The organism is Methylocystis bryophila, from assembly GCF_027925445.1.
Taxonomy (GTDB): domain Bacteria; phylum Pseudomonadota; class Alphaproteobacteria; order Rhizobiales; family Beijerinckiaceae; genus Methylocystis; species Methylocystis bryophila.
Genome location: NZ_AP027149.1, coordinates 2,029,309 through 2,085,579 on the forward strand (window position 1 = coordinate 2,029,309; position 56,271 = coordinate 2,085,579).

Annotated in this window: 51 protein-coding genes, 1 tRNA gene and 1 pseudogene (1 of these 53 only partly in view); 35 read left to right on the forward strand and 18 right to left on the reverse strand. The window is 64.8% G+C overall.

What is annotated here, in order from left to right; all coding sequences use genetic code 11:
• The 21 genes and pseudogenes from QMG80_RS09615 to QMG80_RS09715 all read left to right on the forward strand — a co-directional run.
• Positions 1 to 432, forward strand: the final stretch of a protein-coding gene (locus QMG80_RS09615; RefSeq protein ID WP_085772614.1) for a replication initiator protein A. It extends 684 nt beyond the left edge of the window; only the last 432 of its 1,116 coding nucleotides appear in the window; its start codon lies beyond the left edge, outside the window; its stop codon occupies positions 430 to 432.
• Positions 429 to 1,067, forward strand: a complete 639-nt coding sequence (parA, locus tag QMG80_RS09620) for a ParA family partition ATPase (RefSeq protein WP_085772615.1) — start codon at positions 429 to 431, stop codon at positions 1,065 to 1,067. The genes QMG80_RS09615 and parA overlap by 4 nt, the downstream gene beginning before the upstream one ends.
• Positions 1,064 to 1,318 carry a hypothetical protein gene (locus QMG80_RS09625; protein WP_085772616.1) on the forward strand — a complete coding sequence of 85 codons (255 nt, stop codon included), beginning with the start codon at positions 1,064 to 1,066 and terminating at the stop codon, positions 1,316 to 1,318. The genes parA and QMG80_RS09625 overlap by 4 nt, the downstream gene beginning before the upstream one ends.
• Positions 1,315 to 1,833, forward strand: coding sequence for a DUF2840 domain-containing protein (locus tag QMG80_RS09630; RefSeq protein ID WP_085772617.1), 519 nt, complete (start codon positions 1,315 to 1,317; stop codon positions 1,831 to 1,833). Before QMG80_RS09625 ends, QMG80_RS09630 begins: the two co-directional genes overlap by 4 nt.
• Positions 1,830 to 2,375, forward strand: a complete 546-nt coding sequence (locus tag QMG80_RS09635; protein WP_085772618.1) for a S26 family signal peptidase — start codon at positions 1,830 to 1,832, stop codon at positions 2,373 to 2,375. Before QMG80_RS09630 ends, QMG80_RS09635 begins: the two co-directional genes overlap by 4 nt.
• Before the next feature lie 36 nt (positions 2,376 to 2,411).
• The gene (locus QMG80_RS09640; RefSeq protein WP_085772619.1) at positions 2,412 to 2,747 is read left to right on the forward strand and encodes a DUF736 domain-containing protein; all 336 of its coding nucleotides are present in this window, start codon (positions 2,412 to 2,414) and stop codon (positions 2,745 to 2,747) included.
• 49 nt (positions 2,748 to 2,796) lie between these two features.
• Positions 2,797 to 3,468, forward strand: a complete 672-nt coding sequence (locus tag QMG80_RS09645; RefSeq protein ID WP_432806975.1) for a lytic transglycosylase domain-containing protein — start codon at positions 2,797 to 2,799, stop codon at positions 3,466 to 3,468.
• 354 nt (positions 3,469 to 3,822) lie between these two features.
• The gene (locus QMG80_RS09650) at positions 3,823 to 5,562 is read left to right on the forward strand and encodes a relaxase/mobilization nuclease domain-containing protein (RefSeq protein ID WP_085772621.1); all 1,740 of its coding nucleotides are present in this window, start codon (positions 3,823 to 3,825) and stop codon (positions 5,560 to 5,562) included.
• 41 nt (positions 5,563 to 5,603) lie between these two features.
• Entirely contained in the window at positions 5,604 to 7,586 is a 1,983-nt protein-coding gene (locus QMG80_RS09655; protein ID WP_085772622.1) for a conjugal transfer protein TraG, read from the forward strand.
• A 7-nt stretch (positions 7,587 to 7,593) separates the two neighbouring features.
• On the forward strand, positions 7,594 to 8,040 hold the full coding sequence (locus QMG80_RS09660; protein ID WP_085772623.1) for a CopG family transcriptional regulator: 447 nt from the start codon (positions 7,594 to 7,596) through the stop codon (positions 8,038 to 8,040).
• Between the two features lie 176 nt (positions 8,041 to 8,216).
• Entirely contained in the window at positions 8,217 to 9,230 is a 1,014-nt protein-coding gene (trbB, locus tag QMG80_RS09665) for a P-type conjugative transfer ATPase TrbB (RefSeq protein ID WP_085772624.1), read from the forward strand.
• Positions 9,227 to 9,568 (forward strand): TrbC/VirB2 family type IV secretion system protein, encoded by a 342-nt coding sequence (locus QMG80_RS09670; protein ID WP_085772625.1) that lies wholly within the window; start codon positions 9,227 to 9,229, stop codon positions 9,566 to 9,568. Before trbB ends, QMG80_RS09670 begins: the two co-directional genes overlap by 4 nt.
• Complete coding sequence (locus tag QMG80_RS09675; RefSeq protein WP_085772626.1) at positions 9,568 to 9,843, forward strand: VirB3 family type IV secretion system protein; 276 nt, start codon at positions 9,568 to 9,570, stop codon at positions 9,841 to 9,843. The genes QMG80_RS09670 and QMG80_RS09675 overlap by 1 nt, the downstream gene beginning before the upstream one ends.
• A 7-nt stretch (positions 9,844 to 9,850) precedes the next feature.
• Positions 9,851 to 12,289 carry a conjugal transfer protein TrbE gene (gene trbE, locus QMG80_RS09680; protein ID WP_085772627.1) on the forward strand — a complete coding sequence of 813 codons (2,439 nt, stop codon included), beginning with the start codon at positions 9,851 to 9,853 and terminating at the stop codon, positions 12,287 to 12,289.
• Positions 12,286 to 13,022: pseudogene (gene trbJ, locus QMG80_RS09685) on the forward strand (P-type conjugative transfer protein TrbJ). Before trbE ends, trbJ begins: the two are co-directional and overlap by 4 nt.
• A gap of 9 nt (positions 13,023 to 13,031) precedes the next feature.
• On the forward strand, positions 13,032 to 13,361 hold the full coding sequence (trbK-alt, locus tag QMG80_RS09690; protein ID WP_085772628.1) for a putative entry exclusion protein TrbK-alt: 330 nt from the start codon (positions 13,032 to 13,034) through the stop codon (positions 13,359 to 13,361).
• Positions 13,358 to 14,719: a P-type conjugative transfer protein TrbL gene (gene trbL / locus QMG80_RS09695; protein ID WP_085772629.1), complete on the forward strand. Its 1,362-nt coding sequence runs from the start codon at positions 13,358 to 13,360 to the stop codon at positions 14,717 to 14,719. The genes trbK-alt and trbL overlap by 4 nt, the downstream gene beginning before the upstream one ends.
• Positions 14,720 to 14,728: 9 nt before the next feature.
• Positions 14,729 to 15,412 carry a conjugal transfer protein TrbF gene (gene trbF / locus QMG80_RS09700; protein WP_199769089.1) on the forward strand — a complete coding sequence of 228 codons (684 nt, stop codon included), beginning with the start codon at positions 14,729 to 14,731 and terminating at the stop codon, positions 15,410 to 15,412.
• On the forward strand, positions 15,409 to 16,482 hold the full coding sequence (gene trbG, locus QMG80_RS09705) for a P-type conjugative transfer protein TrbG (protein ID WP_085772631.1): 1,074 nt from the start codon (positions 15,409 to 15,411) through the stop codon (positions 16,480 to 16,482). Before trbF ends, trbG begins: the two co-directional genes overlap by 4 nt.
• Positions 16,479 to 17,684, forward strand: a complete 1,206-nt coding sequence (locus tag QMG80_RS09710) for a TraB/TrbI/VirB10 family type IV secretion system protein (RefSeq protein WP_085772632.1) — start codon at positions 16,479 to 16,481, stop codon at positions 17,682 to 17,684. Before trbG ends, QMG80_RS09710 begins: the two co-directional genes overlap by 4 nt.
• Positions 17,681 to 17,938: a DUF2274 domain-containing protein gene (locus QMG80_RS09715; RefSeq protein WP_085772633.1), complete on the forward strand. Its 258-nt coding sequence runs from the start codon at positions 17,681 to 17,683 to the stop codon at positions 17,936 to 17,938. The genes QMG80_RS09710 and QMG80_RS09715 overlap by 4 nt, the downstream gene beginning before the upstream one ends.
• On the opposite strand, the gene QMG80_RS09720 is transcribed toward QMG80_RS09715, so the two are convergent.
• The 4 genes from QMG80_RS09720 to QMG80_RS09735 all read right to left on the reverse strand — a co-directional run bounded on the left by QMG80_RS09720 (position 17,902) and on the right by QMG80_RS09735 (position 23,001).
• Complete coding sequence (locus QMG80_RS09720; RefSeq protein ID WP_245299963.1) at positions 17,902 to 18,846, reverse strand: LysR family transcriptional regulator; 945 nt, start codon at positions 18,844 to 18,846, stop codon at positions 17,902 to 17,904. The two genes, QMG80_RS09715 and QMG80_RS09720, sit on opposite strands and share 37 nt — an antisense overlap.
• 90 nt (positions 18,847 to 18,936) lie before the next feature.
• On the reverse strand, positions 18,937 to 20,112 hold the full coding sequence (locus QMG80_RS09725) for a Fic family protein (protein WP_085772634.1): 1,176 nt from the start codon (positions 20,110 to 20,112) through the stop codon (positions 18,937 to 18,939).
• Positions 20,113 to 20,324: 212 nt separating this feature from the next.
• A tRNA-Arg gene (locus QMG80_RS09730) sits at positions 20,325 to 20,401 on the reverse strand.
• Between the two features lie 374 nt (positions 20,402 to 20,775).
• Positions 20,776 to 23,001 (reverse strand): transglycosylase domain-containing protein, encoded by a 2,226-nt coding sequence (locus QMG80_RS09735; RefSeq protein ID WP_245299964.1) that lies wholly within the window; start codon positions 22,999 to 23,001, stop codon positions 20,776 to 20,778.
• 298 nt (positions 23,002 to 23,299) lie between these two features.
• Between QMG80_RS09735 and eruA the strand changes: the two genes are divergently transcribed.
• From eruA to QMG80_RS09755, 4 genes are all read left to right on the forward strand, one after another.
• Positions 23,300 to 27,268 carry an NACHT domain-containing antiphage protein EruA gene (eruA, locus tag QMG80_RS09740; RefSeq protein WP_245299965.1) on the forward strand — a complete coding sequence of 1,323 codons (3,969 nt, stop codon included), beginning with the start codon at positions 23,300 to 23,302 and terminating at the stop codon, positions 27,266 to 27,268.
• 280 nt (positions 27,269 to 27,548) lie between these two features.
• Positions 27,549 to 28,283, forward strand: a complete 735-nt coding sequence (locus tag QMG80_RS09745) for a heme ABC transporter permease (protein ID WP_432806979.1) — start codon at positions 27,549 to 27,551, stop codon at positions 28,281 to 28,283.
• Entirely contained in the window at positions 28,280 to 28,429 is a 150-nt protein-coding gene (gene ccmD / locus QMG80_RS09750) for a heme exporter protein CcmD (RefSeq protein WP_085772636.1), read from the forward strand. The genes QMG80_RS09745 and ccmD overlap by 4 nt, the downstream gene beginning before the upstream one ends.
• Positions 28,426 to 29,028: a DsbE family thiol:disulfide interchange protein gene (locus QMG80_RS09755; RefSeq protein ID WP_085772637.1), complete on the forward strand. Its 603-nt coding sequence runs from the start codon at positions 28,426 to 28,428 to the stop codon at positions 29,026 to 29,028. Before ccmD ends, QMG80_RS09755 begins: the two co-directional genes overlap by 4 nt.
• Before the next feature lie 9 nt (positions 29,029 to 29,037).
• On the opposite strand, the gene QMG80_RS09760 is transcribed toward QMG80_RS09755, so the two are convergent.
• Complete coding sequence (locus QMG80_RS09760) at positions 29,038 to 29,778, reverse strand: sulfite exporter TauE/SafE family protein (RefSeq protein WP_085772638.1); 741 nt, start codon at positions 29,776 to 29,778, stop codon at positions 29,038 to 29,040.
• A 6-nt stretch (positions 29,779 to 29,784) separates the two neighbouring features.
• On the reverse strand, positions 29,785 to 30,420 hold the full coding sequence (locus QMG80_RS09765; protein WP_085772639.1) for a TetR/AcrR family transcriptional regulator: 636 nt from the start codon (positions 30,418 to 30,420) through the stop codon (positions 29,785 to 29,787).
• 259 nt (positions 30,421 to 30,679) lie between these two features.
• Between QMG80_RS09765 and QMG80_RS09770 the strand changes: the two genes are divergently transcribed.
• Complete coding sequence (locus QMG80_RS09770; RefSeq protein WP_085773794.1) at positions 30,680 to 34,087, forward strand: acyl-[ACP]--phospholipid O-acyltransferase; 3,408 nt, start codon at positions 30,680 to 30,682, stop codon at positions 34,085 to 34,087.
• 191 nt (positions 34,088 to 34,278) lie between these two features.
• Here QMG80_RS09770 and QMG80_RS09775 read toward each other — a convergent pair whose 3' ends face one another.
• The 7 genes from QMG80_RS09775 to QMG80_RS09805 all read right to left on the reverse strand — a co-directional run bounded on the left by QMG80_RS09775 (position 34,279) and on the right by QMG80_RS09805 (position 41,529).
• The gene (locus QMG80_RS09775; RefSeq protein ID WP_085772640.1) at positions 34,279 to 34,962 is read right to left on the reverse strand and encodes a hypothetical protein; all 684 of its coding nucleotides are present in this window, start codon (positions 34,960 to 34,962) and stop codon (positions 34,279 to 34,281) included.
• Positions 34,963 to 35,243: 281 nt separating this feature from the next.
• Positions 35,244 to 35,888, reverse strand: a complete 645-nt coding sequence (locus QMG80_RS09780) for an exopolysaccharide biosynthesis polyprenyl glycosylphosphotransferase (protein ID WP_085772641.1) — start codon at positions 35,886 to 35,888, stop codon at positions 35,244 to 35,246.
• 746 nt (positions 35,889 to 36,634) lie between these two features.
• Positions 36,635 to 37,630: a prephenate/arogenate dehydrogenase family protein gene (locus QMG80_RS09785; protein ID WP_085773795.1), complete on the reverse strand. Its 996-nt coding sequence runs from the start codon at positions 37,628 to 37,630 to the stop codon at positions 36,635 to 36,637.
• The gene (hisC, locus tag QMG80_RS09790) at positions 37,623 to 38,726 is read right to left on the reverse strand and encodes a histidinol-phosphate transaminase (RefSeq protein WP_085772642.1); all 1,104 of its coding nucleotides are present in this window, start codon (positions 38,724 to 38,726) and stop codon (positions 37,623 to 37,625) included. Before hisC ends, QMG80_RS09785 begins: the two co-directional genes overlap by 8 nt.
• A gap of 15 nt (positions 38,727 to 38,741) precedes the next feature.
• Complete coding sequence (locus QMG80_RS09795; protein ID WP_085772643.1) at positions 38,742 to 39,602, reverse strand: chorismate mutase; 861 nt, start codon at positions 39,600 to 39,602, stop codon at positions 38,742 to 38,744.
• A 189-nt stretch (positions 39,603 to 39,791) separates the two neighbouring features.
• Entirely contained in the window at positions 39,792 to 40,193 is a 402-nt protein-coding gene (locus QMG80_RS09800) for a DUF2267 domain-containing protein (protein ID WP_085772644.1), read from the reverse strand.
• A 100-nt stretch (positions 40,194 to 40,293) separates the two neighbouring features.
• The gene (locus tag QMG80_RS09805) at positions 40,294 to 41,529 is read right to left on the reverse strand and encodes an aspartate kinase (RefSeq protein WP_085772645.1); all 1,236 of its coding nucleotides are present in this window, start codon (positions 41,527 to 41,529) and stop codon (positions 40,294 to 40,296) included.
• Positions 41,530 to 41,865: 336 nt separating this feature from the next.
• On the opposite strand from QMG80_RS09805, the gene ubiG reads away from it, so the two are divergent.
• Entirely contained in the window at positions 41,866 to 42,624 is a 759-nt protein-coding gene (gene ubiG / locus QMG80_RS09810) for a bifunctional 2-polyprenyl-6-hydroxyphenol methylase/3-demethylubiquinol 3-O-methyltransferase UbiG (RefSeq protein WP_085772646.1), read from the forward strand.
• Between the two features lie 48 nt (positions 42,625 to 42,672).
• A complete protein-coding gene (locus tag QMG80_RS09815) occupies positions 42,673 to 43,335 on the forward strand; it encodes an invasion associated locus B family protein (protein WP_085772647.1) in 663 nt (220 codons plus the stop codon).
• 4 nt (positions 43,336 to 43,339) lie between these two features.
• Here QMG80_RS09815 and QMG80_RS09820 read toward each other — a convergent pair whose 3' ends face one another.
• Positions 43,340 to 43,831: a tRNA (cytidine(34)-2'-O)-methyltransferase gene (locus QMG80_RS09820; protein WP_085773796.1), complete on the reverse strand. Its 492-nt coding sequence runs from the start codon at positions 43,829 to 43,831 to the stop codon at positions 43,340 to 43,342.
• Between the two features lie 201 nt (positions 43,832 to 44,032).
• On the opposite strand from QMG80_RS09820, the gene petA reads away from it, so the two are divergent.
• Genes petA through QMG80_RS09835 form a run of 3 tightly spaced genes read left to right on the forward strand, consistent with a single transcriptional unit; the run spans position 44,033 to position 46,726 of the window.
• Positions 44,033 to 44,551 carry a ubiquinol-cytochrome c reductase iron-sulfur subunit gene (petA, locus tag QMG80_RS09825; RefSeq protein ID WP_085773797.1) on the forward strand — a complete coding sequence of 173 codons (519 nt, stop codon included), beginning with the start codon at positions 44,033 to 44,035 and terminating at the stop codon, positions 44,549 to 44,551.
• Between the two features lie 53 nt (positions 44,552 to 44,604).
• Complete coding sequence (locus tag QMG80_RS09830) at positions 44,605 to 45,852, forward strand: cytochrome b (RefSeq protein WP_085772648.1); 1,248 nt, start codon at positions 44,605 to 44,607, stop codon at positions 45,850 to 45,852.
• 43 nt (positions 45,853 to 45,895) lie between these two features.
• Positions 45,896 to 46,726, forward strand: a complete 831-nt coding sequence (locus tag QMG80_RS09835) for a cytochrome c1 (protein WP_085772649.1) — start codon at positions 45,896 to 45,898, stop codon at positions 46,724 to 46,726.
• Between the two features lie 74 nt (positions 46,727 to 46,800).
• Here QMG80_RS09835 and QMG80_RS09840 read toward each other — a convergent pair whose 3' ends face one another.
• Both QMG80_RS09840 and QMG80_RS09845 read right to left on the reverse strand, forming a co-directional pair.
• Entirely contained in the window at positions 46,801 to 48,333 is a 1,533-nt protein-coding gene (locus tag QMG80_RS09840) for a DUF1254 domain-containing protein (RefSeq protein WP_199768985.1), read from the reverse strand.
• A gap of 157 nt (positions 48,334 to 48,490) precedes the next feature.
• Positions 48,491 to 48,985: a hypothetical protein gene (locus QMG80_RS09845; RefSeq protein ID WP_085772650.1), complete on the reverse strand. Its 495-nt coding sequence runs from the start codon at positions 48,983 to 48,985 to the stop codon at positions 48,491 to 48,493.
• A 590-nt stretch (positions 48,986 to 49,575) separates the two neighbouring features.
• On the opposite strand from QMG80_RS09845, the gene QMG80_RS09850 reads away from it, so the two are divergent.
• On the forward strand, positions 49,576 to 49,839 hold the full coding sequence (locus QMG80_RS09850; protein ID WP_085772652.1) for an acyl carrier protein: 264 nt from the start codon (positions 49,576 to 49,578) through the stop codon (positions 49,837 to 49,839).
• A 103-nt stretch (positions 49,840 to 49,942) separates the two neighbouring features.
• Entirely contained in the window at positions 49,943 to 51,775 is a 1,833-nt protein-coding gene (gene ilvD, locus QMG80_RS09855) for a dihydroxy-acid dehydratase (protein ID WP_085772653.1), read from the forward strand.
• A 68-nt stretch (positions 51,776 to 51,843) separates the two neighbouring features.
• Here ilvD and QMG80_RS09860 read toward each other — a convergent pair whose 3' ends face one another.
• Complete coding sequence (locus tag QMG80_RS09860; protein WP_085772654.1) at positions 51,844 to 52,176, reverse strand: antibiotic biosynthesis monooxygenase family protein; 333 nt, start codon at positions 52,174 to 52,176, stop codon at positions 51,844 to 51,846.
• Positions 52,173 to 52,769, reverse strand: coding sequence for a Uma2 family endonuclease (locus QMG80_RS09865; RefSeq protein ID WP_085773799.1), 597 nt, complete (start codon positions 52,767 to 52,769; stop codon positions 52,173 to 52,175). Before QMG80_RS09865 ends, QMG80_RS09860 begins: the two co-directional genes overlap by 4 nt.
• 100 nt (positions 52,770 to 52,869) lie before the next feature.
• Between QMG80_RS09865 and recG the strand changes: the two genes are divergently transcribed.
• Together recG and rpsT are read left to right on the forward strand one after the other, a co-directional pair.
• Positions 52,870 to 54,972 (forward strand): ATP-dependent DNA helicase RecG, encoded by a 2,103-nt coding sequence (gene recG / locus QMG80_RS09870; protein ID WP_085772655.1) that lies wholly within the window; start codon positions 52,870 to 52,872, stop codon positions 54,970 to 54,972.
• Between the two features lie 246 nt (positions 54,973 to 55,218).
• Entirely contained in the window at positions 55,219 to 55,491 is a 273-nt protein-coding gene (rpsT, locus tag QMG80_RS09875; protein ID WP_085772657.1) for a 30S ribosomal protein S20, read from the forward strand.
• Positions 55,492 to 56,271: the final 780 nt, after the last annotated feature.

Sequence of the window (56,271 nt, forward strand, 5' to 3'; positions counted from 1 at the left end):
AAGTCCGGCAGCCTGGTGCGCCTCTCCGATTTCGCGCTCCAGATCCGGCGCATCGCCGCGCGCCAGCCGCTGCCTGGCTATCGCCTGCGCATCGAGCGCGACGACCGGCGCGAGCTGCTGCGCATCCTGCCCGCCTACTTATCCACAGCCCCTGTGGATGGCGCTGTGGACGCGCTCGGGACTTCGCACGCAAACGGTATCGGGATTCCGCACGCAGCCCTATCGGGACTTCGCACGCACGAACCGCAGTTAACGCTTTGGCCAGAAACAGCGATTCCGGGCCTTAACTTAGAATCTAACTCAGAATCTAACTCTTGTAGTTGGCCCGCGCGATCTGCGGATAAGCGCGCCACCCCCGCTGCACGGACCTCCGAACCCCCGGAACAACAGCCGTCGCTGCCCTTCGGCCGCAGGCCGGGAGGGAAGAGATGATCGTCGCTCTGCTCAACCAGAAGGGCGGCGTCGGCAAGACCACGCTTGCGCTTCATCTCGCCGGCGAGCTGGCGCTGCACGGCAAGCGCGTCACGCTGATCGATGCCGACCCCCAGGGCTCGGCGCTCGATTGGTCGGAGCAGCGGGCGCGCGAGAACGTCCCCCGGCTCTTCGGCGTGGTGGGTCTTGCGCGCGACACGCTCCATCGCGAGGCGCCCGAGATCGCGCGCACCGCTGATCATGTCGTCATCGACGGACCGCCGCGCGTCGCCGGCCTCATGCGCTCCGCGCTGCTCGCCGCCGACCTCGTGCTGATCCCGGTACAGCCGTCGCCGTTCGACGGCTGGGCCTCGGCCGAGATGCTGGAGCTGCTGCGCGAAGCGCGCATCTATCGCCCGCAGATCGCGGCGCGCTTCGTGCTGAACCGCTGTGCGGCCCGCACGATCATCGCTCGCGAGACGGCCGAAACGCTCGCCGATCACGATCCGTCGGTGCTCAACAGCACCATCGGCCAGCGGGTCATCTTCGCCGACGCCGCACAGTCCGGCCGGCTCGTCTTCGAACTTGCCGAGCAGAGCGCCGCGGCCCGCGAGATCGCCGCGCTCGCCGCTGAAGTCTCGAGGATTGCGCCATGAGCGCGCGTGGCGCCCGACGCGGCTTCGCCGCCCGGCCTGGCGACGCCGAGAGCTGGATCAAGACGCCCGACGCCTCAAGCCGTCGCGGTGACGAGCCCTCCGCCTTCACCGCGCGCCTGACGATCGACGTCACGCCGGCACTGCGCGGCCGCATCAAGGTCGCCGCCTTCCGGCGCGGGATCACCGTCGCCGACATGCTGCGCGACCTCCTGGCGCGCGAGTTCCCCGCCGATCCCGGAGAGCGCTCATGAACGACAACGAGCCGTCGCCGCCGCGCGTCGTGCCGCCATCGCATCGGCGCACCGTCGCACTCACCCATGTCGAGCTGACCTGGATCGAGAGGAAGATCGAGCATTGGCTGCGCTTCGGCCGCCGCGCAGAGGAGAAGATCCTCGATCGCCGCCGCAGCATCTCGAGCTTCAAGCCAGGCAGCATCTTCGCGTTCGTGCGCTGGGCGTCGAACGACTATGGCACCGTCATCTCGCGCATGGATATCGTGCGGGCCGTCGAGCCTGGCGCACGTTTCCAGACGCTGCCTTTCGTGCGTCCCGGCGGCGAAATTCTGCTGCGCGTCGATAGCTGGGCCAAGGTCGAGCGCGTGTTGCAAGCGATCGACGCCGTCGAGGCGCTCGACATCGATCCCGCCGACGCCGCGCCCGAGTACTGGCGCCACCTCCATAACCGTCTCGCCGCGGGCCACGAGCCGCGCCCTTACACGCGCGATCAGCACGTCGCCTGGCTCAAGCGTCGGAGCGTCACGCTATGACCCGCTTTGGCTACGTCATGACGACGTATTTCGCCATGCTCGTCTTCATCGGCTTGGCTTTCGTCCATCCGTCGCCGCGCCTGATCTGGAATGCCACGGCGAGCACGCCGACCGGGCTTTATGCGCTCCGCCCGGCCGGACAGCTCCATGCGCTCGAGCTGGTCGCCGTGCGCGCGCCCGAACCGATCGCCAGCTACCTGGCCGATGGCGGCTTTCTGCCCAAGGGCGTGCCGCTGCTGAAGCATGTGATGGCGCTGCCTGGGCAGACGGTGTGCCGCGCGGGCGATGCCGTCACCGTCGATCACATCCCCGTCGGCGCGGCGAGTGAGCACGATCACCTCGGCCGCCCGCTGCCCCGCTGGAGCGGCTGCCACACGCTCGGCCCGAGCGAAGTTTTCCTCATGAACCCGACCGTCCCCGACAGCCTGGACGGTCGCTACTTCGGTCCGCTTCCCACCACCGCGATCGTCGCCCGCGCGGTCCCCTTGTGGACCGACGAGGCCGGTGACGGCCGCTTCGTGTGGCGCGCCGGCACCGATTGACCCGCTTCTTAGGCCCGCCAACAACGGAGGTTTTCCATGGCGCAGATTGGTCAGTTCACCCGCGACAAGTCCGGCTTCACCGGACGCATCCAGACGCTCTTCTTCACCCAAGACCTCTCCCTCGTTCCGGCCGAATTCTCCGATGCCGAGAATGCTCCCGACTATCGGGTCCGCATGGGGGACGGCGATGGCCCGGAGATCGGCGCGGGCTGGAAGCGCACCGGCGAGAAGGCCGGCGAGTATGTCTCCCTCGTCATCGACGATCCCGCGCTCGCGCAGCCGATCCGCGCCAACCTCTTCCAGTCGGGCGACGACAAGTCCGCCTGGGTGCTGAACTGGAATCGTCCGCCCAAGCGCGGCGATCGGGGCTGATCGCATGCGGTGCGCACTTCTTCTGCTCGCCAGCGTGACGGCGCTCGGCATGCCCGCCGCCGCCGTCCACGCTCAGGCGGCGCCGATCTCGGTGCAGTCGGCAAGCGATCCCTACGCCGGCCTGATCGCCGAAGCCGCGCAACGCTTCGGCATCCCAGCGGCGTGGATACGGGCGATCATGCGGATCGAGAGCCGTGGCGATCGGCGCGCCATCTCACCCAAGGGCGCGATAGGGTTGATGCAGCTCATGCCCGAGACATGGGCTGCGCTTCGCGCTCGCTACGGCCTTGGGCGCGACGCGTTCGATCCGCACGACAACATCCTGGCGGGCGCGGCTTTCCTGCGCGAGATGCACGACCGCTATGGATCGCCGGGATTCCTCGCGGCGTACAATGCCGGGCCTGGGCGATACGAAGATTATCGCGACCGCCATCGTCCGCTGCCGCCGGAGACCGTCGCTTACGTGGCTGCACTCGTCCCTTTTGTCGGGGACGGCGCGACCGATGGGCCTGTCCTCGTGGCGGCCTCGAGTCCGCCGTCCTGGACACAGGCCCCGCTCTTCATCACGCGATCGGCAAGCGCTGAACCTGCCGATCGCGCCACATCCAAACAGCCGTCGAGCGATGCGCCGGCCGTCGTCGCGGTGCGCGATCTGTCCGCCATCGCACCGCAATCCGATGGCCTGTTCGTCCACGTTTCCGCAACGGGGCCGAAGCCGTGATCGCGCCGCTCTCCCGTCGACGGACCGCCACATCACCTCGGTCGGCTCGCGCCTTCCGTGTCGGCTCGGCGGCTTCAGACGGCTCAAAGCGCTACATCGCAGTTACGGCGCGCGATTTCGCAATCAGGCGCGGCGTGACGTGTTTCCGAGAAAAAGGAAGGGCGGATAGGGGAGGAGCGCAGGAACCGACCGACAGAGGGCGAGATAAAAGGCCGCAAGGTGCGGCTCGGTCGGTCGGTTGTTTTTATTGGGATTTTTCAGCGATCCGGCAATGTACGGCCCTGGGGCGCAAGGTGCGCCGGACCCACAACGCTTTGCCGGAGCTGACTTTTCCGCACATTGCCGGGGCCGGCGATGGCTGACGAGAACGATTTCCAGCCTCGCCCTGGCCGCATCCGCTCGACCCGCAGTCAGCGCGCGAAGCCCTTCATCGCCCAGGCGCTCGCCGCCGCCCAACGCGCCGGCGGCGGCGTCTCGCGACAGGGCATGCTCAGAAGTGGGAAGCGCTCGACGTTCGGCCGCGGCCGGGTCGCCAGCGTGCAGGCGAACCGTCTGCTCACCGGCCGCTCGCGTCTAGTGACGATCAAGACCCGCGTCGTCCGTCATGCGGCGAGATCAGCGCCGCTCTCGGCCCACCTCGGCTATCTCCGTCGCGAGGGCGTCACCCGGGACGGGGAGAAGGTCAGGCTGTTCGGACCGGAGACGGAGGATGCCGATCCCAAGGCCTTCGCCGAGCGCTCTCAAGATGATCGCCACCATTTCCGATTCATCGTCTCACCCGAGGATGCCGCCGAGCTGTCCGACCTCAAGGGCTTCGCCCGCGACCTGGTCGGCCAGATGGAGAAAGATCTCGGCACCAAGCTCGATTGGGTCGCCGTCGATCACTGGAACACCCAGCATCCGCACGTCCACATCATCGTGCGCGGCGTCGCCGACGACGGGCAGGACCTCGTCATCTCGCGCGACTACATCAAAGAAGGCATGCGCGCCCGCGCCCAGGACCTGGTGACGCAAGAACTGGGACTGCGCAGCGATCTCGACATCCGTCGCGCGCTCGAGCGCCAAGTCGACGCCGAGCGCTGGACCCAGCTCGACCGGCAGCTCGCCCGCGACGCCGATCGGCACGGCGTCATCGACCTCGCGCCGGATGCGGGACGCCAGCCTGATCCGTTCGAAGCGCTCAAAGTCGGACGATTGCGGCGCCTGGAGGGTCTTGGTCTCGCGCACCAGCTCGGGCCGGGTCAATGGACGATGGACTCGGCCGCCGAGACGACCTTACGCGAGCTGGGCGAGCGCGGCGACATCATCAAGCGCATCCACCGTAGCCTGACCGAGCGGGGCATCGAGCGAGCCGCTGCGAGCTATGTGCTCGCTGGCGAGAGCCTGGATGTCCCGATCATCGGCCGCCTGGTCGATCGCGGTCTCGACGATGAGCTGAAGGGTACGGCCTACGCCGTGGTCGACGGCGTGGACGGGCGGACCCACCACATCAAGCTTCCCGATCTCGACGCCGCCGGCGACAGCGCGCCGGGCTCCATCGTCGAGTTGCGCAAATTCGACGACGCGCAAGGCCGGCGTCGCGTCGCCATTGCGGTGCGTTCCGACCTCGCCATCGAAGATCAGGTGACGGCGAGCGGCGCAACCTGGCTCGATCGCCAGGCGGTCGCGCGCGATCCGGTGGCGCTCGGCCAGGCAGGCTTCGGCGCCGAGGTCCGCGAGGCGATGGATCGCCGGGCGAACCAGCTCATCGAGCAGGGCCTCGCCGAGCGACAGGCGCGGGGGATCGTGTTCGCCTCCGGCCTGATCGGAACGCTTCGACGGCGGGAGGTGGAGGTGCTGGGCGAGCGCCTCGCCGCCGAAACGGGCCAGCCGTTCAACGGCGCTGCGACGGGCGAGTATGTCGCCGGGACCTACCGACAACGCTTCGCGCTCGCTTCCGGCCGCTTCGCCATGATCGATGACGGCCTCGGCTTCCAGCTCGTGCCCTGGACGCCCTCCCTAGAAAAGCAGCTCGGCCGCCACGTCTCCGGCGTCGCCCGAGCCGATGGCGGGATCGACTGGGGCTTCGGCCGCAACCGGGGGCTTGGGCTGTGAACGATCCCTCCAATCGCCGACCTCAGGAAAGGACGTCTTCTATGTCCGCGACCAAGATTCTCTGGGGCCAAGTCATCACCGTCTTTGCGATCGTCCTGCTGGCGATCTGGAGCGCGACGGAGTGGACGGCTTGGCGCCTCGGCTTTCAACCGCAACTCGGCCATCCTTGGTTCGAGCTGCTGCATTTCCCGTTCTACCTTCCACCGGCCTTCTTCTGGTGGTGGTACGCCTACGACGCCTACGCGCCCGACATCTTCATCGAGGGAGCCTACATCGCCGCATCGGGTGGGATCATCGCCGCGGCTGTCGCGATCGGCATGTCCGTCTGGCGCGCCCGCGAGGCGAAGAATGCCGAGACCTACGGCTCTGCCCGCTGGGCGCAGCCGAAGGAGATCGAAGCCGCTGGACTCAGCGGACCCGATGGCGTCGTGCTGGGCCGCTACCAGCGCAGCTATTTGCGCCACGATGGGCCGGAGCATGTGTTGTGCTTCGCGCCGACGCGATCGGGCAAAGGCGTCGGCCTCGTCATCCCTTCGCTCTTGACCTGGCCGGGCTCGGCGATCGTCCACGACATCAAGGGCGAAAACTGGCAGCTCACCGCTGGCTTCCGCGCCCAGCACGGCCGCGTGCTCCTGTTCGATCCCACCAATGCGAAGTCGTCGGCCTACAATCCGCTGCTGGAGGTGCGCCGCGGCGAGTGGGAGGTGCGCGACGTCCAGAACATCGCCGACATCCTGGTCGATCCCGAAGGAAGTCTCGAAAAGCGAAACCATTGGGAGAAGACCAGTCACGCGCTCCTGGTCGGCGCCATCCTACACGTCCTCTATGCGGAGGCTGACAAGACGCTCGCCGGCGTCGCGTCATTCCTCTCCGATCCCAAGCGGCCGATCGAGTCGACCTTGGCGGCGATGATGAAGACCCCCCATCTTGGCGAGGCCGGCGTCCATCCCGTCGTCGCGTCCGCGGCCCGCGAGTTGCTGAACAAGTCCGGCAATGAGCGGTCCGGCGTCTTGAGCACGGCCATGTCGTTCCTCGGCCTCTACCGCGATCCGGTGGTCGCGGAGGTGACCAGGCGCTGCGATTGGCGAATAGGCGACATCGTCGCTGTGGAGCGACCGACGACGCTCTACCTCGTGGTGCCGCCCTCGGACATCAACCGCACCAAGCCGCTGATCCGCCTGATCCTCAACCAGATCGGCCGGCGGCTCACGGAGGACCTGCTGGCCAAGGCCGGTCGGCGACGGCTGCTCCTGATGCTCGACGAGTTCCCAGCGCTGGGGCGGCTCGACTTCTTCGAGTCCGCGCTCGCCTTCATGGCGGGCTACGGGATCAAGAGCTTTCTCATCGCCCAGTCGCTGAACCAGATCGAGAAGGCTTACGGGCCGAACAACTCGATCCTCGACAACTGTCATGTGCGGGTCAGCTTCGCCACCAATGACGAGCGCACCGCCAAGCGGGTCAGCGACGCGCTCGGCACGGCGACCGAAATGAAGGCCATGAAGAACTATGCCGGCAGCCGGCTGTCGCCCTGGCTCGGACATCTGATGGTCTCCCGATCGGAGACGGCGCGCCCGCTGCTCACGCCGGGCGAGGTCATGCAACTCCCGCCTACCGACGAGATCGTCATGGTGTCTGGCGTCCATCCGATCCGCGCGAGGAAGGCGCGCTACTACGAGGATGCGCGGTTGCAGGAGCGCATCCTGCCGCCGCCTGCGCCGACGCAGCCGAAAGTGAGTCGTTCCGACGACTGGAGTTCACGGCCATTGCCCCCGCGGCCGCCGGCGCCAGCTGCGCGTGACGGCGAGGAGGCCGACGATGAAGACCCGAAGAACTCGGACCGCCGTCGCCAGCCTGAACTGAACCAGGAGACGGTCGAGAAGAAGCAGCCGATCGACAACGAATTCGCCCTCGATCCGACCGACGAGCTTGAGGAGGATGCGCCCCGCGTAGGTCGGATGAACGACCTCATGCAGGGCTTGGCGCGCCAAGCCTCCCTCGACCCCGGCGACGACCTGGGACTGTGAGGCTGGGATGCCGGCGCCGAAGAAGAAGGCCCAGATCTCCGTCTATCTCGATCCGGACGTGATGCGGTCCCTGTCCGTCTACGCGGCGCGGCGAGAGCAACCGATGTCGCTGATCGCCGAGGCCGCCATCGCCTCGTTCCTTTCGCCGGACGCAGATGAGCGGCGCGAGGCTGCCATCGCCAAACGCCTCGATCAGCAGGACCGGCGCCTGGCGCGGCTCGAGCGCGACGTCGGCATCGCCGTCGAGACGCTCGCCCTGTTCATCCGCTTCTGGCTCACCACGACACCGGCGCTTCCTGAACCGGCTGCCAAGGCGGCGCGGGCGCAGGCTGGACCTCGCTACGACAACTTCGTCGCCGCGCTTGGCCGGCGCCTCAGCCAGGGGCCAAAGCTTCGGCAAGAGATCCCCGACGATGCGCGGGAAGACCCGACTCGATCGGCGGACACCGACTAGACGCGATCCCGAATAACCGGAGCATCACCGAAGCCGTTGAAACCGAGTCCGCACCCAGCAAGTATTTTTTCTCTGCTTTACGCCTGGTCCCTACGCCATCTGAATACTTGTTGAATCGCCCTACTTACTGCCTTTTCTAATCGTCCCCGTCGCTAGTCGCGTGTCGCGATTTGCCAATGACGGGGACGATCGTGGCGGTCACACCACTTCATTCCGAGGCCTTCTCCCGCGGTGCGCGCATGCTGCGCACCGCGCTCGGTCCCGCCATCGCCGGCTTCCTCGAAGACCCGTCGATCGTCGAGGTGATGCTCAACCCCGACGGCCGGCTTTGGATAGACCGGCTGTCGGGGGGGCTGGAGGATAGCGGCCGGACGATGTCCGCCGCCGATGGCGAGCGGATCGTGCGCCTGGTCGCGCACCATGTCGGCGCGGAGGTCCATGCCGACAAACCGCGTGTCTCGGCCGAGCTGCCCGAGACGGGAGAGCGGTTCGAGGGCCTGTTGCCGCCGGTGGTGGCGGCGCCGGCTTTTGCGATCCGCAAGCCCGCCGTCGCCGTCTTCACCCTCGACGACTATGTCGCCGCCGGCATCATGCTGGCCGGCCAGGCCGCGGTGCTCCGCGCCGCCGTGGCTGATCGCAAGAACATCCTCGTCGCCGGCGGCACCTCGACCGGCAAGACCACGCTCACCAACGCCCTCCTGGCTGAGATCGCCGGCACCACCGACCGCGTGGTGTTGATCGAGGACACCCGCGAGCTGCAATGCCGCGCGCCCAACCTTGTGGCGCTCCGCACCAAGGACGGCGTCGCCTCGCTCTCCGATCTGGTCCGCTCCTCGCTGCGCTTGCGCCCCGATCGCATCCCGATCGGCGAGGTGCGCGGCGCGGAGGCGCTGGACCTCTTGAAGGCCTGGGGCACCGGCCACCCTGGCGGCATCGGCACGATCCACGCCGGCACCGCGCTCGGCGCGATGCGCCGCCTCGAGCAGCTCATCCAGGAAGCCGTCGTCACCGTCCCCAGGGCGCTAATCGCCGAGACTATCGATCTCGTCGCGGTGCTGCGCGGGCGCGGCAGCGAACGCCGCCTTTCCGAACTCGCACTCATCGCCGGTCTCGATCCCGCCACCGGCGATTACCGCGTCCAGTCCGCCGGGGCGGGCGGCGACCTCTTGCCCCCCGGAGACCCATCATGATCCGTGTTCTCGCTGTCGCTCATTCTTCGCGTCGCCGCGTGGCCGAGCTCGTTACGCTCGCGACCCTGACGCTCGCCTTCGCCCCGGCGGCTTACGCCTCCGGCTCCTCCATGCCGTGGGAGACCCCGCTCAACTCCATCCTGGAGTCGGTGCAAGGGCCCGTCGCGAAGATCATCTCGGTCATCATCATCACCGTGACCGGCCTGACGCTCGCCTTCGGCGACACGAGCGGCGGCTTCCGCCGGCTGATCCAGATTGTGTTCGGCCTGTCGATCGCCTTCGCCGCGTCGAGCTTCTTCCTCTCCTTCTTCTCGTTCTCCGGCGGAGCGCTGGTCTGATGGCCGCGATCGTCGATCCCGACGTGCCCGGCTTCTTCGCGCCGGTCCATCGCGCGCTTACCGACCCAATTCTGATGGGCGGCGCGCCGCGGACCGTCGCGATCGCCAACGGCACGCTCGCCGCGGCGATCGCCCTCGGCCTGCGGCTCTGGATCCCCGGCGCGCTGATCTGGGCGGTAGGTCACACCGCGGCCGTCTGGGCGGCGAAGCGCGATCCGCAGTTCGTCGACGTGGTGCGCCGGCACCTTCGTTACCCAGCCTTTCTCGGCGTCTGAGGCTCCGATGCTGAACCTTGCAGAATATCGCAGTCGTCCCGCCGGTCTCGCCGACTTCCTGCCCTGGGCGGCCTTGGTCGAAGAGGGCGTTGTCCTCAACAAGGATGGCTCCTTCCAGCGCACGGCGCGCTTTCGCGGGCCGGACCTCGATAGCGCCACGCCGGCCGAGCTGGTGGGCGTGACCGCCCGACTCAACAACGCGCTGCGCCGTCTCGGCTCCGGCTGGGCGATCTTTGTCGAGGCGCAACGGATCGCCGCGCAGACCTATCCGCACAGCAGCTTTTCCGATCCGGCGTCAGCGCTGGTTGATCTCGAGCGCCAGGACGCCTTCGAAGAGGCTGGCGCGCATTTCGAGAGCCGTTACTTCCTGACCTTCGTCTGGCTGCCGCCGGCCGAGGACGCCTCCCGCGTCGAGGGCTGGCTCTACGAGGGCCGCGCGCAGACGGGCGTCGATCCGTGGGAGCTGCTGCGCGGCTTTGTCGATCGGACCAATCGCGTCTTGCAACTGGTCGAGGGGTTCATGCCCGAGGTGGCCTGGCTCGACGACGGCGACACGCTGACCTACTTGCACTCGACCATCTCGACCCGTGCGCAGCGCATCCGCGTGCCCGAGACACCGATGCACCTCGATGCGTTGCTCGCCGATGAGCCGCTTGCCGGCGGCCTCGAGCCCCGCCTCGGCGCCCATCATCTTCGCACGCTCACTGTGGTCGGATTCCCGACAACGACGCATCCCGGCATCCTCGACGAGCTGAACCGGCTCGCCTTCCCGTACCGCTGGTCCACCCGGGCGATCCTGCTCGACAAGACCGAAGCGGTGAAGCTGCTCACCAAGATCCGCCGGCAGTGGTTCGCCAAGCGCAAGTCCATCGCCGCCATCGTCAAGGAGGTGATGACCAACGAGGCGTCGACCCTCGTCGACTCCGACGCGGCCAACAAGGCCGCCGACGCCGATCTCGCCCTGCAGGAATTGGGCTCCGACGATGTTGGCCAAGCCTATGTCACTGCGACAGTCACTGTCTGGGACGAGGACCCGGGTCTCGCCGCTGAAAAGCTCCGGCTGGTGGAGAAGGTGATTCAGGGCCGCGACTTCACCTGCATGCCGGAAGGAGTGAATGCGCTCGAGGCCTGGCTCGGCTCCATCCCCGGCCATGCCTACGCCAACGTCCGTCAGCCGCCGGTCTCGACGCTGAACCTGGCGCACATGATCCCGCTCTCGGCAGTTTGGGCTGGGCCGGCAAGGGATGAGCATTTCCAGGCGCCGCCGCTGCTCTACGGCAAGACGGAAGGTTCGACGCCCTTCCGACTCAGCCTGCATGTCGGCGACGTCGGCCACACGTTGATCGTCGGCCCGACCGGCGCGGGCAAGTCGGTGCTGCTCGCGCTGATGGCAATGCAGTTCCGCCGTTACCGCAACAACCAGATCTTCGCTTTCGATTTCGGCGGGTCGATCCGCACCGCGGCGATCGCCATGGGCGGCGATTGGCACGATCTCGGCGGCAGCCTGTCGGCTGGATCGGAACATTCGGTGTCGCTGCAGCCGCTTGCCCGCATCGACGATCAGTCGGAGCGCGCCTGGGCGGCGGAGTGGGTGGCGGCCATCCTCGCGAAGGAGGGCGTCACCATCGATCCGACCGCCAAGGAGCATGTCTGGTCGGCGCTGAGCTCGCTGGCGTCGTCGCCCGTGGGCGAGCGCACCATCACCGGCCTGGCGGTCCTGTTGCAGTCGACGGCGCTGAAGCAGGCGTTGCAGCCCTATTGCGTCGGTGGAGCCTCGGGCCGCCTACTCGATGCCGAGGCTGAGCAGCTCGGCTCCGCTCCGGTGCAGGCGTTCGAGACCGAGGGCCTGATCGGCGCCGGAGCGGCGCCCGCCGTGCTGACCTATCTCTTCCATCGCATTGAGGGCCGCCTCGACGGCCGGCCGACCTTGCTCATCATCGACGAGGGGTGGCTGGTCCTCGACGATCCGGCCTTCGCCCAGCAGCTCCGCGAGTGGCTGAAGACGCTGCGCAAGAAGAATGCCTCCGTCGTCTTCGCCACGCAGTCGCTGTCGGATATCGACGGCAGCAACATCGCGCCCGCGATCGTCGAGAGCTGTCCGACGCGTATCTTCCTGCCGAACGAGCGCGCGATCGAGCCGCAGATCACCGCGATCTACCGCCGCTTCGGTCTCAACGATCGCCAGATCGAGATCCTCGCGCGCGCTACGCCGAAGCGCGACTACTACTGCCAGTCGCGCCGCGGCAATCGCCTGTTCGAGCTAGGTCTCGGCCCCGTAGCGCTCGCCTTCTGTGCCGCTTCCTCCAAGGCGGACCACGCCGCGATCGAGCGCGTCGTCGCCGAGCACGGCCGCGATGCTTTCACGCCCGCTTGGCTCGCGGACCACGAGCTCCTCTGGGCCGCCGATCTCATCCCTGACCTGATCAACCTGGAGACATCATCATGATCAAGCTGCGCCATCTGGCGGCGGCAAGCGCCGCCGTGCTCACCCTGGCCGTCGCCGTGCCGCCCGCCTGGGCGCAGTGGATCGTCTACGACCCGACCAACTTCGGCCAGAACGTGCTCACCGCCGCGCGCGAGCTGCAGCAGATCAACAATCAGATCACGATGCTGACCAACCAGGCGACGTCGCTGGTCAACCAGGCGCGCAACCTTGCAAACCTGCCGATGTCGACGTTGACCCAGCTTCAGTCGTCGATCGCCCAGACCCAGTCACTGCTAGGTCAGGCGCAGAACATCGCCTTCAACGCCAGCGCATCGAGCAGGCCTATTCGACGAGCTACGGTTCGGCCGCCGGCACAGGTTCGACCACCGCCATGGTCGCCAACGCGCAGACCCGCTGGCAGAACTCCGTCGCCGCCTTCGAGGACAGCCTGAAGGTACAGGCGGGCGTGGTCGGCAACATCCCGACGAACTCCAGTGCGATGACCTCGCTAGTCACGGCCAGCCAGAGCGCCACCGGCGCGCTGCAGGCGGCACAGGCCGGCAACCAACTCTTGGCGCTGCAATCTCAGCAGCTTTCCGATCTCGTCGCCGTGCTGTCGGCCAAGAGTCGGGCCGACGCCCTGGAGCAGGCGCGTACCGCCTCGGCCGAGGCGCAAGGCCAGCAGAACTACAAGACCTTCTCGACGCGCACCGGCTATCAGCCCGGAAACGTCACCATGTTCAGCGGCAACTGAGGCGCGGCGATGCTGGGACGGTCGGAAATCTTCCGCGCCGCCGCGATCGTCGCCCTGATCGCGGTCGCCATCACGGCTCTTGTGGTGACCAACCGGCGCCACTCGGCCCCCATTGCCGAGACCCCTCCGACCATCGTCACACCAGCATCCGACGACCTCTCGGCCGAGCTGCGCCGTTGCAGCGCGCTCGGTCCCCAGGATGCCGAAGATCCGCATTGCGTCGCGGTCTGGGAGGAGAACCGCCAGCGATTCTTCGGCAGGCCGGCGCGGCCTCTGCCGCCACAAACGCCCCCAGGCGCTGCCGCGCCGGCCACCCCTTCTAAGGGAGATGCGCGATGAACAACGTCGGCGTCATCGACACCTTCCTCAACACCTTCACCACCTACATCGATTCCGGCTTCGGCCTGATCAAGGGCGAAGTCGGCTATCTCTCGTCCACGCTGATCGTCATCGACATCACCCTTGCAGGCCTGTTCTGGGCCTGGGGCGCCGACGAGGACATCCTCCAGCGCCTGGTGAAGAAGACCCTCTACATCGGCTTCTTCGCCTTCATCATCAACAACTTCAACAATCTATCGGCCATCGTCTTCAACAGCTTCGCCGGCCTCGGCCTGAAGGCGGGCGGCTCGTCTATCAGCACCGCCGACTTCCTGCGGCCGGGCAAGCTCGCCCAGGTCGGGCTCGACGCCGGACAGCCGTTGCTCGATGCGGCCAACCAGATGATGGGCTTCACCAGCTTCTTCGCGAACTTCGTGCAGATCGCGGTGCTGATGGTCTCGTGGGTCCTGGTGCTGATCGCCTTCTTCATTCTGGCGGTTCAGCTCTTCGTCACGCTGATCGAATTCAAGCTGACCACACTGGCCGGCTTCATCCTCATTCCCTTCGCCCTCTTCAACAAGACCGCCTTCCTCGCAGAGAAGGTGCTCGGCAACATCGTCGCGTCCGGCATCAAGGTGATGGTGCTGGCCGTCATCGTTGGCATCGGCACCGGGCTCTTCTCGCAGTTCACTCAGACCTACGCCGGCGGCCAGCCGACGGTCGAGCAAGCGCTGTCCGTCGTGCTGGCCGCCCTCGCCATGCTGGGCCTCGGCATCTTCGGCCCCGGCATCGCCACCGGCCTGGTCTCCGGCGCGCCCCAGCTCGGCGCGGGCGCCGCCGTCGGGACTGGTCTGGCCGTCGCGGGTACGGCGATGGCCGGCGCCGGCGCGCTCGGCCTGGCCGGCAGGGGGGCGATGGCTGCGGCTTCCGGCACTGCCGCCGCCGCGCGCGGTGGGGCGGCAATGGCCGGCGGCGCGTCCTCCGCCTACAGCCTTGCTTCAGCCGGCCGGTCCGGCGCGTCGGGCGTCGCGGCCGGACTCGGCGGGGTCGGGCGAGCGGCCGCTTCAGCCGCCGCGGCTCCTGTGCGGCGCGCCGCCGCTCAAGCCGGCAGTTCGATGCGGGAAAGCTTCGCCGCCGGCGGCCGGTCCAGTTTCGCTGCAACCGGCGGCTCGTCGACCGGAGGGACGGTCGGCGGCAATTCACCAAGCACGCCCGCGGCGCCCACCGGCGGATCGGAGGGTTCCGGCCCACCGGCCTGGGCCCAGCGCATGAAGCGCAACCAGTCGATCGTCCACGGGACGCAGACCGCTGCGCAGGTCCTCAGGTCCGGCGACAGCCATGGCGGCGGCCATTCCGTCGATCTCTCTGGAGGAGAATAAGAGATGGCGCTGTTTCGCCGCCCCACCGTTCGCTACGGTCGAACGCCCGAGCCTGAAACCCCCTATCAGCGCGCCGCCCAGGTGTGGGACGACCGCATCGGCTCGGCTCGGGTGCAGGCCAAGAACTGGCGGCTGATGGCCTTCGGCTCGCTCGCGCTGTCTATGGGTCTCGCCGGCAGTCTCGTCTGGCAATCGACCCACGGCACCATCGTCCCCTGGGTCGTGCAGGTCGACAAGCTCGGCCAGGCGCAGGCCGTCGCGCCCGCCGCCGCCGACTACACGCCCAGCGATCCGCAAGTTGCCTGGTATCTTGCGCACTTCATCCAGATCGTCCGGTCGCTGCCGGCCGATCCGATCATCGTGCGGCAGAACTGGCTGCAGGCCTACGACTTCACCACCACCTCGGGCTCCCAGGCGCTCAACGACTATGCGCGCGCCAACGACCCCTTCGCCAAGCTCGGCAAGCAGCAGATCGCCATCGACGTATCTAGCGTGATCCGCGCGTCGCCCTCGAGCTTCCGCGTCGAATGGGTCGAGCATCGCTATCAAGACGGCGCGCTCGCCGACAACACCCGTTGGACCGCGATCCTCACCATCGCGATCCAGACGCCGACTTCCGCCGACGTGCTCCGCAAGAACCCGCTCGGTGTCTACGTCACCGCCATCAACTGGTCGAAGGAGCTAGGACAATGACCTCGCCGATTTCCATGGAAGCCGGCGGTCCGGCTTCGCGTCTCTTCACCATTCAGCAGAGCCGGAAAGGAGGGATTGCGCCTTTCCGTAAAGCCGCCCTGGCGGCTTTGCTGATGTCCGCCACTACGCTGGGCGGCTGCGCGCACAATTTCATTCCGCCCGACATCAATTACGACAGCGCGGCGCCGGCAAAGCTCACCGTCGATCCGCCAGCGCCTATCAAGATCGTGGAGTTGCCCAAGCTGCTGCCGCTGCCCGGGCAACTGAAGCCGATCGACGGTGGCAAGCCGACACCCGAAGCTGCCGACCCGACCGTGCGCGTCAACCAGGCCAACGCTGCCGCGCGGATTCAGCCGGTGCGCAACGGCTTCATCAACGCGGTCCAAGTCTATCCGTTCTCCGGCGGGGCGCTCTACCAAGTCTATACGGCGCCCGGCGAGATTACCGACATCGCGCTGCAGGACGGCGAGCAGCTCGTCGGCTCCGGCCCCGTCGCCGCCGGCGACACCGTGCGCTGGATTATCGGCGATACCGAGAGCGGCACGGGCGCCACCAAGAAAGTTCACATCCTGGTCAAGCCGACGAGACCCGAGCTGCTCACCAATCTGGTCATCAACACGGATCGGCGGACCTACCTCCTCGAGCTGCGCTCGACCGAGAAGACCTACATGGCCTCGGTCTCCTGGCAGTATCCCGAAGATCAGCTCATCGCGCTTCGGCGGCAGAACCAGGAGGCCGACGCAGCCGCGCCGATTGCCAGCGGCGTCGATCTCGCCTCGATCAACTTCCGTTATGCAATCCAGGGCGACAACCCGGCCTGGCGTCCGCTGCGCGCCTTCGACGACGGGCACAAGGTCTACATCGAGTTCCCGAGCGGCATTGCCCAGGGCGAGATGCCGCCACTGTTCGTCATCGGACCGGCCGGCGGCTCCGAGCTGGTGAACTACCGGGTCAACCGCAACTATTACATCGTCGACCGCCTGTTCGCAGCCGCCGAATTGCGTCTCGGCGACAAGGATAGCGAGCGGCGCGTGCGCATCGTTCGTACCGACGGAAGGCCGCGGTCATGACGGCGGAAGGTCCTGAAGAACAACCGCCGACGCCGACGCCCGTCGTACCGCCCGATCTGCGGCTTCGGGGCGAACGGCCGCGCGTCACACGCTTGTCGCGCAGGGTGCTGATTGGCCTGGGCGCCGTTTCGGCGCTCGCCGTCGCGGGCGCGCTCGGCTACGCGCTCCAGACTCGCAACGCGGCGCAGAGCGGCCAGGAGCTGCTTTCCACGCAGAACCGTCCCTCCGCCGAGGGCCTCGCTGGCCTGCCGAAAGACTATACCGGCCTGCCACGGCAGGCGCCCCCGCTTGGCCCGCCGCTGCCCGGCGATCTCGGCAAGCCAATCCTGAACGCAGGGGCAGCGCCGAACACCGTAGCGCCCGCGACCACGCCTGATCCGGAGGCGCAGCGCCGCGCCCAAGAGATCGAGGCGGCGCGGCTCAGCCGCCTCTTTGCCCAGACCAATCAGCAGCCCCAGCCCGTCGGGCTCGCCGCGCCGGCTGGGATCGGGACGACGACGGGTCCGACTCCCGCACCGCCAGTCGACGCCGGCGCCGCGCAGAACATGCAGGACCGCAAGACGGCCTTCCTCAATGCGTCGACGGACAAGCGCACGGTCAGTCCAGACCGGCTCGACGCGAAGGCCTCGCCTTATGTCGTGCAGGCCGGCACTGTGATTCCCGCCGCGCTCATCACGGGCATTCGTTCCGATCTGCCTGGTCAAATCACTGCCCAGGTGACGGAGGCGGTCTATGACAGCCCGACCGGCAAATATCTTCTGATCCCGCAGGGCGCGAAGCTGATCGGCCAATACGACAGCTCCGTCGCTTTCGGGCAGTCGCGCGTCCTGCTGGTTTGGACCCGGATCATCATGCCGGATGGCGGCTCGATCGTGCTGGAGCGTCAGCCCGGCGCCGACACGCAGGGCTACGCCGGACTAGAGGACGAGGTCGACAACCATTGGGGCATGCTGTTCAAGGCCGCCGTCCTTTCGACGCTGCTCAGCGTGGGCGCGGAGGCAGGCACGAGCCAGGACGAGAACAACCTTGTTCAGGCGATCCGCAGCGGAGCATCCAACAGCATCAGCCAGACAGGGTCTCAGATTGTCCAGCGGCAGCTCAACATCCAGCCGACGCTCACGATCCGGCCAGGCTTCCCGGTCCGTGTCATCGTTACCCGCGATCTGGTGTTGACGCCCTACGGACACGGAGGGAATCCATGACGAAGCTCAAGCTTGGGCCGCTGGCCGACGACAAGCCGGTCAAAATCAGCGTCGAATTGCCCGCTGCCGTGCATCGGGATCTTGTCGCTTATGCTCAAGTGCTCGGCCGGACGACTGGCCAAACGGCTCCCGACCCCTCGAAGCTCATCGTGCCGATGGTCGAGCGATTCATGGCGACCGACCGCGCGTTCGCGAAGGCGCGACGCGATCGGAGCGGTCAGGTCGCTTTCGGTCCGGCCGAGAAATCGGGATAGTGTTCGTTCAACATAGCCAGGAACGATCCCAAGGCGGGATTGCTGTTCGCTTCTCGCCAGTACGCCATGAAATTGGTCTGGGTCGGGCCGTCGTCGTCCCAGACCTCCCTATAGACCACGCCTTCGTGGCGCACCCCCGTCGCGCCCTCGAACATCAAGAGCGTGCCATAGTTCGCACTGACTAGGCTCAGCAGTCTGTCCAGTGACGAGTCCTGATGGATGATATGCTGAGAATCAATGGCATGACGGAGCTTCGCCGCGAGCAGCCCCTCAAGCTCCGGTCCGGGACCCTGCTGCGGGACGAGGAACTTTTCGTTTGCAAGATCCGCCCAACGAATCCTCGAATTTTGGCCAAGCGGATGATGCTCGGGGAAAGCTACGATCACCCGCTCGCTCCAAAGCGGAAGCATCCGGCCGTCCCATGCCGTCGCATGACCCGTCATGATCGCGACATCGACGGCGTTGCCCGCGAGAGCGCAAAGCAGCCGATCATGGCTCCCATCGACGGTTCGTACATCTACATCCGGAAAGCGCCGGTGATATTCGACCAGCGTCGCGTGCATGTGCCCCGCCGAAGGGGAGGCTTGAACGCCGATCGTTAACAAGCCAAGTTCGCCACGGCTCCTGCTCCTGATCCGCCGAAGTTCCCTGTCCACGTCATCGAGTATTCGCTTGGCGCTCGCGATGAACTCCAGCCCCACCATGGTGAGGTGGGTGCCGCCATTCGTCCTTTCGAACAACACCATGCCAAGCTGGCGCTCGATCTCGTGCAGCCGGCGGCTCAAGGTCGATTGGCGTATGTTCAGAGCTTCCGCCGCCTGTCTCAGGCTGCGGTGCTGTGACGTTACGACCGCCAAACGCAAATCGCGAAGCTCTACGTCCACGCTGCTCACTTCATCGGCCCGCATACGGGCCGCCTTTCACAAACTCTGCCGCCCCCTCTCCGGCCACCTCCATCGCGACGATACGCGAAGCCCGTGGTTCGATCCCTCGACTTGTCAGGCCGGCAATGGATCGGTGCCGCGATCGAGCAAGGCCAGATAGTCCGAATAGGCGTAAATCCGGCCGCGCTGCCGTCCCGTGGTCTCGCGCACGACCCCAATCTTGGCGAGATTTTCCAGCGCCGTGCTGGCGGTCGGGAAGGAGACGGCGAGCTTTTCGGAGACGGTCTGGATGGTGACGATCGGGCTGGCCTGCATCAGTTCGTGGACCCGGAGCGCCGACGGGGCCGCTCGGCCGAGGCCGGCGATCTCCTGTCGATGGGCGTCGAACATGGCGATCAGATCGCGAGCCGTCGCGGCCGCCTGTTCGGCGGTCTCCGCCACGCCGGTCAGGAAGAACTCCATCCAGGTCTCCCACGTCCCGGCCTGCCGGACCTCCTGCAGGAGCCGGTAATAGTCGTCGCGCCGGGACTTCAGGAACAGGCTGAGATAGAGGATCGGCTCGCGCAGCACGCCCGCCTCGCACAGGATCAGCGTGATGAGCAGCCGGCCCAGGCGTCCGTTGCCGTCGAGAAAGGGATGGATCGTCTCGAACTGGACGTGGGCCAGGCCCGCCCGGATGAGCGGGGGCAGCGCCGCATCCTCGCTGTGCAGGAAGCGCTCCAGCGCATCGAGGCACTCGTCCAGCCGGTTCGGCGGGGGAGGCACGAACAGGGCGTTGCCCGGCCGGGTTCCACCGATCCAGTTCTGCGAGCGGCGGAACTCGCCCGGTTGCTTCGCGGCGCCACGCCCTGATTTGAGCAGGATGGCGTGCATTTCGCGGATCAACCGGAGTGACAGGGGAAACCCACCCCGCATCCGGGAGACGCCATGCTCGATCGCCGCGACGTAGTTCGAAACCTCGGTCACGTCGTCGAGTTCGACCGCTGGCGCCTCGTGATTTTCGAACAGTAGCAGGTCGGACAGCGAGGATTGCGTGCCCTCGATCTGCGAGGACAGGAGGGCTTCCTTGCGGACGTACATGTAGAGGAACAAAGGCGTCGAGGGCAGGATCGTCGTCACGCCGTCGAGGCGCCCGACCGCGGCGATGGCGCGTTCGTAGACGTGCATGAACCGGCCCAGTTCGAGCGGCGGCTTTGGCGGCAGCGGGGGAGGCACATAGGCGCGCACGCGCTCGCCTCCCGCGCTCGTTTCAACATAGACCCCGAGCCTTTGGTTCTCTCCGTCCGTCACGCGCGATCCTTTAATTAGCTTCGCCGCTATTAAAGCGTATCGCCATATATCTTAATAGCGGGTGGGGCTAATTCAAGGCTGCCGGCGTGACGCGACATCCGCACGGGCGGCGATTGGGAGCACGACAGGAGAGGATGTGGTTCGACTCGACATCTTCGAGCCCTCGGCCAACCTAATCCGCGTTGCGCTACAAGGCGCAAATCTAGGGAGGTTGGCGCACCCGACACGATTCGAACGTGTGGCCTCCACCTTCGGAGGGTGGCGCTCTATCCAGCTGAGCTACGGGTGCATCTCAATTTCGCCTAGCCCGACTGACCTATGAGGGTCAACGGATTCGGCCTTCACAAACCAGTCCCACATCACGGCCGCCGGGTGACTACGCCCAGCTATCCGCTGTTCCGCCCCCGTTCTCCGAAAACTGCTTACGCGGTGCTTACGCGAAAATTTCTCGGGGTTTGGCGGCGTTCGTAGGATTACTCAAGCTACTGTTTTCACGAACCTTTCTTCAGTTACTTACTAACGAAACCCCCTTGACATCAGCCTTCGGAGGGCAACGCTCTATCCAGCTGAGCTACGGGCGCGAGCAGGACGGGTTTACCTTGGCGGCGCGCGCAAGGCAATCGAGCTTGCAAACTTCGCCGGGGAAGGGCGCTTCGGAAAGCCTCACTCCACGACCACCCTCACGCTGCGGGACCGCCCTGGCTGCAGTGCGCGGCGCGCCTCGATCTGGTGCTGGCCGGGGCGAAGCGGCCAGAAAACCGTTTCATCCGTTTCGGCGACGCGGAAAGGCTCGCCGTCGACATACCAGACGATTTGCTCGGCTCGGGCGAGCGGCGCAAGCTTCAGCGCGATCTTCGCCACGGCGGCCGGCTGCTCGGGGTTGCGCCAGATATGCGTGTCGGCTTCGGGCGTCGCGATGACGAGCCGTTCCGCGTTCGCGGGCCGCGCAGCGGGCGCGACGGGAAGAGCGGCCCCGGGCTTCGCCCATTCGCGCAAGGTTGCCGCGCAGGAGCCCTGGGCGCCCGCCTCGAGGCAAGCGTCCAAGGCGATGCGATCCGGCGGCGGCAGGAACGCGTCGTCTTCGATCTCCCCCGGCTTCGCGCCGTGCAGCTGCACGAGCGCCGCATGGGCGAGGCGCGCGCTCGACGCCGCGCCGCTGATCTCCCGCATCGTCCCCGCGTCAGCGCGGCCGATCCAGACGCCGACGATGAATCTCTTCGAGAAGGCGAGCGTCCAGGCGTCGCGGTAGCCTTGGCTCGTGCCCGTCTTCACCGCGACGGCGAAGGGATATTCGAGCGGCCCGTAACGCGGGAAGGTCGGCAGCCGCGCCTGCGGATCCGCGAGCATGGAGGTGACGAGCCGCGCGGTGTCGAGCGAGAGCGCGCGCCGCGCCGCGCCGAGACGCTGCTCCTTCGCATAGATGAGATCGCTCAGCACGCCGTCGTCGGCGAGCATCGCATAGGCGCGCGTGAGCTTTCCGAGCTGCGTCGGCAGCGAGCCGATCGCCATGGACACGCCGAAAGACTCCGCCGGGGCCTCGAGCTCGTGCAGGCCGATCTCGTGCAGAAACTGAAAATTCGCCTCGACGCCGACACGACGGATCAGATTGGCCGCCGGCACATTGCGCGAATTGGCGAGCGCCTGGCGCGGCGTCATGGGCCCGAGATAAAGCCCGTCGGCGTTGTTGACGCCGGACGCGCCCTCGGGAACGTCCGCCAGGAGATCGGTCGACTCTAAGACGCCGCGCTCGAAGGCGAGCGCATAGACGAAAGGTTTTAACGTCGAGCCCGGCGAACGCGCTGTCCGCGTGAAGTCGAAGCTCCCCGCGTCCTTGCCGCCAAAGCGCGCCGAGCCCACCTCGGCGACGATATGGTTGCCGCCCTGGCGCTCGGCGACCATGATGGCGACCTGCCGCGCGCCCGCGTCGCGAAAACCGTCGAGGTAGCGACGCGCCAGCCGCTCCATGCGGGTCTCGAGATCGAGATCGATCGAGGCGTGGAGACGCGGATCATGCGGCTCCGCCTCGATGCGCCCCTCGCGCAAGAGCTGCGCGTAGCGAAGCGCGAGATGCAGCGCCTGCGGGCGCTTCGGCGTCTCGATCGGCCGCATCGCGAGGAGCTGCGCCTTGGCGAGCGCGGCCTCCTCGCGGTCGAGCGCCCTTTGGCGCGCGAGCGCGTCGATCGCGCGCGCCGCCCGCGTCGCGGCGCGCCTCAGGCCGCTGGCGCGCGCCAGATTCATGCGGCCCGGCGCCTGCGGGATCGCGGCGAGCAAGGCGGTTTCCGCCCAGGAGAGGTCCTCGACGGGCTTATTGAAATAGAAGCGCGCCGCATGCGCCGCGCCATGGCTGCCGGCGCCATAGGGCGCAAGCCGCAGATAATGGAGGAGCACCGCCTCGCGGCCGTGGCGCGCGACGAGCGCGAGCGCGCTCAAAGCCTCGTCGAGCTTGTTGACGAGCCCGCGCGGCTTGGGATTCTGCATGCGCGCGACCTGCATCGCGATGGTTGAACCGCCCTGACGGGGGCCGCGATGCAGCAGGTTGCGCCACGCCGCGCGCGCCAAAGCCAGCGGATCGACGCCCGGATGCTCGTCAAAGCGACGGTCTTCCAACGCCAACGTTGCGAGCGCCAGACGTTTGGGGATTTGCCGCAGCGGCCAATAGCCGTAGCCGAGGCTCTCGGGGCCGTGGGCGACCTGCGTGAGAAAGGCGCCGTTGCGGTCGTAGACGATTTCGGTGGGGGAGGGGGCCTCGAGGCGGGCGTTCGCGACGGCGGCGCGTAGCGAGAGGCCGATGGACCCGAGGAGCGCTGCGGTCACGCAAGCCGTGGCGGCCCAGAAGCGCCAATCGCGCAGCAGGCGCTTGCGATGTTGCTTGTCGGGACTTTGCGTCAAAGCCAGTTTCAGTCTCTCGCGAGGGGCCGCTCCAGCCGCCGTGTTCACACTAGCATATGGCCTCTAGGCCATGGCGCAATGAGCGAGTCCTTGTGGGCTTCCGCTCCCAGGCGCCAGAATGACCCAGGCACACATTCGCTGGACGAGGGCTGAATAACGGATTTGCACCATCAGGGGGGCCGTTTTCGTATTCCCTGTGGGCTGTATGATTCTTGATAGAGAGCCTCGGCGTCTGCTCAGCCTTGGATGCTCAGATTCTCGAAGGACTGCGATGACTCGAGCTGTACGACAGATAAACGTGCCCGCTGGCGGTGCCGAAGATGCCACCTCGCGGCCCTTCTCGGAATTCGTCGAACGTACGAATATCATTCTGCTGGGCGATCCGGGCGCCGGCAAGACGCATTTATTCTATGAGGCAGCGGCGGCTGAAAAGGCGCGCTTCATTAAAGCGCGGTCCTTTCTAAATACTCCGACGCGCATGCTATGCGAGCAGGTACTGTTCATCGATGGGCTGGATGAAAAGCGTGCTGGCCGAGGCGATCGTGACACTGTAGACGCCCTGGTTAAGAAACTGTTCGAGGTCGCCCCACCAAAGCTCCGAATTTCCTGCCGGGCCGCCGACTGGCTTGGGGAAAGTGATCTTGCGGCAATGTCCCCATTTTTCGATCAGCAGGGCGGCGCTTGCGTGCTTCATCTTGAGAGCCTGTCGCGTTCCGAACAAATGAGCGTGTTGATGGCTCAAGGTCTCGGCGGCGATGACATTGAAGGCTTTCTCAATGAGGCCGCGGAACGCGGGCTCGGCGATTTTCTCGAAAACCCGCAAAATCTCATCATGTTGTGGAGCACGGTGAAGACGGGCGCATGGCCTGCAACGCGCAGGGAACTGTTCGAGCGATCGACAAGACTGATGCTTGAGGAGACCAATCCAGAGCGGGCGCGCTCAGGCGGTGGTAGCTTCTCGGTTGCGGAACTGCGCCCTGTGGCAGGCGCGGTCTGCGCAGCCCGCTTAATCAGCGACGTCGATGGCATCAGTCTGACGGATCAGGAGGGCACGCCGGATATTCCGGGCTATCGTTCACTGGATTTGTTCCCTCCAGAGAAAGTTCAGGCTGTTCTCGGTCGCCGCGTGTTCGACGCAGGGCCAGAGCTGGAAACGGTAGATTACGCGCATCGCACGACAGCGGAATTTCTAGCGGCGGATTTCCTCGCTTCCCGCATGCGCAAGGGCCTGCCCTTCGGTCGCGTGATGGCTCTGATGGGGGTGGATCGGCACCCTGCTTCGGAATTGAGAGGTTTGCACGCTTGGCTCGCAGTGTGTTTGCCCGAGCACGCGGACGAACTCATCGAAGCTGATCCTTATGGCGTGCTGACCTATGGCGACGCTGCCTCTTTGTCGCCCCGCTCCTGCGCCGTTCTTGTACGCGCGCTCGCCCGTCTTTCGCACACCAATCCGTGGTTCCGTTCGGGGAATTGGCAAGCCCAGCCGATCGGGGCCCTCGCGCGGCCGGACATGGTCCTTGAATTCCGAGCTATCCTCAATGACCCCGACTCAGGCTTCGGCATTCGCTCAGTGGTGGTCGATGCGCTTGCACTCGGGACGCCGTTGCCAGCGATCCTGCCGGACCTTGAGACGGTGCTACTGCGACAGGTCTCGCCCTATGCTGAACGGCTGGGCGCTCTGAAAGCGCTCTTGCGCCTCGGCGACGCTGGAAAGGCTGCGATCCGAAGCGCCTTTGGAAAGCTCGGTAATTCCGCGGACGATTTGCGGCTGCGCGCGGCGATCGTTCAGGCGCTCTACGACGATCCTTATGGCCCGGATCAGGTGGTCGCATTGGTCAACGACACGCTCCAAGTCCGCGACACGAACAGAGCCGGCCTGCTTTGGTCTTTGGCGGAAGCTCTCCCCGAGCAGGATTTGCCGGCGATCCTCGACGGCATCGAGCCGCGGGCGATAGACGATTCTCGCTTCAACCGCAGGATTGCGGAAGCGGGCTCATTTTACGAGCGCATCCTCGTACGCGCTTGGTCAAGTCTCGGCCAATTTGAGCCGGCCCGGGTTATGGGATGGCTGCGCAGGCGGCTCGCCTTCGAGCGCTCTGCCGGGCAAGACCTGCACGCAGCGCTGCGAGCTACGCCCGATCGGCTACACTTGCTCGCCAAGGATTTCTTCAGTCGTGTGCCGGTGGATGACAACCGCTGGCTGGCGTATAACCGTTTCCGCGAAGCCACCTTATTCGAATTGAGTCCGGCGGCGCTTCTCGCGATCGCTACCCACGCGTTTGACGCCGCTCAAATGGGAAGCGATCGTCGCTCGTTTCTTTACGAGGTTGTTCTCTCGCTTTCGATCCACATCGCCCCCGTGCACGGAACAAGAGCGTTCGACGAACTCTACCTCCGGGCCGAACATGATGAACTACTACGGCCCCTGCGCAGCGCTACGGTGGTTGTGGAGCTTCCAAGCAATTACTTTATCGGTCGATCGTCGCGAGCCCCGCGAGACCTGAACGATCGGGCGCGGCAGCAACGGGAGTTTGACCAGAACATCGATAAAATCCGCAGCGGCGCACATCTTGGCTGGCTCCAACACTTGGCTCTTATCTACTTTGGTCTTTACGCCGACTCGGAAAACAACCTTTCGCCGCGCGAGAGGATTGGAGCATGGCTCGGCGAAGGGCGTGTTGACGCCGCGCTCGAAGCGCTGGCCGCGACATTGGCGCGCAACGATCTACCCAGCTTTAACGATGTGTTGTTGCCCACCGCCGAAGATCAGCATTATGGTTGGTGGTACGCGCTCATTGCTGGCCTGAACGAGCGCTGGGCGGCAGGGCAAGGACTGGTTGGCCTTTCCGATGATTTTCTCAAGGGCATGCTCGTCTTCGATCTCGCCAATCCTGTTTGGACGCGGGAGGGAGGCAAGCAAGGTTGGGCAGTCCATCCCTGGCGCAAGGAGTTGACGGAGCGGAAACCTGAACTCGTGCGGGATGCATATTTTGCCGTCGCGCAGTTGCATCTTTCTCGCAGCGCAAATGGCGTAATTGGCTTGCGCGAGCTTCTGCACGAGCCCGCCTTTGAGCCTTACCGACCGGTGATTGTTCTCGATTTGCTAAGGCAATTCCCCAATGCCAATCCGCCTTCACTTTGCGAACTTCTAGATGCGATCAGCGCGCTGCCCGCGATATATCAAGATTTCCTGAAGCTCGCGGGCCCGGTGATTTCCGGCACGACGGCCGTCGATGAGCGACAGTACGATCTTTGGATGGTCACGGCCTATTTCATCGCGCCCGCGCAGTTCGAGAACGATGTCGAGCGCCGGGCGCGCAGCCGGCCTAACCTTGTCTTCGATTTGCGCGACCGGAGCGGTTTTGCGCATCGGGCACAGCCTCATCATGCCCTGCCCCTGCCAATGCTCGAATTCATAGCGAAGCTGACGGGATCACTCTTCCCTGAGACGCCGGCTCCTGAGAGCTGGCAGGGTGACACCAATCCCTGGGATGCATCAGATCATTTTCGGGCGCTGGTTAATATGATCTCAGCTTCGCCGAGCCCGGAGGCGACCGATGCTCTGCAGCGGCTTGAAGCCGACGCACAACTTGCCCCTTACAAGTCGCATCTCCTTTACGCATTGCACAATCAGCGGCAGCGCCGCAGAGAAAGCGAATATGATCGCCCTGATTGGCTGCGAACCATCGGGGCCCTAGCCAATCGCGCGCCCGCTACGGTCGCCGATCTTCATGCGGTGCTTCTGGTCCATTTGCGCGATCTAGCCCACCGCATCGCACGAGAAAACACTGACCTCTTTAAGAAATTTTGGAATGTCGACTCTAATGCAAAGCTGATAGACCCGCGGCCGGAGGAAGTCTGCCGGGACGATGTCGTAGATCTGCTCAGGCCGGCTTTACTGCCGCTCGGCGTCACCGTCGAACCCGAAGGACATATGGTGGCAGACAAGCGTGCGGATATCTCGGCCGCGATGCCCGGGAGGAAAATTCTCTGTGAATTGAAGCGCAATTATCATGCGGAGGTCTGGAAGGCGATTACGGGACAGCTAGAGCGCTTCTACGCGCATGATCCTGAAGCAAAAGGATTCGGCATCTACGTGGTGTTCTGGTTTGGAAAGAAACGGGCGAGGCCCATGCCCCGGCCGCCCAAACCCCTGCAGCCGCCAAAAACACCAGCTGAGATGGAAAGCACGCTTCAATTGCTGTTGCCGGACGATATGCGTAAGCGGCTTGCCGTCATCGTTATGGACGTGTCGGGGGAAATCTGACGCCTAGGCGGCCCAAGACTGTGCAGATAATCCGTCGCGGAGGCTCCGGCTCCCCGCACACCCCGCCCTTCCGTGCCTCTGACGGCAATGACTGCACTTTTGCAGAGCGGATGTTCAAATCGAACCACCGACCCCTGGGGGAGGCGGCTTGCCTCCAAGCCGGAGCGTGTTTAGTTGACGCCACCCAGGTCGGCGGCGGGGCCTGCCCGGAGCCGAGCGCGCAGGACTCACGGCCCACCGACCCGCACTCACGCAAGGAGACGTCCGCCCCGTGGCGACAATTTCCGAGTTTTTCAATCCGACGCGTTTCATGGCGCTGACGGACCGGCTGCTTCCCTGGCTTTCGGGCGCCGCGGCGCTGTTGCTCGGCGTCGGGCTTTATGCCGCCTTCTTCCTCGTTCCGCCGGATTATCAGCAGGGCGAGACGGTGCGGATCATGTATATCCACGTGCCCGCCGCCTGGCTTGGCATGTTCGCCTATATTGTGATGAGCTCCGCCTCGATCGGCGCGCTCGTCTGGCGCCATCCGCTGGCCGATGCGGCGCAGAAGACGGCGGCGCCGCTCGGCGCGCTTTTCACTTTTCTCTGCCTTGTCACGGGCTCGCTCTGGGGCAAGCCCATGTGGGGGACCTTTTGGGTCTGGGACGCGCGCCTCACCTCTTATCTCGTGCTGTTCCTGATCTATCTCGGCGTCATCGCGATCCGCCAGACGATGGACGACACGCCGCGCGGCGCGCGCGTCGCCGCGATCATGACGCTCGTCGGCCTCGTCGACATCCCCATCATCAAATTCTCGGTCGATTGGTGGAACACGCTGCATCAGCCGGCGTCGGTGTTCCGCGCCGGCGGCTCGACGATCTCGGGCTCGATGCTCTGGCCGCTGCTCGTCATGGCGGCGGGCGCCTCTTGCCTCTTCCTGGCGCTGCATTTCATGGCGCTGCGCAATGAGATCCTGCGCCGGCGACTCGCGCGTCTTACGCTGCGCGCCGTGCGCGCCGAGGAGGCGCTGACATGAACGCCGATCCGCACTGGGGCTATATCATCGCGGCTTACGCCATCGCCTTCATTGTGGTCGGCGGCGCGATCTGGCGCATCGTCGGCGAGCATCGAAGGCTCTTGGCCGAGCTCGCGCGCTTCAAGGATCAAGGAGAGGAGGGTTGAGCGCCGGGGAGGAGAAAAGCCAGCGCCCCTGGCTCCGTCTCGCGCCGCTCGGCGTCTTTCTGCTGCTCGCCGGCCTCTTCGTCGCGCGGCTCTTTTCCGGCGATCCCTCGAAGCTCCCCTCGGCGCTCATCGGCCGCCCGGCGCCGGCCTTCACGCTTCCGGCGGTCGAAGGACTGGCTGGCGTTTCGGGCTTCGGCGACGCCGATTTGCGTCAAGGCCATGTCAGCGTCATCAACGTCTTCGCCTCCTGGTGCGCGCCTTGCCGCGCCGAAGCGCCGACGCTGTTGACGCTCGCCCATGACGAGACGCTGAAGGCTGCGGGCGTCAAGCTCTATGGCCTTTCTTACAAGGACGATGCGGCGAATGCGGTTCGCTTCCTGACGCAGGAGGGTAATCCCTTCGACGCCGTCGGCGCGGATTCTCTCGGCCGCACGGCGATCGACTTCGGCGTCTATGGCGTGCCGGAGACCTTCGTCGTCAGAGGCGACGGGGTCGTCGCCTATAAATTCGTGGGACCTTTGTCGCCCTATGCGCTGGAGAAGACGCTGATCCCCGAGATCGAGAAGGCGCTGAAGGCGTCGGCGGCGCCGCCCTCTTGAGGCAAGCTTTCAACGCTGCGTGAGGAAAAGTCCGATCGTCAGCGCCGTGCCGATCACGGCGATCGCCAAGCGTAGCACTCTCTCATTGAGCCGGTGCAGAAGCCCCACGCCGAAAAGGCCGCCGAGCGTCGCGCCGGCCGCGGTCGCGAGCGCCTGCGGCCAGCGCAAATCCGGAGAGAAGAGAAAGATCAGCACGGCGGAAGCGTTCATGACGCCAGCGAGCACGTTCTTCGTCGCGCTCGCCGTCCGGGCGTTCTCGCCGGCGAGCGTCAGCGCCGCCATCATCAGAAAGCCGATGCCGCCGCCGAAATAGCCGCCATAGACGGAGATCGCGAATTGGGCGATCCCGGCGGCGATGGGCCCGATATGCCCCGAAGTCTTCGTCGCCTTGCGAAAAAAGCTGCCCCACACGAAGACGCCCGTGGCGAAAAGCACGAGCCAGGGAATGAGCCGCGCGAAGAAGGTCGCGGGCGTGAGCAACAGGATCGCCGCGCCGAGCGCGCCGCCTAGAATGCTGATCGCAAACAGCGTCGGCAGAGAGAGGCCGGAGACGCCGGCGGCGCGTGAGCGCCCCGCCCAACCCGTCGCGATCTGCCCGGGAAACAGCGCGACGCAGGAGGTGATGTTGGCCGCGAGCGCGTCCAGCCCCGAAAACATCAGCGTCGGCAGGATCAGGAAGGAGCCGCCGCCCGCGAGCGCATTCTGCGCGCCGCCCCAGACCGCGACGAGGAAGATCAGAAAAAAGGTCATGGCCGCCTATTCCCGCGCGCGGGCGTCTTGGCGCCGCTTGCGTGCGGCGACGGCGAGTCCGCGCGCGAACGTGCCGACGAACGCCTCAAGCTCCGCCTCTAGCATAACGCCGGCGCTGTCGCCGAGCTTGTCCTCGAGTCCGAGCGAGACGATCCCGTGCACGGCCGAAAACAGCGTGCGCGCGGTCCGCCTCACATCCTCCGGGGCGTGGTCCGGCAAAAGCTCCGATAGCGGCGATTCGAGCAGGGCGAAGAGCCGGTCGCGCTCGGTCACAAACCAGTCGGGCAGGGAGCTGCCAGGCGGCAGGCGAAAGCCGAACAGCGCCCGCCACGAGGGCTCCTCGCGGCGCGCAAAGGCGAGATAGGCGAGCGCCAGGACCTCCAGCGCGTCGCCGTCGCCCTCCTGCGCAAGCGCCGCCTCCAAGCGCGTGAGCGTGCGCGCGTTAACGCGCAGGATCAGCTCGTCGAGATCGGCGAAGACCGTGTAGATCGCCCCGAGAGCGCATCCCGCCGCCTGCGCGACCTCGCGCGCCTTCAGTCCCGCGAGCCCCTTGTCGGCGATAAGGGTTTGGGCAGCGCCCAAAATCTTCTCGCGGAGGTGATCCCGGCGAGAAACGTCCGTTTTCTCAGTAGGCTTCGACAAAGCCTTTCCCCTTCGGCATTCTCTGAACAGTGTCCAGAACAAGCTTGAACATTGTTCACACTTGCGCTAGCCTGTGATGATGAACGTTGTTCATAGCAGGAGGGAACGGATGTTCAAGACCGATGAGCCCGCGTGCGGCCTCTTCGACGAGGAGCGAGTGGAGCAAAGCGCAACGGCGCCTAGCCCGCCGACGGCCGCTCGTCATAGAAGCACTTCGTCGGCATCCGCCGGTCGAAAGCCTCCCTTGATGGACGCCGCCATGTCCCAGTCCCTGCTGTCCGCGCGCCGCTTCGCGCCGCTCTTCTGGTGCCAGTTCTTCGCCGCTCTAAACGACAATCTCTTGAAAAACGCGCTGGCCTTTTTCGTGCTGTTCAAGATTGGCGGCGAAGCGGGGGCGTCGCTCGTCACATTGGCGACCGCGACGCTCATGGCGCCCTATTTTCTGTTGTCGGCGCTCGGCGGCGAGCTCGCCGACAAGTTTGACAAGGCCGTCGTCATGCGCCGGCTGAAGCTCGCTGAAATCGGCGCCGCGGGCATAGCGGTCGCCGGCTTTTACGCGGGCTCCACAGCGCTGTTGTTCTTCGCGCTCTTCCTCTTCGGCGCGCTCGGCGCGTTGTTCGGCCCCGCCAAATACGGAATTCTGCCCGATTGCCTGCGGCGCGAGGAATTGCCGAAGGGCAATGCGCTCGTCGAAGCCGCGACCTTCATTGCGATCCTCGTTGGCACGATCCTCGGCGGTCTCGCCATGGAGGAAGGCCGCGATCCGGCCTATCTCGCGCTCGGCATGATCGGCTTTGCGATCCTCTCCTACGCGAGCGCCTGGTTCATCCCTTCGACGCCGCGCGCCGACAGCGCGCTTGCGATCGACGCCAATATCGCGCGTTCGACCTTCGCCTTCGTCGCCGAGCTGCACCGCGAGCCGATGCTTTGGCGTCTTGGCCTCGTCACCAGCATCTTCTGGCTATTGGGCGCCGTGGCGACGTCGCTCCTGCCGACCCTCGTCGCCCAGACAATGCATGGCGGAGAGATCGTCGTGACGGCGCATCTTGTCGTCTTCGCGGTCGCGATCGCGCTCGGCTCGGGCCTCGCCGCCTATCTCTCGCATGGCCAGATCATGTTGCTGCCCTCGGTCCTGGGCGCTGCCGGCGCGGCCCTCGCCGCGGGCGATCTTTCCCTCATGCTCGCCTTTCACGACGCGTCGTCGCCTGGCGCGCTGCTCGCGCTCGATCCCTATTTTGCCCAGCCGGGCGCTTGGCGCGCGCTGATCGATCTCGGTGTGATGTCGATTTCGGGCGGGATGATCGTCGTGCCCGCCTTTGCCGCGTTGCAGGCGCTTTCCGATCCCGCGAGACGCGCGCGCATTCTTGCGGCGGTCAATGTGCTCAACGCCGCCGCGATGGTCGGCGGCGGACTGCTCGTCGCGGCTTTGCAACAAGCCGGCGCCCCGATCTGGACGCTCTTTGGCGGCGTCGCGGTCTTCGCCGCCGTCTCGGCCATCTGGATCAATAAGGCCGTCGTCGAAAATCCGCTGCGCGACCTGTTGTCGATCTTTTTCCGCTCGTTCTATCGGCTCGAGGTCAAAGGCCTCGAAAATCTCGATCGCGCCGGCCCCAATCCGATCGTCGCGCTCAATCATGTGAGCTTCCTCGATGCGGCGCTCGCGCTGTCGATCATGCCGCGCGCGCCGATCTTCGCCATCGACCGCACCATCGCCACGGCTTGGTGGGTCAAGCCATTCTTGAGATTCGCGCATGTCGTGCCGCTCGATCCGACGAAGCCGCTCGGCGCCCGCACGCTCGTCAACGCCGTCAAGAGCGGCGAGCCACTGGTTATTTTTCCCGAGGGTCGCCTCACCGTGACCGGCAGCCTGATGAAGGTTTACGACGGCGCCGGCCTCATCGCCGACAGGTCAAACGCGCTGGTGCTGCCGGTGCGCATCGAAGGCCCCGAGGCGACGATCTTCTCGCGCGTCCCGAAGACCAAGGAGCCGCGGCGTCTCTTTCCGAAGTTCAAGCTGACCGTGCTCGAGCCCGTGCGTCTCTCGGTCGATGAAAGCCTCAAGGGCAGGAAGCGTCGCGCGGCAGCGGGCCTCGCGCTCTATCACGTCATGTCCGATCTCTTATTTCTCACGACCGACGTCAATCGCACGATTTTCCAGGCGGCGGTCGCGGCTTTGCGCCATCACGGCGCCTCGCGCATCGCGCTCGAGGATCCCGTTTCGGGCAAGCTCAGCTATCGCAAGCTGCTCACCGCGGCGCGCGCGCTCGGAGAAAAATTCGCGGCGCTGACCGAGCCCGGCGAAACGGTCGGCCTCATGGTCCCCAACGCCAATGGCGGCTGCGTCGCGCTGCTCGCGCTTTCCTCCGCGGGCCGCGTGCCGGCCATGGTGAACTTCACGGCTGGCCACGCCAATATCCTCGCCGGCTTGAAAGGAGCCGGCGCGAAGCGGATTGCGACCTCGCGCGCCTTCATTGAAGCGGCGCGGCTCGAGAAGCTTGTTTTGGCGCTCGGCGAGGAGATCGAGCTCATCTATCTCGAGGATTTGCGCGACAGCGTGACGCCTCTCGACAAATTGCGCGCTCTGCTTCTGCATCGTCGCGCGCTGGCGCCCCACGATCCCGACCGCATGGCCGCGGTGCTCTTCACCTCAGGCTCGGAAGGCGCGCCGAAAGGCGTTGCGCTCTCACACCGCAACATGCTGTCCAACATCGCGCAGGCCGCCGCGCGCATCGACTTCAGCCGCGAGGACAAGGTCTTCAACGTGCTGCCGATCTTCCACTGCTTCGGGTTGACGGTGGGCTTCGTGCTGCCGCTCGTTTCCGGCGTGCCCATCTACCTCTATCCGTCGCCGCTGCATTATCGAATCGTGCCGGAGCTCGTTTACAGCTCCAACGCCACCGTCCTCTTCGGCACGGACACGTTTCTCGCCGGCTATGCACGCACCGCCAACGCCTATGATTTTCGCTCGATCCGCTATGTCGTCGCCGGCGCGGAGCCGGTGAAGGAGGCCACGCGCGACACCTGGAGCGAGAAGTTCGGCGTGCGCATCTTGGAGGGCTATGGCGTGACGGAAACCGCGCCGGTTCTGGCGCTCAACACGCCGATGCACAATAAGTTCGGCACGGTAGGCCGCTTGCTGCCGGGGATCGAGCCCAAGCTCGAGCCCGTCGCCGGAGTCGAAGGTGCGGGGCGGCTCTTTGTGCGCGGTCCCAATGTGATGCTCGGTTATCTGAGGTCCGAGAACCCAGGCGTGCTCGAGCCGCCGACAGAGGGCTGGCACGACACGGGCGACATCGTCGCCATCGATGCGGAAGGCTTCGTGTCGATCAAGGGCCGCGCCAAGCGCTTCGCCAAGATCGGCGGCGAAATGATCTCGCTCGCCCGCATCGAGGCGCTGGCCGCCGAGCTCTGGCCCGATGAGCTTTCCGCCGCAGCGAGCGAGCCTGACCCGCGCAAAACTGAGCGGATCGTGCTCGCTACGGAGCGTCAGGACGCGTCTCGCTCGGCTTTCCAGGCTTTCGCGAAGACGAAGGGCGCCTCGGAGCTGATGATTCCGGCCGAGATCATTGTCGTTGAGGCGCTGCCGCTTCTCGGTTCGGGCAAGATTGATTTCGCCGGGGTCACGAAGATGATTCGGGGCCGGGCGACGCCATCGACGGAAGGATGAGAGAGGCCGGGCGTCGTCTCCGATCACGCTGCCTGGGGCTGCGCTCTAATTCAAAGGCTTGGAGCGAATTCCGATCGCCAAAGCTGTCGAGCTTCGCGCAGTTCGCTCGGGTCTGCAGCGCGCGCTGGGCCGCATCGGCCGAACGCCTGGTCTCAGAGCGGGGCCGACAACCGCGCAGAATAGAGTAGGGCTTAGGCTTGGCCCTTGGCGGCGAGCTTCGGCGCGGCTTCCACGAGCAGCTTACGGAAGGCCCTCCACAACGGAAGGATCCGATCGTCCGCAGCAAGGTGGCGGCACAGCGCTCCGTGGCTGTCGCCGTCAAGAGCGACGTGAAGGACCAGGAAATGTCGGAAAGCCCCGAGCGAAGGCTCTTCCCAGTCGAGCGCCCGCAATATCGCGCCGAAGACCCGCGGTAGCCCGCCGTCTTCGTAGCTCGACAGCGAGATCGCCCGGACGAAGGGCTTCAACCCGCGCACTTCGTCGAGATAGGCCCGGCCGAGACTCTCTAGGCGCGTCCGCTCGGCCGCCGCCAGACTCGACATGGCGACCGCGCGGCGCATGAATTCGTCATGGTTCATCTTCTCGCCTTCCCCGGCGACGCCCGGGTAAGGCGAGAGGTTGTCCGTGTCGCATTCCCCTTGCCGGAGCTCCAGGAGCCCAGGATCCGTGGGATAAAGGCCGCAGGCGATGTCGACGGCTTCGACGAACTGCACCGAGAAGTAGTAATAGGCGGCGCACACCGCCATGAGCTCCTCTCGGTTCAATGCCGACCAGTTTAGCCGCTCAATGTCATCGATGACCTCTTTATAGCAACTACGGTAGGAAGTCGCCGCGTTGGTCTCGTGAAGATTGACTGAGTGGTTTTCGTCCAGCATGGCCGGCCCTCCAGAGAGTGATACGCTTGTTCTTTTGCTTTGATGTTGAACTCTAAGATTCATAGCCGACGTGGCGATTGAACGGGGCCGTTAGAGCATGTCCTTTTCGATCGTATGGAACACACACGAGCAAAAAGGACATGCTCTAGATCGCGCTACGCTCAGGGGAGCCGCCTGAGTACAGCAACGTGATCGAATATAAAAACGTAGAGCGCGCTTTATACGAAAACCGGTTCACGGTTTTTGTATTGCGCGCTCGCTAAGGCAGCTAATATTCTATCTCAATATGCTTTTTCGTCATATACGCACAGAAATGCCGTCTTCAATATGATCTCTAGGTCGAGCCACAAGCTTCCATCATTAATATAGCGAAGATCGAGCTCCACCCGTTTCCGGAGCTTTTCGATGGTGTCCAGCTCTCCGCGGAAGCCATTGATCTGAGCCAGGCCCGTCATTCCCGGCTTGGTGTAATGTCGGGCGGCGTAATAATCGACGATCTCTTCGAGGTTCTGCCCGTCGATCTTCGTAGATAAAGCATGGGGACGAGGACCCACAATAGACATTGTCCCCTCGAGGACGTTGAACAATTGCGGCAGCTCGTCGATGCTCGTTCTCCGAATAAAACGGCCTATCCGGGTGACACGGGGGTCGTCCCGCCGGGTCTGAGCCGCTCCGCGCCAGTCCGACAACTCATGATACATGGAGCGAAACTTCCAGACTTCGAAAGTCCGGCCGCCAAGCCCTGTGCGGGTTTGCCGGAAGAAGATCGGTCCAGGGGTTTCGATTTGAATGGCCAGAGCAACCAGCGCCATCAAGGGCGCCAGCAAAACGAGCGCCACAGTGGCGATGACGATATCCTCGACGCGCTTTAGCCGACCAAAGCCGATTCCAACATGTGAAGCGATAACCTGATTATTCGTAGCCATAAGGCTAAGCTCCTTCTGGGCGTGACCCCTAGGCGCAGCCCTATCGACGGTTCGAGGCTCTCGGCGACCAATCCCTGCGCAGCGCGCAAAACGCCGCGCCGGCGAGAAAGATCGGCTGGCTCAGTTCCTGAGCCGGGAGAAAGTTTCGAACATGGGCTTTACAGGCCCTCGACCGAACGACTGTGCGGTGCAGCACATCGCAAAACCGGCGCCGGATTCAACACAGCAATATTCAATGACTTATGGTCGAGTATCAGCTTGGCGTCGTCGATTTGTGCAAATTGCGAAGCAGTTTGCTCGCCGAAATGCGTTTACTGATTCGCCGCGTCCGCAATCTAGGCCTTTTTAGGACGGCGTCACCTTAATTCGGCCCCAGTTTATACCGCAGATGTTTGCATTTGTCCCCTCTTATTTTTGTGAAACATCAGCGCTCATTTTGTGAAGCAGAGCCTTGGCAGGAGAAACTCGCGCGCGCCGGCGAGCTATTCGCCCATCGCCGGGGCGCTTTCGCAATCGCGAATTTTTGGGCCTCGCCGCCAACCCCCGGCCAGAAAGCGGGTTTGTTTGCTGAGCCTTGCTGCGCCCGTCGCGCCGCGCAGCGGCCCTTCCGGCTGGCCATCGCGCCAAATCAGCAGCTTGGAGCGAATTCCAACTGCTATAGCCTGTCAAATATTGCGGAATTCTCTATCGCGCGAAATTGGTCCCGGCGGAGCGAAAGTCGAGCCGAGGCTCAGTTGAACGCCGCTCTACGCCTTCTCATGCGGGCGGCCGAAATCCGGCGCCGCCGTATCCTGGCCCTGCTCGACGATCCCGCGACGGATCGCCCGCGTCCGCGTGAAGAGATCGAAGAGGCCCTCGCCGTCGTCGACCTCGATCATCCTCTGCAAGGCGGCGAGGTCCGCGTTGAAGCGCGAGAGCATCTCCAGAACGGCCCCCTTATTGTTCAGAAAAACGTCGCGCCACATGGTCGGATCGGAGGCGGCGATACGCGTGAAGTCGCGAAAGCCCGAGGCCGAGAATTTGATGACCTCCGATTCCGTCACCTTCTCGAGATGATCCGCCGTGCCGACGATGTTGAAGGCGATGAGATGCGGCAGATGGCTCGTGATCGCGAGCGCGAGATCATGATGTTCCGGCGTCGTGACCTCGACCTTGGCGCCGAGCCGCTTCCAGAACTCTGCTAGCGCATCCACCGCGTCGTTCTCGGCGTGCGGCGCGCGCTGCGAAAGGCTGGGAGCCACGTTGTCGGCGTTTGAGTGGTCACGCTCAAACGCCGCTTGGTCGATTGGCGTGAGGAGGCACCAGCGGTTCTTGAACAGAGTGGCGAAGCCCGCGTCCGGCCCCGAATATTCGGTGCCCGCCAGAGGATGCGCCGGCACGAAACGCACGCCAGGCGGCACATGCGGCGCGACCGCCTTGACGATTGAACCCTTGACGGAGCCGACGTCCGATAGAATGGCGCCGTGCTTGAGGTGAGGAGCGATGTCGCGCGCAATCGCGCCGCATGCGCCGACCGGCGCGCAGAGAATGACGAGATCCGCATCGCCCAGCGCCTGCTCGACATCGCCGCTCGCGTCGTCGACGATCTCCAGCTCGCGAACGCGCGCCAGGACTCGCGGGGAGGAGTCGAGCGCCGCGATCTTGCGCACCGCGCAATGCGTCCGGGCGGCGCGCGCGATGGATGATCCAATGAGGCCGAGCCCGATCAGCGTCAGCTTATCGAAGAGCGGCTCTTCATGCATCGGCGCCTCGCAGAAAGTCTCCGATCGCCGCCACCACGCGCGCATTGGCCTCTTCACAGCCCACCGTGAGGCGCAGAAACTGCGGCATGCCATAGGCGCCGATCGCGCGCAGCACGAGGCCGCGCCGCGTGAGAAACCGATCGGCGTCGGCGGCGCGCCGTCCCTCGCTGTCTGGAAAGCGGATCGCGATGAAATTGCCCACGCTCGGCAGCGCCTCGAGCCCAAGATCGCTGATCTTCTCGGAAAGCCAGGGAAGCCACCGCGCGTTATGCGCGGTCGCGGCCTTGAGATGGTCGCTGTCCGCCAGCGCGGCGATTCCCGCCGCCGACGCCAGGCTCGAGACATTAAAGGGCGAGCGGATGCGGTTCAGCGTGTCAATCACATGCGCAGGACCATAGCCCCAGCCGAGGCGCAGGCCGGCCAAACCGTAAATCTTCGAGAAAGTCCGGGTCATCACGACATTATCGCGAAGCCCGGCGAGCCGCAGGCCCGAGTCGTAATCCTCGGCCTGCACATATTCGGCATATGCGGAGTCAAGGACGAGCAGCGCGCGAGGCGGCAGCGCGTCGGCAAGCCGCTCGATCTCGCGATTCGAGAGATAGCTCCCGGTCGGATTGTTCGGGTTGGCGAGGAAGACGATTTTCGTGCGCTCGGTCACCTGCGCGAGCAGCGCATCCACGCTCGCGACGTAATTCGTCTCGGGCGCGACCTTCGGGACGCCTCCCGCCGCCAGGATGACGATGCGATATTCGAGAAAGCCGTATTGGCTGTAGATCCCCTCGTCTCCAGGCCCGACATAGGCGAGCGCGAGCAGCTCCAGGATCTGATCGGAGCCGGCGCCGGCGATGATGCGTCGTGGATCGAGGCCGTGCCGCGCGCCGATCGCCTCGCGCAACGCCCGCGCGGAGCCCTCGGGATATTCGGCGATGGATTCAGCCGCCCGTCGTGCCGCTTCGATCGCGTGGGGCGAGGGGCCGAGCGGCGTCTCATTGGCGGAGAGCTTGAACACGCGCGCGCCGTCGGTTCGCGCCGCGGCGCTCTTGCCGGGAACATAGGCGTCAATGGCGAGCACGCCGTCGCGAGGGGAAGGTTTCATGTACGGCTTCCGAGGTCAGGGCTCTGGCGCGAAGACGCCCGCGCGCGCTTCATCCATCTCGAAACGCGCCGAATGGCCGCCGACTGGATCGATTTGCGCGGCGCCGAGATTGGCGTCGCCGAGCGCGGCGGGCAGGCGGGTGGCCTGGGCGGCGGGGAGGGCGACGAGGATCGAATGGCCGCCGGGGACAGGCGCGGCTGCGAGAATTTCGCCTTCGGCGGCGGCGACTGCGGCCGGCGCGTCATGCGTCCAGCGGGGCAGGGATATAGAGAAGAGCGCGATGTCCTGGGACGCCGCCTCGGCGCCCGGCTTCGCGATGACAAAGACCGGGAGGCCCGCCGGATGATCCGGGCGCTCGACGAAAGGCAGGCGCGCGATGATCTTCGGCCCCGCATCGCCGATCAGGCGCAGCCACCAGGCGCCGTCGCCCGAACCGCCCGACGCGCGCAGGACGCCGAGATCGCCGCCCGAGGCGGCGACCGCCGAGATGACGGCGAGGGCACCATGATGCGGCGCATAGGGGACTGTGAAGCCGAAATGGAATCGCGCGCTGTCGCGCATCTGCGCGTCACCGCCTGAATCGTCGGCATGCACAGTATAAGGCGCCTGCACATAGGTGAAGGTCGAAACGATGACGCGCCAGATTCCTTCCACCGCATCGAGCGGCAGAAGGCCTTGGTGGCGCTCGACGAGCGCGCGCATCATCTGCGCCTCGCGATCCGGCCGAAAGGCGCAACCCGCGCCTTGGGCGCGCTTGACTTCGATCAGCCGGTGGATGATCTCGCCCCGCTCCATCAACAGCCGATGCATCGAGAGATCGATGCGGTCGATCTCCTGGCGCAGCTCGCTCAGCGCGTCAGCGGGGGAAGGGGGCACGGTCGTCGTCCTGCGGGCCGCATGCGGCGCCTTTGATCACGCTGCGTTCAGGCGGAATCGCTTGAACGCAGAAACGCGATCGATTCTTGAAGTTTAGAGCGCGATGGGTGCGAAAAGCCGGTTTCCACTTTTTCGCATCGCGCTCTAGAGCGAAACCCTTGCGGGCAAGAACGGGCGCGGGGGCCGCGCTCAGCGGAACGGGGCGAGCGCGGGGATCGCCTCGATGATCTTGTCGACATTTTCCTTGCCGACCAGCTCCTCGGCATGGGCGAAGATCTCATGCGCGAGCTTCTGCATCTGGCCCATGCCAAGGCCAATGCCTCCAAGATGGCCGACGAGAGACATGATGTCGCCGGCCGCGCCGCCGATCAGGCCGCCGAGGCCCTCGAGCGCGCCGCCCAATCCCTCGGCGTGGGTGGAAGCGGCCGCGGCGATCGCTTCCTGCGATCCGGGGAGCTTCGCTATGAGATCGGCGACCGGTCCGTTGGGAAGCTCCCTTTGCAGGAAGGCGAGCACATGGCCGACCGCCGCCCTGGCGACGGTTTCATCGACGCCGATCGACTCGCAGATCCTCTTGATCAATGCTTCCATGAGACGATTCCTTATCGCTCGAACCGACGCCGGCCGCCGGCCGCTGTTTCCTCACCCTTCGCGCGCCGAAAGGCAAGGGCGCGGCGACCGAATTCCTCGCTCAGTCCTCGCCGTCGAGCCCATAGAGCGTATGCAGCGTGCGCACGGCGAGCTCCGTGTAGGCGGCGTCGATCAAGACCGAGAATTTGATCTCGGAGGTCGAGATGGCTCGGATATTGACACCCTTCTCGGCCAGCGCGCGAAAGCCCTTCGCCGCGACGCCGGCGTGGCTGCGCATGCCGACGCCGACGACGGAGACCTTCGCGACGTCCTTCGCGCCGGCCAGCGCGGCAAAGCCAATCTCGCCCTTGGCTTTTTCGAGAAGAGCGCGGGCGCGGTCGAAATCGCTCGCGGCGACCGTGAAGGTCATGTCGGTCATGCTGTCGTCCGAGATGGTCTGAACGATCATGTCGACGTTGATGCCCGCTTCCGCCAGCGGCATGAACACGCTCGCCGCGACGCCGGGCTTGTCAATGACCCGGCGCAGCGTGATCTGCGCCTCGTCGCGCGAGAAGGCGACGCCCGTCACGACTTGCGATTCCATGATGTCTTCCTCCCGGCAGATCAACGTGCCCGGCCGCGGATCGTCCGGATCGTCGAAGGACGAGCGGACATAGGTCGGCATGTCGTGCTTCAGCGCCAGCTCGACCGAGCGCACCTGCATCACCTTGGCGCCGAGCGACGCCATCTCCAGCATTTCCTCGAAGGCGATCCGGTCCATTCGACGCGCCTTAGAGACGACTCGTGGGTCCGTCGTATAGACGCCGTCGACGTCGGTATAAATGTCGCAGCGCTCCGCCCCGATCGCCGCCGCGAGCGCCACCGCGCTCGTGTCGGAGCCGCCGCGTCCAAGCGTCGTGATCCGGCCCGAAGGCTTGTGGATCCCCTGGAAGCCTGCGACAACCGCAGTCTCCTTACGTCCAAAGCCCTCGATAATCCCCTCGGGCTCGATCGACATAATGCGCGCGGCGCCATGGGACGCGTCAGTCAGCACCGGCGTCTGCCAGCCTTGCCAGGAGCGCGCGGCGACGCCCTGCGCCTGCAATGCGATAGCGAGAAGCCCCGACGTCACCTGCTCGCCCGAGGCGACCACCGCGTCATATTCACGCATGTCGTGAAGCCGCGCGGCCTCTTTGCACCAGGCGACGAGCTCGTTGGTCTTGCCCGACATGGCGGAGACGACGACCGCCACGTCATAGCCGGCCGCGATCTCGCGCTTCACATGGCGCGCGACATTGTGAATACGTTCGACCGTGGCGACAGAAGTGCCGCCGAATTTCATCACCAGACGGGGCATGGGGACCGGACTTTGGGGCAAGAAGCGAATTGACGCAAAAGTTTAAGGGGCTCTTGCGATCGGGACCTCGCTCCAACTTTCTGATTTAGCGTTATTTTTTCCGCTCGAACGACGGGTCCGAGGGACAGGCGCCGCGCCCGGCGTCGCCTCGCCTTTGGCGAGCGCGCGCGTATATGTTACGGCGTCGCCGGCGCTGTCAACGGCGCTCTAGAGCGCGGCCCGAAAAAGCGGAAGGCGGCTTTTCGCGCGAATCCCGCTCTAAACTTAAAGAATCGAGCGATTCCGCTCAAACGCAGAGAACGTGATCTAGCAGGACGCGCGGAGGGTTTTCGGAGAATGAAGGGGTCGCACGAAGTCCCGCGAGAGAATCAATCCAGCGTCGATCCCGCCGACGTCGCCCGCTTCAACCGGCTCGGGGAGCTGTGGTGGGACAAGACCGGCAAGATGGGGATCTTGCACGACATCAACCCGATAAGGGTCGAGTATGTGCGCCTCCAGGCCTCGCGCCATCTCGGTCGCGAGCGGGACGCGGATCTGGCCGGGCTTTCGATCGCCGACATCGGCTGCGGCGGCGGCATATTGGCGGAGGCGCTCGCCGAGCTCGGCGCCAAGGTGACGGGCGTCGACCCCGCGCCGAACAACGTGGAGATCGCACGCCGCCACGCGGCGAAATCCGGGCTCGACATCGACTATCGCAACACCACGGCCGAGGCCCTCGCCGCGACCGGCGAGAGCTTCGATATCGTCACCGCGCTTGAAGTGATCGAGCATGTGGAAGGGCCGAAAGCCTTCGTCGCGACGCTCGCGCGGCTGGTGAAGCCGGGCGGCCTCTTGTTTCTCGCGACGATCGACCGCACCTTCAAGAGCTTCGTTCTGGCGATCGTCGGAGCCGAGTATGTCTTGGGCTGGGTGCCCCGCGGCACGCACAGCCACGAGAAGTTCGTGCGTCCCGATGAGCTGTCCGGCTGGCTCAGGGTGGCGGGAATGCGCGAGATCGATCGCGCCGGCATGAGCTTTAGCCCCCTGACGCGTCAGTGGGCCAAGGGCGCCGACACTGGAGTGAACTATCTGATGGCCGCGAAGAAGGACGGGTGAGGATCGAGGCCCTTGTTCCCCCGCTCAGGCGAGGCTAAACAGGGGTCCATGATCGGCTCCGCTCCTCTTTGCAAAGTCGCGCCTCGTCTACTGCTCGCACTGGCGCTCGCTTGCGTTTCCTCCCTGTCGACGCAGATCGCGACGGCGCAGGAAAAATCCAAGTCGGACGCCAAGTCGAAATCGGACGCGAAATCGAAGTCGGACGCCAAGGCCAAAGGCGACTCCAAATCGAAGGGCGATTCCGCCGACAAGAAATCGGGCAAGGGCGCTTGCAAACCGCTTTCTGTCGGCAAGTTCGGCGACTGGGAAGTGCTGAACACCTCCTGCAAGGACAAGATCTGCTACACGCTCGCCGCGCCGCAGAAGCGCCTGCCCGAGGGAAAGCTCAAGGACGCGAAAGCGAATATCTTCGTCTCCACCCGCCCAAGCGAGGGCGTCCGCAACGAGATCGCCATCAATCTCGGTTACGCGACAAAGGACAACGGCGCCGCAACCGCAGACGTCGACGGAAACAGCTTTGATCTGGTCACGATGAAAGAGAGCGCTTGGCTGAAAAATCCGGCCCAAGAGAAAGAGTTCGTCGAGACGATGAGGCACGGGTCCAAGCTCGTCGTGAAAGCTTCCTCCGCGAAGGGAACCTCCACCACGGATAGCTATTCGCTCAAGGGCCTCTCCGACGCGCTCACGCGCGTGCAGCAGGAGTGCAAATAGGCGTTCACGCTTCTCGCAGCTGACGCAGCGCCTCTCCGATCGCCATCGCCGCGGCGATGGCGACGTTCAGCGAGCGCATTCCCGGCCGCATCCCTACCGACGCTGCGACATCCGCCCGGGCGACGACCTCGTCGGGAACGCCCGCCGACTCTCGGCCGACCATCAGCACGTCGCCATCGCAAAACCGCGCGTCGAGATAGGAGAGAGGCGACTTCGTGGTGAGCAGCACAAGACGGCGCGGCGGCTGTTGCGCGCGGCGCCAAGCGTCGAAGTCCTCAAAGCAGGCGTGGCGCGAGAGCCTCACATGATCGAGGTAATCCATCCCAGCGCGCCGCAGCGAACGATCGCCCCAGGCAAAGCCCGCCGGCCCGATAAGCGCCGCCTCGACTCCAAGACAGGCGCACATGCGCAGCAAGGTTCCGGCGTTTTGCGCGATGTCGGGCTGGTAGAGCGCGAGCGTTAGGCGCGGCTCGGCATGAGGCGTTGTTGATGTCATCGGCGCGCCGTCTTTTGTCGGCAACACAGCCTGTTGCGCGCGCTCTAGATTGGCTCGCCTGCGACAAACTGACAAGCCCCTTCCGCCGAAGTGGACAAGAGCTGCTTTTGGCGCCAAAAGCAGGATGCGCAGCCCGCCACCGCACCGCAGCGCCGAAAAGCCAAGATCGCGCGATCCTGTGGCGTGGAAAGGGAGCACGGATTGAGGGACGAGACGATAGCGCGGCCGGGACGCCGGGACATTCTGTTCGTCGCAACGGGCGCGATGGCTACAGTGGCGGCCGGCGCCGCCGTCTGGCCCTTGATCGCGCAGATGAATCCGGATGCGTCGACGCGCGCCTTGGCGTCGATCGACGTCGATATCGCGGCTATCGCTCCAGGCCAGATCGTCACCGTGAAATGGCGCGGCAAGCCCGTGTTCATCCGGCATCGCACGCCGGCGGAAATCGCCGCGGCTGAGGAGACGCCGCTCGCCAGTCTTCCCGACCCGCAGCCGGATTCCGCGCGCGTCAAGAAGCCCGAGTGGCTCGTCGTGATCGGCGTCTGCACGCATCTCGGTTGCATTCCGCTCGGTCACGAAGGCGAGTTCGGCGGCTGGTTCTGTCCTTGCCATGGCTCCACCTACGACGTCTCCGGACGCATTCGCAGCGGGCCCGCGCCCGCCAATCTCGACGTGCCGGAATATAGCTTTCTCAGCGATACGAAGATCAAGATTGGCTAGCTCGACGCCGTCGCGACGGAGCAGCTTCTGATTCAGGGACCTGACGCGAACCGATGAGCGGACCTTCAAAATACACGCCACGAAGCGCCCTTGCGCGGTGGATCGAGCGGCGCATGCCGATCCTCAGCTTCATGCATGATTCCTTCGTCGCCTTTCCTACGCCCAAGAACCTGAACTATCTTTGGACCTTCGGGGCGATCTTGAGCTTCATGCTCGTGGCTCAGATCGTCACCGGCGTCGTGCTCGCCATGCATTACACGGCGGAGACCACCCTGGCCTTCGATTCCGTCGAACACATCATGCGCAACGTGAACTGGGGGATGATCCTCCGCTATGCGCATGCGAACGGCGCGTCCTTGTTCTTCCTGGCGGCATACATCCATATCCTGCGCGGCATGTACTACGGCTCCTACAAGGACCCGCGCGAGCTGCTATGGATCTTGGGCATCGTCATCTTCGTGCTGATGATGGCCACGGGCTTCCTCGGCTATGTGCTGCCGTGGGGACAGATGTCCTTTTGGGCGGCGACGGTCATCACCAATCTGTTCACCGCGATTCCCGTCGTCGGCGAGTCGATCACGGTCTGGCTGCTCGGCGGCTATTCAGTCGACAATCCGACGCTCAATCGCTTCTTCGCCCTCCACTATTTGCTGCCCTTCGTGATTGCGGCGGTCGTCGTGCTGCACGTCTGGGCGCTGCATGTGACCGGGCAAAACAACCCCGACGGAGTCGAAGTCAAGGACATCGAGAAGGAGACCGTGCCCTTCACCCCTTTTGCGACTTTCAAAGACGCCTTCGGCCTCGGGGCGTTCCTCGTCCTTTTCGCTTGGCTGACTTTTTTCACGCCGAATTATCTCGGCCATCCTGACAATTACATCGAAGCCAACCCAATGGTGACGCCCGCGCACATCGTGCCGGAGTGGTATTTCCTGCCGTTTTACGCGGTGTTGCGCGCGATCCCGAGCAAGCTTTTCGGCGTTATCGCGCTCTTCGGCGCCGTGGTCTTGCCGGCGGCGCTGCCGTGGCTCGACACGTCGAAAGTGAAATCCGGGCGCTATCGGCCGTTGTTTCGCCGGTTCTTCATCGCCTTTCTCGTCGTGTGCATAGGACTGGGCTATCTCGGCTCGCAGCCGCCGGAGGGCGCGTTCCTGATCGCGTCCCGATTGCTCACCTTCTGCTATTTCGCCTATTTTCTCTTGGTCCTTCCCATCGTTGGAAGGATCGAGAAAGCACAGGAGCCCGCGTCCATCGAGGCGGCGATCGCTTCCAGGAAGGCGGAGCTTGATGCGACCCATGGCTGAACGTTCCATCTCCCGAAGGAGCGCGTCGTCACGCGTTTCGCGCATGCTGGCGGTCGCCCTGATCATGCTGGTCTCGCCCTGCCTCGCCAATGCTGCAGAGAGCGCTTCGGAGCATGAGGAGCGACCTCGGCAATTCGATTGGAGCTTCGCCGGCGTCTCCGGGCGCTATGACAAGGCGCAGCTGCGAAGGGGCTTTAAGGTCTATCGCGAGGTTTGCTCGAGCTGCCATTCCATCCGACTGCTCGCCTTTCGCAATTTGGCGGAGTCGGGCGGGCCGGAACTGTCGCAGGCTGAGGTCGAAAAGCTCGCTGCGAGCTATAAGATCAAGGATGGTCCGAACTCGGCGGGCGACTACTTTGAGAGACCGGGCCGTCCGAGCGACACCTTCCCCGCGCCCTTCGCCAATGAGCAGGCGGCTCGCGCCGCGCTCGGCGGCAGCTATCCGCCGGACATGTCGGTGCTTGCCAAGGCGCGCGGCTATTCGCGGGGCTTCCCGACCTTCCTTCTCGATGCTCTGCCGGGGTTCAGCTATCAGGAAGGCGGAGTCGATTACATCGCTTCGCTGGTCCAGGGCTACCGCGATGCGCCGGCGGGCTTCACGCTCGGCGACGGGCAGTTCTACAACGTCTACATGCCGGGTCGGCGAATCGGCATGATCCCGCCCCTGACTGACGGAGCGGTGAAATACAACGACGGCGCTCCCGAAAAAGTCGAGCAATACGCAAAAGACGTCTCGGCCTTCCTGATGTGGTCCGCAGAGCCGCATCTCAACGACCGGAAGAGCATGGGTCTCGCGGTGGTCTCGTTCCTGATCGTGCTCGCGGCGCTGCTGTATTTCGTCAAGCGGAGCATCTGGGCCTCCGTCGACCACTAATGTGGTTCCGCTCGAACGGAATCGTTCGAGCGATAAGGATCACGTCAAATCAAGAAGCTGAAGCGAAGTCGTCCTTATTTTACCAGTTCGATTGGCGGCAGCGGGAAGGCTTGCGGGTCGGTCTGTGATCGGATCAGCGCCTGGCCCGGCGCATAGGCGCGCAAGATCAGATAATAGTCGCCCTTCGGCGCCGGCAGCCAGTTTTGTTCCCGATCAGCCCCTGGATTCTCGTTCTGCAGATAGATTGTGAGCGACCCGTCCGGATTGCGCTTTAGCTTCTTGTTGTCGCTTCCGAGCGAGTAGCGATTGATCGGATTTGAAACCGTGTAATTGTTCGCCAGGTCGTACAAGGTCAGGGACCAAAAGCCCGGCTCGATATAGGGCGGCAGCGTCTTGAAGGTCGCTGTGTAGCGGTTTTTGCCGGAAAGCCGATTGCCGTCGCTTCCGGAAAGGCCGCCGATATAGATCGCCTCCTTGGGCGTGTTCGCAGTGAGCCCGTTTCGGGCGATGACTGCGCGATTATAGTAGTCGTTCCCGAAGTCGCCCGTCGTCGGCGGCGGCACGAGCCAGCCATTGCGGAAGCTTCCGCTCGGGAGCAAAGCTATTTCCGCCCCGATCGACTGGGCGACTTTCGTCATCGAATCGACGACGCCGGGCGGCAGCTTGGCGCGATCCCAGGGCTCGCCAGGGACGATCCCAAGGGGCTTGAACAGCGGCAAAAGCGCGGAGATCTGGTCTTTCGGCGGCGGATTCTCTCTCATCGCTTCGCCGAGAATTTCCCAAAACTGCAACGGGTCCTTGAATTTCAGCGCGCTGACCGGCAGCTTCGGGTCGGCGAACAGCGGCGCAGCATAATCATAGCGGGGCGCCGGCGCCGGGGTCCTTCCCAGGGCCTCGGCCAGCCCTTGCGCCTTCACACCCTCGAGCACCGTCTTGGCCGCCGGCAGGTCGTCGCGGTCCAGGACATGGACTCGGGGTTGAATCAGGACCCAGCGCGTGGGCGAATCGATCCGCTTTGCGTCTGGCGGGAGCTTGCCCTTCCAATCGGGTCCGACCAGGGCGAATTTTCCGCCCTTGTAGCCGCTTGCGACGCCGCCCGCGTAAGCAAAAGCGTTGGTCCAAAAATCGACGATCTCCACCATGTAATAACGGCCGTGCGAGTTGGGGACGCTGAGGATCACCGGCTCGGCGGCAAGATCGAGAAAGCCAAATCCATAAAGCGTGTTGACGTTGGGGGTCACATAGCCCGCTTCCTCAGACAGCTCGGGCGTCGAGATGTCCTCCATCCTCCAAATTGAATTCACTGCGGCCTTGGGATGGGGTCCCAAGGCGTCATTGTAGCGCAAGCAATACATGGTCACGAGCGGCGCGCCCCAGGCTGCGGCGGCTCTAGCGATCGCCTCGGAGTAGACGCCGAGCGCCTTGGCTCGTTCTGCGGCCTGTCGAGAAACCGCGTTTGCTGGAGCGGGCCGGCTCTCGAGATCTGACGCCGCCGCGAGGGCGTTATTCCCCATAAGGGCCAAGAGCAATGTGATCGCTATGCGAGGGTCGCCGATTCCGCGGGCTCCGCAAAAGCGTGCGCTCGTCTCGCCAGATGTAAGCCGCATAGCAATCTCCTTTTACTGTCGGTCTTGCGGCGGAAGGGATCGCTATTCGAGCGGGAAGCGGCAGAGGAGCCGCTCCTCATATGACGGCTCCGCCGTGGCTTTCCGACTTTTAGCAAAGGCCGGAGCATCCGACGCGCCGCGCACATCGGCGGCGACGTCACTCTCCATCGTAGATCTTGCCGTCCGGGCCCTTCCAGCTCTTGCCGGCCTCGTAGAAGCGGTATTCCTCGTCGAAGGTCACTTTTTGCCCGGGCGCGACATATTGCTTGCCCTTGGGATCCGAAGCGCGCGGCGCGGTCACGTAATGGGTGCTCGCCGAGCAGCCTTCTGGAGCTTGGCCCGCCGACTCCGGCTTGCATTCGAGATTTGCGCCCTCGGGAAACAGCACCGTCGCGTTGAAGAAATATTCGAAGCCCTTCTCGCCTGTCGCATGCATCTCGAGACGCTCGGTCATCGTCGTCTTGAACTCCAGAATCTGAGCCGGCTTGTCGAACCGCTGCTTCAGCAGGTTTTCGAGAACGGCTTTCGCCGCCTTTTCTCCGACGTCGCAGCCGCCAAACAGGCATATCGCCGCAAGAGCGGGCGGCGCGGCAAATGCTCCCACGATCAACGTCGCGGCGAGCGCCTGCGTCTTCAGGGTCCAAGGGCGCATGTCGTCTTCCTCTGTTTACAAAATCGAGCGTCGTCACGCGCCCGTTGGCGGCCACTTCCGCTTGCGATCGTCATTCTATCTCAATGTTGTCGCCGTGCGAAAGCGAGCCGCGTCGCGACAGGCTTTTTCGATTTCCCGGCTCAAACACGCCGACGCGCGCACTGCCACGCAATGCATTGAATATACGCTAGAAAAACCGCTCTATGTGCGACTTCGTCTGAGCAATCGCAGCCGGCGTCGCTGTTCGTAACGGCCGTAAAGCGCGCCCTGGCCGCGCGCGGGGCTTACACGATACGAGCTTTCGTTTCGACGGCGCGACCCATTGCGAAATGTCGCTGTTCCATTGCTGCTCGCGTGCATGAGGCCACGAAGAGAGTCACGAAAAACCCTATTTTCGCCATGTGCCTGGGCGAAACCAGTCTCGCCTCGTCGAGGCGCCGAAACCGACCCTTAACCATCGAAGGCTAAAACTTGCGACAATTCACTTACCGTTCAGGCGCCGTCGTCTCAAATGATCTCGGTCACGACACGCCGGGTCTGAACGCAGCGAATGTTGCAAGCAGAGCCGGTTCTGATGGAGCCCGGAATTGATGAACCAGACCGTCCGCCGCCTTCTTGATCGGCAAGGCTGCTTGCACCGCCCCGCGATGACTCTCGCCTCCGACGCCAATCTGTATGACGAAGGACTGACGCCTTTCGCGGCGATCCGCGTCATGCTCGCGCTCGAGGATCATTATGAGATCGAGTTCCCGGTCTCGATGCTGCGACGCCAGAGCTTTGCCTCGATCGACTCGATCGTCGCTTGTCTCGAGGCGCTCCCGCTTTCCAAAAGGCTCGCGAGCCGCGCCGCTTAAGCGGCTTTCGCATGATCGCGCCGCGGCCGCGCATATTGCGGCGCGCGGCCGCATGGGGTAGGTCAAAGCTCTCCCTCGGCCCGGCTGAAAAAGAGAGCTCGCCATGCCTCCCTATCGTTCGCGCACCTCGACCCATGGCCGCAATATGGCGGGCGCACGAGGCCTCTGGCGCGCGACGGGAATGCGCGAGGAGGATTTCGGCAAGCCGATCATCGCGATCGCCAATTCCTTCACGCAATTTGTGCCGGGTCATGTGCATCTCCAGGATCTAGGCCAGCTCGTCGCGCGCGAGGTCGAGAACGCCGGCGGAGTCGCCAAAGAGTTCAACACGATCGCGATCGACGACGGCATTGCGATGGGGCATGACGGCATGCTCTATTCGCTCCCGTCGCGCGAGATCATCGCCGACAGCGTCGAATATATGGCCAATGCGCATTGCGCCGACGCTCTCGTTTGCATCTCGAATTGCGACAAGATCACCCCTGGCATGCTGATGGCCGCGTTGCGGCTGAACATTCCGACGATCTTCGTCTCCGGCGGCCCCATGGAGGCCGGCAAGGCTGACGTGCATGGCAAAGCCGTCGCGCTCGATCTCATCGACGCGATGGTGGCCGCCGCCGACGAGCATTACAGCGACGCCGAGGTCAAGACGATCGAACGCTCGGCTTGCCCGACTTGCGGCTCCTGCTCGGGCATGTTCACGGCGAACTCGATGAACTGCCTCGTCGAGGCCCTGGGGCTGGCGCTGCCGGGCAACGGCACGGCGCTCGCGACCCATGCCGATCGCAAGGAGTTGTTCCTGGAAGCGGGGCGGCGCATCGTCGAGCTCGCGCGCCGCTGGTATGAGGAAGATGACGCCAGCGCCTTGCCGCGTTCGATCGCGAGCTTCAAGGCTTTCGAGAATGCGATGACGCTCGACATCGCCATGGGCGGATCGACGAACACGGTGCTGCATCTTCTGGCCGCGGCGCATGAGGCCGAGGTCGGCTTCACCATGGCCGACATCGACCGATTGTCGCGACGCGTGCCGGTGCTCTGCAAGGTCGCGCCCGCGAAGGCCGACGTGCATCTCGAGGACGTGCATCGCGCCGGCGGGGTCATGGCGATTTTGGGCGAGCTCCTGCGCGCGGGCCTCATTCACGATGGGCTCCCCACCGTGCACAGCAAGACCCTGAGAGACGCCATCTCGGCCTGGGATATTTGCGGCGGCGCGGGCGTCGCCGCGCGAAACTTCTTCCAGGCTGCGCCGGGCGGCGTGCCGACCCAGACGGCCTTTTCGCAAAGCCGCCGCTATGAAGCGCTCGACATGGATCGCGCGCATGGCGTCATCCGCGATGCGGCCCACGCCTTCTCCAAGGACGGCGGCCTCGCTGTGCTCTCCGGCAATCTCGCCGAGGACGGCTGCATCGTGAAGACCGCCGGCGTCGACGACAGCGTTCTCAAATTCACCGGGCCGGCTCGGGTCTATGAGAGCCAGGACGCGGCGGTCTCCGGGATTCTCACGGGCGATGTGAAGGAAGGCGACGTCGTCGTCATTCGTTATGAGGGTCCGCGCGGCGGTCCGGGCATGCAGGAAATGCTCTATCCGACGAGCTATCTGAAATCGAAAGGTCTCGGCAAAGCCTGCGCGCTGATCACCGACGGGCGTTTTTCCGGGGGAACCTCGGGGCTATCCATCGGCCATGTCTCGCCGGAAGCGGCGGAAGGCGGGCTCATCGCGCTCGTTGAAGACGGCGATCGCATCGAGATCGACATACCGGGCCGCTCGCTCAAGCTCGCGGTGAGCGAGGCGGAGCTTGCCGCGCGCCGCAAGGCGCAGCAGGCGAAGGGTTTCGCGCCCGCGCAAGCGCGCCATCGAGTCGTCTCCAAGGCGTTGCGCGCCTATGCGGCGATGGCGACGAGCGCGGCCAAGGGGGCGGTGCGGGAGGTGGGGTAGGGACCCCGCCAGCCGTCTGCGAGTTGCGCTTCGACGGTTTCATGAAGCGGATCATGCCGAGTCTCTGATCACGGCCCCCCATAGGCCCGCTCCACCCGTGCGACGCGCACTTCATAATGCGCGTACCAGCGCTCCTTGCCGAGCTGTTGCGCGACGAGATGCTCGGCGTTGGCCTTCCAGGCCAGGATCGACGTCTCGTCGGTGTAATAAATCGCCGTGACGCCGAAGCCCTCGGAATCATGCGCGGCCTCGATCCCCAGAAAGCCCGGCTGCGACGTCGCGAGCTCGAACATCTTCGCGCCCATCGCGTCATAGGCGGGGTCGGCGTCCTTGCGCAGCGCGGTGAAGACGACGACCCAATAGGGCGGTTTCGGCGTGCTGGCGAAGCGCGCAGACGTCATAAATCTCTCTCCAAGATGCGCCCCGCGGGGTCTTCGGGGGCCGCCGCTCCATAAATTTCCGTCAAATCGAGCTTCAGTCCTGGCGGATCGAGCGCGACGACGCCCGAGCGGAAGATGCGGGTCACGATCGTTTCGCCTTCGCCGCGCGCGTGATGGATCAGGAGCGGCTCATCGGGAGAGAGGATCAGATAGTGTCTCACGCTCGGCAGTCGGAAATAGCCTTCGAGCTTGCGCAGCGCATCGTTACGCCCAGTTGACGGCGAAATGACCTCGACGACGATGATCGGGTTTTCGGAGAGCAGCGCGTCCGCCGGCAGCTCGGGTCCGCAATAGACTTGGGCGTCAGGCTCATACACGGTGCGTGCGTCGATCCGCACGGCCATGCCGTCGGGCAGCGCCCGGCATCTCAGACTACCCCGGCGGATCGCTTCGCGAAGAGCAACAAAGACCTCACCCTTGATCTTCGCATGCGCTGCGCGTTCGGCGGCTTGCGCGAAAACCAGTCCGTCCACCAGCTCGTAACGCTCGGGCGCGCGCTCCGACCAGGCGAGAAACTCCTCGACGGTCATGCGCTCTTTGGGAATTGCGCTCATGCCGGCGTCCTCTTTGCCGCTTCCGCCTTTTTCAACATACCGCCCTCGCCGTCGCTTCGCCACATGACAATCCCCGCGATTTAGGCGTATTTCGCGCCTCATGCGCCCCTCGATCCTCGATCCCCTGTTCGGCCGCGTCGCCGCCTTGCCGGGCGTCGGTCCCAAGACTGGAGCTCTGTTCAATCGCCTTCTGGCGAAGCCGGGGCAGGAAGCGCGCCTCGTCGATCTCCTGTTCACGCCGCCAAGCAACACGCTCGATCGCCGAACGCGCCCGCGTCTCGCCGAGGCGCCGCTCGACACGATGGTGCTGGTCAAGGTGCGCGTCGCCGAGCATCGGAAGCCCGAGGGACGCTACTCCAAAGGGCCCTTCAGGGTTCTAGTCGAGGACGAGACTGGCGACGCGCTGCTTGTCTTCTTTCTGGCCAATGTCGATTGGATTGAGCGCAGCCTCCCGATTGGCGAGACGCGCTGGGTTTCGGGCAGGCTCGAGCTCTATGACGGCTACCGCCAGATCGTTCATCCCGACCGCATTTTGGACGAGGCCGGCCTTGCCCGCCTGCCGCCGGTCGAAGCGGTGTACTCGCTGACCGAAGGTCTGCAGCAGCGCCAGCTTCGTGGCGCGGTCGATCGCGCCCTGGAGAAGCTTCCCAAGCTTCCCGAATGGCAGAACGCCTCAGTTCTGGCCGCGCACAAGCTTGGAGGCTTCGCGGAATCTCTCGCGCGGCTTCACCATCCGCAGGAGCCCGGCGACATCGCGCCGACGAGCCCCGTGCGACAACGTCTTGCGCTCGACGAGCTCCTGGCGCAGCAGCTTGCGTTGAGACTGTTGCGCTCGAAGATGCGCCGACCGCCCGGCCGCGAGCACAAGAGCGCGGGCCGGCTCGCGAAAGCGATCGAGGCCGCTTTGCCCTTTTCGCTGACGCCGGCGCAGCGCCGGGCATTGGATGATATTCGCGCCGATCTCGCCTCGGATCGACGCATGCTGCGTCTGCTGCAGGGCGATGTGGGATCCGGCAAGACGATCGTCGCCGCCTTGGCTATGGCTGAGGTGATCGAAGCGGGGCGGCAGACGGCCTTGATGGCGCCGACCGAGATTGTCGCGCGGCAGCATTACGAAAAACTTGCCCCGCTGTTTCGCGCACAGGGCGTGGAGACGGTTCTCGTCACGGGTCGCGCGAAGAGCGCCGACCGCGCCGCGCTGCATGCGGCCGTGGCGGCCGGCGACGCCCGCGTTGTCATCGGCACGCATGCGCTGATCACCGGCGATCTCGTCTTTCAGGACCTAGGTCTCGCCGTCGTCGACGAACAGCACCGCTTCGGCGTCGCACAGCGGCTGGCGCTCGGCGCCAAGGGCGAGGCCGCCGACACGCTGGTCATGACGGCGACGCCGATCCCGCGTTCGCTCGCGCTGACGCTGTTTGGCGACATGGACGTCTCGATTCTCGATGAGAAGCCGCCGGGGCGAACCCCGATCAAGACGCGCGCGCTGCCGCAATCCCGGATGGAGGAGATTTTCGAAGGGCTCGAGCGCAGTCTCGCTCAGGGCGCCCGCGCCTATTGGGTCTGTCCGCTGGTCGAGGAAAATGAGACGCTGGATCTCGCCGCGGTCGAGGCGCGTTTCGAGGCGCTCGAGCGGCGCTTCGGGACTCGCGTCGGACTTGTGCATGGCCGCATGAAAGGTCCGGAGCGCGATTCCGCTATGGAAGCCTTCCAAGCTGGCCGGACGCAGCTCCTTGTCGCGACCACGGTTATTGAGGTCGGAGTCGACGTCCCCGAGGCGACGATTATGGTGATCGAGCACGCCGAGCGCTTCGGCCTTGCGCAACTGCATCAGCTCCGGGGCCGCGTCGGCCGAGGCGACCGGGATTCTTTTTGTTTGCTCTTATATAAAGGGCCGCTTGGTCAGGCGGCCAAGGAACGGCTGAGGACCATCCGGGAGACCGAGGACGGGTTTCGGATCGCCGAAGAGGATCTCCGGCTGCGCGGAGAGGGCGAAATCCTGGGCACGCGCCAATCCGGCCTGCCCAATTTTCGCTTCGCCGAGATCTTCGCGCATGCGCGGCTGCTCGCCGTGGCCCGCGATGACGCGGAACTGCTCCTGCGTCGCGATCCGGACTTGGATAGCGAACGCGGCAAGGCCTTACGCGTGCTGCTCTATTTATTCGAGAGAGACGAGGCCCTTCGCCTGTTGCGCGCGGGGTGAGGGCTCTTGAGGTCGAGCTCGATCCGCAAGGTTCGATTGGCCGTCGGTTCGCCTCCAAGACCCAAGAAGAGGGGAGGTCGCCAAATTTCCCATTTGGCGTCGCCCTCATTCGCCCCGACCGGCGCAGCTGCGCATTGACGCGGATGGCGCCCTCGGCCTATAAGCCCTCCCACTTCGCCGCAGCTCTGCGGCTGCTGGCGCTTCGGAGCCTTTTAGCGCTTCGCGGGCCTTCCAAGGGAAATAAAGATGGCTAATACGAGTTCGGCCAAGAAGGCCGTTCGCAAAATTGCTCGCCGCACGTCCGTAAACCGCGCTCGTCGTAGCCAGATGCGCACGTTCCTGCGCAAAGTCGAGGAGGCGATCGCCTCCGGCGATGCGGCGGCGGCGGCCCAAGCCCTGAACACCGCGGCGCCGATTCTCATGCGCGCGGCTCAGCGCGGCGTGATTCACAAGAACACCGCTTCGCGGAAAGTTTCGCGCTTGACCTCGCGCGTGAAGGCGCTGGCCTCGGCCGGCTGAGGCGCAAAACCCGCGCGCCGAGAGGCGCGCTTTCACGAGACCCTTTCCGAATGCTTCGCCGTCACAGTTTGACGGCGAGGAAGGGGCTTCGCTCAATTTTAGCGCGCGAATTTTCCCGAGCAAAAATCTTTTCTGAAATTCAACTCGTTGCGGATAAGGTTGTCGCCACGGCCTTTATCCTATTCCCCCCCGCTGCCGCCCGTGCGTTGCGCGACATCCGATGACAATTGAGTGAAAAAAAAATTTCAAACCGGCGCACCTTCGGCAAGACGTTAAATCACAACCGCCTTGCGATGCCGACCGCGGCACAACCCTCCGACATCTTCACTTTGGTCATCCCCCTCACGTGTTTTGCGATTGCGAGGCGAAATCGGGCCGACTAAAGTCCATAGATCGGAGACAGAGAAACCACCTCAACGCCTCGCATCGCTGCGGAGCTGAATGGCAGCCCCCGCATCTCGCGTCTGTGAGCGGTTTGCTGATTTTGAATGGCTGCCGTCTCTTTAGGGTTGATCTGAGCCGACGGTCGAAGCACAAAGCGCAACGGGATGCATGGCTGAGCATTGCGAGCGTGTCGGCGGGCGTCGACTGAATGTGTGTGTGCATGGAGGGCTGGTTATGCGGGCTGGGCTGAGGATCGAGGACGGCAGGGTTCCTGATTACATGGAGAGCGCGCAAGCGCTTCGCTCGGTCCGAAACGCCGAAGCCGCGAACTTCACGCCTAGCGACGGCCGCTGACGGACTGACGCGGTCCTGTCGGCGCTGTGGGGCTTTCCGAGG

Excerpts from the sequence above, each read along its gene's own strand:
- parA (WP_085772615.1), top strand. The coding sequence starts at position 429 with ATGATCGTCGCTCTGCTCAACCAGAAGGGCGGCGTCGGCAAGACCACG.
- QMG80_RS09625 (WP_085772616.1), top strand. The coding sequence starts at position 1,064 with ATGAGCGCGCGTGGCGCCCGACGCGGCTTCGCCGCCCGGCCTGGCGAC.
- QMG80_RS09630 (WP_085772617.1), top strand. The coding sequence starts at position 1,315 with ATGAACGACAACGAGCCGTCGCCGCCGCGCGTCGTGCCGCCATCGCAT.
- QMG80_RS09635 (WP_085772618.1), top strand. The coding sequence starts at position 1,830 with ATGACCCGCTTTGGCTACGTCATGACGACGTATTTCGCCATGCTCGTC.
- QMG80_RS09640 (WP_085772619.1), top strand. The coding sequence starts at position 2,412 with ATGGCGCAGATTGGTCAGTTCACCCGCGACAAGTCCGGCTTCACCGGA.
- QMG80_RS09645 (WP_432806975.1), top strand. The coding sequence starts at position 2,797 with ATGCCCGCCGCCGCCGTCCACGCTCAGGCGGCGCCGATCTCGGTGCAG.
- QMG80_RS09650 (WP_085772621.1), top strand. The coding sequence starts at position 3,823 with ATGGCTGACGAGAACGATTTCCAGCCTCGCCCTGGCCGCATCCGCTCG.
- QMG80_RS09655 (WP_085772622.1), top strand. The coding sequence starts at position 5,604 with ATGTCCGCGACCAAGATTCTCTGGGGCCAAGTCATCACCGTCTTTGCG.
- QMG80_RS09660 (WP_085772623.1), top strand. The coding sequence starts at position 7,594 with ATGCCGGCGCCGAAGAAGAAGGCCCAGATCTCCGTCTATCTCGATCCG.
- trbB (WP_085772624.1), top strand. The coding sequence starts at position 8,217 with ATGACGGGGACGATCGTGGCGGTCACACCACTTCATTCCGAGGCCTTC.
- QMG80_RS09670 (WP_085772625.1), top strand. The coding sequence starts at position 9,227 with ATGATCCGTGTTCTCGCTGTCGCTCATTCTTCGCGTCGCCGCGTGGCC.
- QMG80_RS09675 (WP_085772626.1), top strand. The coding sequence starts at position 9,568 with ATGGCCGCGATCGTCGATCCCGACGTGCCCGGCTTCTTCGCGCCGGTC.
- trbE (WP_085772627.1), top strand. The coding sequence starts at position 9,851 with ATGCTGAACCTTGCAGAATATCGCAGTCGTCCCGCCGGTCTCGCCGAC.
- trbK-alt (WP_085772628.1), top strand. The coding sequence starts at position 13,032 with ATGCTGGGACGGTCGGAAATCTTCCGCGCCGCCGCGATCGTCGCCCTG.
- trbL (WP_085772629.1), top strand. The coding sequence starts at position 13,358 with ATGAACAACGTCGGCGTCATCGACACCTTCCTCAACACCTTCACCACC.
- trbG (WP_085772631.1), top strand. The coding sequence starts at position 15,409 with ATGACCTCGCCGATTTCCATGGAAGCCGGCGGTCCGGCTTCGCGTCTC.
- QMG80_RS09710 (WP_085772632.1), top strand. The coding sequence starts at position 16,479 with ATGACGGCGGAAGGTCCTGAAGAACAACCGCCGACGCCGACGCCCGTC.
- QMG80_RS09715 (WP_085772633.1), top strand. The coding sequence starts at position 17,681 with ATGACGAAGCTCAAGCTTGGGCCGCTGGCCGACGACAAGCCGGTCAAA.
- QMG80_RS09720 (WP_245299963.1), bottom strand. The coding sequence starts at position 18,846 with ATGCGGGCCGATGAAGTGAGCAGCGTGGACGTAGAGCTTCGCGATTTG.
- ccmD (WP_085772636.1), top strand. The coding sequence starts at position 28,280 with ATGAACGCCGATCCGCACTGGGGCTATATCATCGCGGCTTACGCCATC.
- QMG80_RS09760 (WP_085772638.1), bottom strand. The coding sequence starts at position 29,778 with ATGACCTTTTTTCTGATCTTCCTCGTCGCGGTCTGGGGCGGCGCGCAG.
- QMG80_RS09770 (WP_085773794.1), top strand. The coding sequence starts at position 30,680 with ATGTCCCAGTCCCTGCTGTCCGCGCGCCGCTTCGCGCCGCTCTTCTGG.
- QMG80_RS09775 (WP_085772640.1), bottom strand. The coding sequence starts at position 34,962 with ATGCTGGACGAAAACCACTCAGTCAATCTTCACGAGACCAACGCGGCG.
- QMG80_RS09780 (WP_085772641.1), bottom strand. The coding sequence starts at position 35,888 with ATGGCTACGAATAATCAGGTTATCGCTTCACATGTTGGAATCGGCTTT.
- QMG80_RS09785 (WP_085773795.1), bottom strand. The coding sequence starts at position 37,630 with ATGCATGAAGAGCCGCTCTTCGATAAGCTGACGCTGATCGGGCTCGGC.
- hisC (WP_085772642.1), bottom strand. The coding sequence starts at position 38,726 with ATGAAACCTTCCCCTCGCGACGGCGTGCTCGCCATTGACGCCTATGTT.
- QMG80_RS09800 (WP_085772644.1), bottom strand. The coding sequence starts at position 40,193 with ATGGAAGCATTGATCAAGAGGATCTGCGAGTCGATCGGCGTCGATGAA.
- QMG80_RS09805 (WP_085772645.1), bottom strand. The coding sequence starts at position 41,529 with ATGCCCCGTCTGGTGATGAAATTCGGCGGCACTTCTGTCGCCACGGTC.
- ubiG (WP_085772646.1), top strand. The coding sequence starts at position 41,866 with ATGAAGGGGTCGCACGAAGTCCCGCGAGAGAATCAATCCAGCGTCGAT.
- QMG80_RS09815 (WP_085772647.1), top strand. The coding sequence starts at position 42,673 with ATGATCGGCTCCGCTCCTCTTTGCAAAGTCGCGCCTCGTCTACTGCTC.
- QMG80_RS09820 (WP_085773796.1), bottom strand. The coding sequence starts at position 43,831 with ATGACATCAACAACGCCTCATGCCGAGCCGCGCCTAACGCTCGCGCTC.
- QMG80_RS09830 (WP_085772648.1), top strand. The coding sequence starts at position 44,605 with ATGAGCGGACCTTCAAAATACACGCCACGAAGCGCCCTTGCGCGGTGG.
- QMG80_RS09835 (WP_085772649.1), top strand. The coding sequence starts at position 45,896 with ATGCTGGCGGTCGCCCTGATCATGCTGGTCTCGCCCTGCCTCGCCAAT.
- QMG80_RS09840 (WP_199768985.1), bottom strand. The coding sequence starts at position 48,333 with ATGCGGCTTACATCTGGCGAGACGAGCGCACGCTTTTGCGGAGCCCGC.
- QMG80_RS09845 (WP_085772650.1), bottom strand. The coding sequence starts at position 48,985 with ATGCGCCCTTGGACCCTGAAGACGCAGGCGCTCGCCGCGACGTTGATC.
- QMG80_RS09850 (WP_085772652.1), top strand. The coding sequence starts at position 49,576 with ATGAACCAGACCGTCCGCCGCCTTCTTGATCGGCAAGGCTGCTTGCAC.
- ilvD (WP_085772653.1), top strand. The coding sequence starts at position 49,943 with ATGCCTCCCTATCGTTCGCGCACCTCGACCCATGGCCGCAATATGGCG.
- QMG80_RS09860 (WP_085772654.1), bottom strand. The coding sequence starts at position 52,176 with ATGACGTCTGCGCGCTTCGCCAGCACGCCGAAACCGCCCTATTGGGTC.
- QMG80_RS09865 (WP_085773799.1), bottom strand. The coding sequence starts at position 52,769 with ATGAGCGCAATTCCCAAAGAGCGCATGACCGTCGAGGAGTTTCTCGCC.
- recG (WP_085772655.1), top strand. The coding sequence starts at position 52,870 with ATGCGCCCCTCGATCCTCGATCCCCTGTTCGGCCGCGTCGCCGCCTTG.
- rpsT (WP_085772657.1), top strand. The coding sequence starts at position 55,219 with ATGGCTAATACGAGTTCGGCCAAGAAGGCCGTTCGCAAAATTGCTCGC.